The sequence below is a fragment of the Pseudomonas sp. PSPC2-3 genome (assembly GCF_049898265.1).
Taxonomy (GTDB): domain Bacteria; phylum Pseudomonadota; class Gammaproteobacteria; order Pseudomonadales; family Pseudomonadaceae; genus Aquipseudomonas; species Aquipseudomonas veronii.
In genome coordinates, this window is sequence record NZ_JAFCXJ010000003.1 from 281,300 (window position 1) to 337,988 (window position 56,689).

Here is a 56,689-nt window from a genome sequence, read left to right on the forward strand (position 1 = left end):
GTGATCGTGCGGCACTTCAAGCAGGCGCGGATTGATCAGTTCCTGCGGATCAGCATCGGTACGGCGGAGCAGAACCAGGCGCTGATCGATGGCCTAGGCGAGCTCTAAGTCACACTGAAGATCTAACAATGTGGGAGGGGGCTTGCCCCCGATAGCGGCAGATCAGTCGATTAGATGTCGACTGGCACTCCGTCATCGGGGGCAAGCCCCCTCCCACATTCAGTTTTGCAGTGCTGGTTAGATCAACGGCTCATCCGGCTTCTTGTGCTTCCAGCCATCATTGCCCGGCAGCAGCAGGTTCAAGCCAATCGCTACCACCGCACACAGGGCGATGCCCTTCAGGCCGAAATCGTCCGGACCGGTGCCGGTGCCGATCAGCACACCGCCAATCCCGAACACCAACGTCACCGACACAATCACCAGATTGCGGGCTTCGCCCAGGTCGATCTTGTGGCGGATCAGCGTGTTCATGCCCACAGCGGCGATCGAGCCGAACAGCAGGCACAGAATCCCGCCCATCACCGGCACTGGAATGCTCTGCAGCAGTGCGCCGAACTTGCCGATAAACGCCAGGCTGATGGCAAAGATTGCCGCCCAGGTCATGATCTTCGGGTTGTAGTTCTTGGTCAGCATCACTGCGCCGGTCACTTCGGCGTAGGTGGTGTTCGGCGGGCCGCCAAACAGGCCGGCGGCCGTGGTGGCAATCCCGTCACCCAGCAGGGTGCGGTGCAGGCCGGGCTTCTTCAGGTAGTCGCGACCGGTCACGCTGCCCACCGCAATCACACCGCCGATATGCTCGATCGCCGGGGCCAGGGCCACCGGGACGATAAACAGAATCGCCTGCCAGTTGAATTCCGGCGCGGTGAAGTGAGGCAGGGCGAACCACGGTGCGGCGGCAATTTTGGCCGTATCGACCACGCCGAAGTAGAACGCCATGGCAAAGCCCACCAGCACGCCGGAGATGATCGGCACCAGGCGGAAAATGCCCTTGCCGAACACGGCCACGATCAGGGTGGTCAGCAGCGCCGGCATCGAGATCAGCATCGCCGTCTGGTAATGGATCAGCTCGGCGCCATCGCCGGATTTACCCATCGCCATGTTGGCGGCAATCGGCGCCATGGCCAGGCCGATGGAAATGATCACCGGCCCGATCACCACCGGCGGCAGCAGCCGGTCGATGAAACCGGTGCCCTTGATCTTCACCGCCAACCCCATGAAGGTATAAACGAAACCGGCCGCCATCACCCCGCCCATGGTCGCCGCCAGGCCGAACTGGCCCTTGGCGAGAATGATCGGGGTGATAAAGGCAAAGCTCGACGCCAGAAACACCGGCACCTGCCGCCCGGTCACCAGCTGGAACAGCAGCGTGCCCAGGCCGGCGGTGAACAAGGCGACGTTTGGATCAAGACCTGTGATCAGCGGCATCAACACCAACGCGCCAAATGCCACAAAGAGCATTTGTGCGCCAGACAGGATCTGGCGCCAAAGCGGGTCGTTGAATTCATCCTGCATGTTCACGCGTCCTTCTGCTTGGTACCGAAGATCTTGTCACCGGCGTCGCCCAGGCCTGGGATGATGTATCCGTTTTCATTCAGGCGCTCATCGATGGACGCGGTGTAGATCTGCACGTCCGGGTGGGCCTTCTCGACGGCGGCGATGCCTTCGGGCGCGGCGACCAGCACCATGGCGCGGATGTCCTTGCAACCGGCCCTCTTCAGCAGGTCGATGGTGGCAACCATGGAACTGCCGGTGGCGAGCATCGGGTCGATGATCATCGCCAGACGCTCGTTGATTTCCGGTACGAGTTTTTCCAGGTAGGTGTGGGCCTGCAGCGTCTCTTCATTGCGAGCCACGCCCACGGCGCTGACCTTGGCGCCGGGGATCAGGCTGAGGACGCCTTCGAGCATGCCGATGCCGGCGCGCAGGATCGGCACCACGGTGATTTTCTTGCCAGCGATCTTCTCGACCTGGACGGGGCCGGCCCAACCGGGGATCTCGTAGCTCTCCAGGGGCAGGTCTTTGGTGGCTTCGTAGGTGAGCAACGCTCCGACTTCCTGAGCGAGCTCACGGAAGTTCTTCGTGCTAATGTCGGCGCGGCGCATAAGGCCGAGCTTGTGTCGGATCAGCGGATGGCGGATCTCGCGAGTGGGCATGGGAAAGGCTCCGGCGGCGGGCAAAAAAACCGGCCTAGATTAATCTATCCGAGGGTGTTGTCCTATAGACATCTAGCACGTTAGTCCATTAAGGCTTGAACGTTGCGCCTCACATGCGTACCTTTGCCCGCTTTTCTTGCCACAGCACCCCCTGGAGAGCGCCATGTCCGCTGATCTCGAGCATATCCGTCAAATCATGCGCGAGGCTGACTGCCTGTACACCGAAGCGCAAGTCGAAGAGGCGATCGCCAAGGTCGGCGCACAGATCACCCGCGAAATGGCCGACACCAACCCGGTGGTCTTCTGCGTGATGAACGGTGGTCTGATCTTCGCCGGCAAATTGCTGACCCATCTGCACTTCCCGCTGGAAGCGTCCTACCTGCATGCCACGCGTTATCGCAACGAAACCAGCGGCGGCGACCTGTTCTGGAAAGCCAAGCCGGAAGTCTCGTTCATCGACCGCGACGTGCTGATCATCGACGACATCCTCGATGAAGGGCACACCCTGGGCGCGATCATCGACTTCTGCAAACACGCCGGCGCGCGCAAAGTCCATACCGCCGTGCTGATCGACAAAGACCACGACCGCAAGGCGCGCCCGGAAATGAAGGCCGATTTCGTCGGCCTGCCGTGCATCGATCGCTACATCTTCGGTTACGGCATGGACTACAAAGGTTACTGGCGCAACGCCAATGGGATTTACGCCGTTAAAGGCATGTGATCAAGGCTCCGACGCAGGGTTGCGCATGCTATCGTGCTTGGCTTCTGCGTCTGGAGCTGTTCATGAGCCTGTTGATTCGCACCTGCGCCGCCCTGGCGCTGACCCTCAGCTTGCCGCTGGCCGCCGCCCCGGCGCCGATGCACAGCCAATTCCTGCCGCCCGACGACCTGGCCCTGCGCGCCGAAGCGCCCGACCAGCAGCAACTGTTGCAAGTCACCGAGTATGCCGTGGTGGTAGGTAATCAGCGCCAATCCACGCAGCAGCCGATCCCGGTGACGTCGCCGTTGATGATTCGCCTCAAGGGTAAGTCCTTGAACAAAGGCGCAAGCATCGCCCAGGTGAACGTCAATTTCGACGCCGAAAGCAAAAGCCTGAAAAAGCCGGTGTTCGATGACAAGACCAAGACCCTGACTTTGTCCTACCCCGCGACCCAATACCGCGTGATCGTCGACCTGCTGCGCAATGACACGGTGTATGTGCAGTTCCTCAGTTATGCCAATGGGCATATCTGGGCGGATCTGCATACCGGCGTGGTACGCACCAAGTAGCCAGCACCCTGACGAACCCAATGTGGGAGGGTGCTTGCTCCCGATGACGGTGTGTCAGTCGACATCTAATTGACGGATCCAGCGCAATCGGGAGCAAGCCCTCTCCCACAGTGGTTCTCAGCGCTTTCGCCGCTCGCGCCTCGCAGGTAGACTTCAAACCCCATGTAAATGTCCGCAGGCTGGAGTCGGTAATGCGTAAAGATAAGAAACAGGTGATTGGTGACGAGATCGGCGACGATCAGATCAAGTTGTTCCTGGACTTCGAACCCGTCGACGCGACTTCACCCTCCCTGCACAAACTGATCAAGGCCTATCGTGGCCTGCGTATCGACGACTTCGAGCGCTTCCTGGGCTTCTTCAAGGCCGCCGGCCTGGACCTCGATGGCAAGGACGAGCATGGCCATACCTTCGTCGACCTGATCAAGGACCAGCGCAACGCCGCCGAGTACATTGAATTGATCGATAACGCCCGCGGCTGATCGCAGGCGAAAAAAAGCCCCGCTGCTCATATCGAGAAGCGGGGCTTTTTTATTTCGAGGCCTTAAGCGTAGCTTTGGGCTTCGTTGTTTTGCTCAACCAGTTCCAGGCTGATGTTGTTCTGCGCGTTGATCTTGCGGTACAGCTCGGCATCGGTCTCCAGGACCTTTTCACGGGCCGGGAAGATCTCGTGCAGTTTGGCCGCCCACTCGCCGGCAGCCTTGGTCGGGAAGCAGCGTTCGATCAGTTCGAGCATGATCGACACCGTCACCGAAGCGCCCGGGGACGCGCCCAGCAGCGCCGCCAGCGAGCCGTCTTTGGCCGCGACCAGCTCGGTGCCGAATTGCAGCACGCCGCCTTTTTTCGGGTCTTTCTTGATGATCTGCACCCGTTGGCCGGCCACTTCCAGGCGCCAGTCTTCGGCTTTGGCTTGCGGGTAGAAGCGGCGCAGGGATTCCAGGCGCTGTTCCATGGACTGCATCACTTCGCTGACCAGGTACTTGGTCAGGTCCATGTTGTCCCGGGCCACGGCCAGCATCGGGCCGATGTTGCCGGCGCGCACCGACAACGGCAGGTCAAGGAACGAGCCGTGCTTGAGGAACTTGGTGGTGAAACCGGCGTAAGGCCCGAACAGCAGGGACGTCTTGCCGTCGACCACGCGGGTGTCCAGGTGCGGCACGGACATCGGTGGCGACCCCACGGCGGCCTGGCTGTAAACCTTGGCCTGGTGGTGCTTGACCACTTCCGGGTTGTCGCAACGCAGCCACTGGCCACTGACCGGGAAACCGCCGAAGCCTTTGCTTTCTTCGATGCCCGAGGCTTGCAGCAGCGGCAGGGCCGCGCCACCGGCGCCGAGGAACACGAACTTGGCGTCCACGTCGCGGCTGTTGCCGCTGTTGACGTCCTTGATGCTCACGGTCCAGCCCGCGCCATTGCGCTTGAGGCCGGTCACGCGTTTGCTGTACTTGACCTGGGCATCGGGCGCGCTGGTCAGGTGGTTCAGCAACTGGTTGGTCAGGGCGCCGAAGTTGACGTCGGTGCCGTTCTGCACACGGGTCGCGGCGATTTTTTCGTCGAGCGGGCGGCCTGGCATCATCAGCGGCATCCACTCGACCATCTCGTTGCGGTCTTCGGTATAGCGCATATCCGAAAATGCATGATGCTGGCTGAGGGTTTCAAAGCGCTTCCTGAGGAAGGCTACGCCTTTGTCGCCCTGCACGAAGCTCAGGTGCGGCACCGGGGTGATAAAGGACCTGGACGAGCCAAAGGTGCCTTTTTTGGTCAGGTACGCCCAGAACTGCTTCGACACCTCGAACTGGGTGTTGATGTGGACAGCTTTCTTGATGTCGATGGAACCGTCGGCGGCCTGGGGTGTGTAATTCAGCTCACACAGCCCGGCGTGGCCGGTACCGGCGTTGTTCCACGGGTTGGAACTCTCCGCGGCTCCCGAGTCCATCAGCTCAACGACTTCCAGCTTGAGGCCGGGGTCGAGCTCTTTGAGCAGTACGGCCAGGGTGGCACTCATGATGCCGGCCCCTACCAGTACTACGTCGACTGCTTCGTTATGCGCCATTTAACGCGTCTCCAAAATCTGCAGCACCAAATTGACGGCATGGCTGCCAGGAGTGACGGGGCGGTTCACGTGTTGCCCCAGGTTACCCATGGCCAGGATCGCCATGTCCGATTCGCAATTCTTTGCAAGTTCAGCGCACGCTTCCTGCCGGGCTAATCCGCCTATGAACGCATTCATGGGCTGCCGTGGCAATTCGACTTATGGTCAAAGCGTGCGATCCGTGCAATCAATCCGTAGCGGACAGGCTCAAGCCCCGGAGCACTCGGTCCTGTGTGATTGGGCTGTTCCAGACGCTGATGGTGCTTGTACAAACGCCAAACTATTCATTTGCTCGCCACACTCTTGTGAAGTTGTGAAAACCCGTTTTTTCACGCTCTTTTGAAGACGTGAACCTCAAAAAAGGGCTGCCCCAGCCTGGCACCTGGCCCGGAAAACCTTGCCGGCATGCGGCAAAACGGGCAAACAACTCAAGTGGCCGAGCGCAATGGCAGCTCTGGCAGATTCGGTAAAGGCGGGTGGTTTGCAAAGAAAACAGCAAGCGCGCCAGCTTCACACGATCTGTGTGGGCGGCTCTCTGTGGGCGATCTGGGGGGGCTAATACCGAAGCATTAACGATGTTGCGAGGCCCGATCAGGAGACGTCCTTATAATCGGGGGGAGATTGTAGCGAAGAACGCCAAGGAAATGGGCGTGTTTTATGACTTTTATTAGGCGTTCGGTCAGGCGGCCAACGGGTGGCGATGCGGCGACTGCGTCGCGCGTTGGCTGATACGGGCGCTGGCGGGCAGCGGGCGGTGCATCCAGCTCAAGCGGATTTCTTCGATTTCCACCCAGCCAGCGCCGACCGGTGGCTGGCTGCACTCTTTGAAAGCCTGGCAGCGACCTTGCACATCGAGCAGGGCAAATTGGCGAAGGGCGGGCTTGCGGGTAAACAGCGACCAGAGAAAATGCATGAAATCAGCCTCCTGAGATTGAGGCCAAGCATGCCTGCCGGGGATGACGGGCGCGTGTATCGGCTGTGACATATCGGTGACACCGAACCCCTACAATGCCTGCGGGTCTTAGGTTGTAACTGACGCTAGTTCCCGGCGAGGGCCGCCCGCTATACTGCCGGCCTGTCGGTACTCGATTTCTGGAGAGAAGAGCATGTTGCAACGCCTGTTGTTCGGTTTGATCACTGTGACCAGTTTGACCCTGGTTGGCTGCGCCAATAGCCCGCAACAACTCAGCCCGCAACCGAAGCTCACCACGCAGTTGGCCCCGGTGGGTCACGGTCAGCCGGTGTCGGTGCGTGTGGTGGATGGTCGTCCTTCGCCGACCCTGGGCTCCCGTGGTGGCCTGTATCCGGAGACCGCGCTGGTGTCGGTGAGCGGTGCCGATGTGCTCCCCAAGCTGCAAGCCCAGGCTGAAGCCGCGGTGCGGCTGCTCGGCTTTACCCCGGCCAACTCGCCGGGCGCGCCGCAGTTGACCATCACCCTGGCCGAGCTGAAATACCAGTCGCCCAAAGAAGGCCTGTACGTGACTGAGGCCACTATCGGCGCGACGTTCAGGTCCGACGTGAGCGCCGGCACCCGTCGCTACAGCGGCCGTTATGGTGCGTCCCTCAACCAGCGCTTCGGCATGTCGCCTAACCAGGAGACCAACACCAAGCTGGTCAGCGATGTCCTGAGCGACGCCCTGACCCGTCTGTTCAAGGACCCGAGCATCGGCCAGCTGCTCAGCTCGCAATAACGCTCAATAACAAGCCGGGCTCAGCGCTGAGCCCGGCTTTTTTGTGCCCGCCGTTTCATGCCGCGGTGTTGATACCGAAGTCGAGCAGGCTTATCCCGGTCAGCAGGTCCGTCTCCGGCAGGTCCGCATGCTGGTGCCCGCCAAGGGCGCAATACACCAGCCAGTGGCGATCCTGGACGTTGAACGCGAGGCCGCCGATCAGCGCCTCTTGCTCATCGCTTGGGGCTATCAAATACAGTCGATCCTGGTTTTGCGCGTGCAACATGACAAGCTCCCGAGCGTTCGAAGGGCCACAGAGTGAACGGTTAAGGTGACGTTCAGGTGACGCCGTAAATTACTCGATACATTAGCCGTCAATGGGGGAAGGAGCTTTTAGGTGCAGGAGGCGACTTCCGTTCAGGTTTGTATCTGAATGGATACCAAGGCACTGTTTCAACGAGGTGTGTGATGGCGCTGGCCGGACTGCTGATCAATGTTGTTGCTCTATCAGTGGCCTGCTCTGGCGCTGCACTGCTATTCATTACCCGTTTGAAGGAACAGCGCGCCATGGCCAGGCTCGCCGCGCAAAGCGAAGAGCGCGCCATCGACCAACCCATGCTGTTTCTGGATGTACGCACCGAACGGGCGCATCGCCTGGCTTATCGTATTGGTTTCGCCTGCCTGGGGCTGGCGCTGCTGGTTTCATGGATCAGCACGCGTTTTTAGTTGCACCCTGAAACGACGGTGGGAGCGGGCTTGCTCGCGACAACGGAGTTACAGTCGGTACCGCTGTGACTGAACCACCGCATCGCAGGCAAGCCCGCTCCCACAGGTTTGGCTAGGTGTATTACAGCGGGATTCCCGCCTTGACCCGATATTGATTGCGCACTGGCGTTGCATATTGCACCACCAGGAACGGCCGGTGTTCGACCGGGCACTCGCTCAAGCGCCGCTCCCACTCTGCCTTGGCCTTGGCCAACTCGTCGGCCGGGAAGATATCCGCTGCCTTGGGCACCTGCAGTTGCGGGTCGGCGTCACTCCACTGGGCGTAGGCCAGGTAGTGAACCGGGAACAGGCGATAACCTCCGAGAATCTGCCGGTCCATTTCCACGGCGAGCAGCTTGGTGTCTTCGAAGCGCTCGGTGATCGGCGGGGCAAAGTTCACATGCACCCGGCCCTTGTAGCCGGTAATGCCCAGGGCAATGCTCACATCGTCTTCACCCGGTGCCTTGGTGTAGGTGCCGGTGGTGGCGCGGATGTACAGCTCGCGAGCCTTGGCCAAGTCGCATGGGTCGTATTCGTAGCTGATGGACACGGGCGTCAGGTTCAGCGACTGGATCACCTCGGCGAACGGCTCGTCCTTGCGGCTGACGTGGAACATCTTGAGGATCGCCGATTCGGTGCGGTCATCCCCATCCTTGGCGCGGCCTTCGGCCTGGGCGATCCAGATCGACTGGCAGTCGTGGCGGATCGAATGGTTGATGTAGGCCGACAGCAACTGGTAAGCCGCCATTTTTTCCTTTCGCCCGGTGATCGAGCGGTGCACGATGAAGCTCTTGTTCAGGCGCATCAGGTCGCTGACAAACGGCTTTTGCAGCAGGTTGTCGCCGATGGCGATACGCGGTGTCGGCAGGCCGGCGTGGTACACGGCGTAGTTGACGAAGGCCGGGTCCATCACGATATCGCGATGGTTGGCCAAAAAGACGTAGGCGGTGCCCGATTTGAGCTGTTCCACGCCGGTATAGGTCACGCCGTCGGTCGCTCGATCAATGGTGTGGTCGACGTAATACTCGACTTTGTCCTGCAGCGTGGCCACGGTGGTGACGCCGGCGAATTCACGGCGCAGTTTGCGGGCGATCATGGGTTTGAGCAGCCAGCCCAGCGCGCCGGCAAAGCGCGGGAAGCGGAAGTGGGTCAGGATGTCCAGAAAGGCCTTGTCACTGAACAGCCGCTCCAGCACTGCCGGGACTTCGCTGTCGTTGTAAGGTCGGATGGTATCGAATTCGCCCATCATGCTCTCTTGTTAGAAACGGCTAGGGTAAGTAGAGGAAATACCAGGGTGCGGCCCGAGTAATGGGCTCGGCCGAAATATAACCCTGTAAATAGACCGGCGATTATACGCACAAGTCACTTGGGAGACTGCGATGCTGGAAACCGCGCTGTACGATTGTCCTTATTGTGGTGAAGTGGTGGAGACAACCGTGGATTTATCCGGCGGCGACCAGACCTATATAGAAGACTGTCAGGTATGTTGCCGACCGATCATTTTCAACCTGCAGGTCCATGGTGAAGAGTGGATGCTCGAAACTCGCAGCGAAAACGAATAGCAGGTACGCCCATGCAGCGAATCTACGAACCGGAAAACCTGATGGAAGGCGAGCTGCTGCAGCAGATGCTCGCCAGCGAAGGGATCGAGGCGCATTTGGTGGGGCGCCATTTGCTCGGCGGTAGCGGCGAGTTACCGATTTTCGGGCTGCTGGGGCTAGAAGTGGACAACGACCAGGCAGCCTGCGCGCGGGAGCTGATCACCGCGTATAACGGTGCGCAACCGTTGCCCGGCGATGAACCCGACAGCTTCCCCGACGTGTTGGTCTGTTAGGCTGTCGGTCGGTTTATCCAAGAGTCGTGTTGCCCCATGTGTGGACGTTATGCCCTGTTTCGCTGGAACCCCACGTTTGCTGCCTTGCCGGGCTTTCCGGCGGATCAGCAGGCCCAGTGGAATATTTCTCCCAATGATTCGGTGCTGATCCAGCGCGCCACCGACGGCCAGCGCACCCTGGCCCGCGCCCGCTGGGGCCTGACACCGCCTTGGCTGACGGACCTTTCCCGTACCCCGGCGCATGCCCGCGCCGAAACCCTGGCTGAGCAACCGATGTTCCGCGAAGCGTTTCGCCAGCGTCGCTGCCTGTTGCCGGCCAACGGGTTCTACGAATGGCGCGGCACCCAGCGCAAGCGGCCGTACTGGTTGACGCCAGGGGAAGGTTCGACGCTGTTTTTTGCGGCCATCTGGGAAGCGTATCCGGTGCAGGAGCAAGTGTGGCTGAGCACCGCGGTGGTGACCCAGGCGGCGCAGAGTCAGCGGCGGCCGTTGATTCTGGATGCGGCGGGGCAGGAAGCCTGGCTGAACCCCGAGACGCCGCTGCCGGTGTTGCAGGGGCTGTTGGCCAGCGAGCCGGTCGCCTTGCGTGAACGGGTGCTGGCCAACATGGTCAACGATCCCAAGCTGAATGGGCCGGAGTGCCTGACTCCGGCTTGAGCCCGAAAGTCCGCCACCGTTGTGGGATGTATCCGAAATTTAGCGTCTGCACGTCTGATGTATCTGGCGTCGATACAAATCACCGCCTAGGATACGCGCCATGTTTTCAGGGCGTCTTTTCAGGGAGAGTGTGTTGATGAAGAAATCATTGGCCGTAAGTGTATTGGCGGCAGCAGTGCTGCTGGCCGGGTGTCAGTCCGTCAACACCACCAGCGGCGGTGCCGTTGGGGTGGAGCGCAAGCAGTACATGTTCAGCATGCTGTCGAGCCAGGAAGTCGACCAGATGTATGCGCAGTCCTACCAGCAGACCCTGGGTGAAGCCAGCGGCAAAGGCCTGGTGGACAAGACCAGCGCCAACGCCAAGCGCGTGCAGGCCATCGCCAACCGCCTGATCGCCCAGGCGCCGACCTTCCGTCCGGATGCGGCGCAGTGGAAGTGGGAAGTGAACCTGATCAAGAGCGATGAGATGAACGCCAACTGCGGGCCGGGCGGCAAGATCTTCGTGTACAGCGGGCTGATCGATAACCTCAAGCTCAGCGATGACGAGCTGGCGGCGGTGATGGGCCATGAAATCGCCCACGCCTTGCGCGAGCATGGCCGTGAAGCCATGTCCAAGGCCTACGGCATCGAGATGGCCAAGCAGGGCGCCGGCGCGTTGCTTGGTCTCGGCCAGGACAGCATGGCGCTGGCCGATACCGTGGCCAACTACGGCATGACCTTGCCCAACAGCCGCAGCAATGAAAACGAAGCGGACCTGATCGGCCTGGAGCTGGCGGCCCGCGCCGGTTACAACCCGAACGCCGCCATCACGTTGTGGAACAAGATGGCCAAGGCTTCGGAAGGCGCGCCTCCGGAGTTCATGAGCACTCACCCGGCCTCCGACAGTCGGATCGCCTCGTTGCAGGCGGCGATTCCGAAGGTGATGCCGTTGTATCAGCAGGCCAAGAAGTCCTGATAATCCAAGCCTCATGAAGATCCAAATGTGGGAGGGGGCAAGCCCCTCCCACATTGGATTGGGTTTGCAGGCTTGGATCCTTAGATCCAACCGCTGCTTTGCATGGCCTTGTACACCGCCACGATCGCCAGGACGAAAAACGCCGTAGCCGCCAGTCGACGAATCAAGGTCAACGGCAATTTCTCCGCGGCAAAATTCCCCGCCAGAACCACCGGTACGTTGGCAATCAACATGCCCAGGGTGGTGCCGATAACCACCAGCCACAGCTCAGGGTATTGCGCCGCCAGCATCACCGTGGCGATCTGCGTCTTGTCGCCGATTTCGGCGAGGAAGAACGCAATCAGGGTGGTCAGGAACGGCCCGAACTTGCGCGTGGTGCTGGCTTCGTCATCGTCGAGTTTGTCCGGCACCAGGGTCCACAGCGCCGTGGCACAGAAACTTGCGGCGAGAATCCAGTGCAGCACCGCATCCGAGAAGAAACTGCCGAACCAGGCACCTACGGCACCCGCAGCGGCATGGTTCGCCAGGGTCGCGGCGATGATGCCGGCGATGATCGGCCAGGGTTTGCGAAAGCGTGCGGCAAGGATGAGCGCGAGCAGTTGGGTCTTGTCGCCGATTTCGGCCAAGGCAACGATTGCGGTAGGGACGAGCAGTGAATCCAGCATCAGGTAGGTTTCCAGGGACGGGTCGACACGGCTATGACACGTACAGCCTTCCCGCCCCGGGTAAGGTGTGCGTGTCATAGGTCTTGTCAAACCCCGGTCCGTCTGAGCGGACTCCTGGGTCGCATACGCCATGGTCTGCTGACCAAGTATGTTGACGTATGCCGGACGAGCGTGGCGCTCGTGGGAGACTACTCCCCTAGGACGGAGCGGATTCTGCCTAGGCAAAATCCATTCGGCAAGTGTTCTTTTGCAAACGCCGATCAGCCGCGCTTGGCGCGATAGATGCGAAAACCATTGCCTTCGGCCTTGACCGCACACACGCCCAAGTGCTCTTCGATCAGCGGCTGGTACTTCAGGAAGCTGTTGGCAACCAGTCGGAGTTCGCCGCCTTTTGCCAGGTGTTTCGCGGCTTTTCGCAGCAAGTTCTCCGTGGCGAAGTAATCGGTGTGTACCCCGACATGGAACGGCGGGTTGCTCAGGATCGCGTTCAAGCCCATTGGCGCGGCATCGATGCCGTCTGCGGTCAGCACGTCGGCTTCCAGACCGTTGGCCGCCAGGGTCAGGCGGCTGCTGGCGGTGGCGAAGGCGTCCACATCCAGCATCGTCACCGTATTGTGCGGGTAGCGACGTTTGACCGCCGCGCCCAACACACCGGCGCCGCAACCGAAGTCCAGCAGGTGGCCGCTGGGCAGTTTGTCCAAATGCTCCAGCAACAACTCGGTGCCACGATCCAGGCGGCCATGGCTGAACACGCCCGGCAGGCTCACCACTTTCAGCGGACCTTCGGCCAGCGGCACTTCGAAAACCTGCGCCAGGCTCTCCAACTCCACCGCTTGCGGCGCGTTGGCCACGGTGACCTGCCACAACTGGCAGTGCCGTGCGTTATCGAGTTTGCGCGGCTTGCCGAAGGGGATCATCTGTTTGGCGGCGCTTTCGATCCCGCCTTTTTTCTCCCCCACCAGAAACAGCTCGGCACCGGGCAGGCGCGCGGCCACGGCGTTGAGCAGATAGTCGGTGAGGTCCTTGGACTTGGGCAGGAAGATCACTGCCGCATCAAACGTGCGCTGCGGCACATTCACGCCGAACTGGCTGCGCTCGGGGAAACGTGCGTCGAGCGCAGCCTGGTCACCGGCATGCCAGCACCAGCCGTGGGCGTTGGGCAGGCGGCCAAGCAAATCGTCGGCAGGCAACCCCACCAGCAGCAGGTTGCCTTGAAAAAGTTCGGCCTGACGAAGCAGTACTTCACTGCGCGGATCCATGGTCTGCTCCTTGAAAAGGGGCGCAGTTTATCAACTGACGACGCGCAGCGGGGCGCCGCTGAAAAAGCCGCGGGCGTTTTCCGCCAGTTGGCCGACAATCCGCTGCCGCGCTTCGCGACTGCCCCAGGCGTTGTGGGGCGTGACGATCAAGCGCGGGATATCGTCGGCCAGCAACGGGTTGCCATGCACCGGAGGTTCGACGCTCAGCACATCGGTCGCCGCGCCGCCCAGGTGGCCATTGCGCAAGGCGTCGGCCAGGGCCTGTTCGTTGATCAGGCCACCGCGCGCGGTGTTGACGATAAACGCGCCGGGCTTGAGCAGCGCCAGCTCGCGAGCGCCGATCAAGTCGCGGGTGTGTTCGTTGAGCGGGCAGTGCAGCGTCAGCGCGTCGACCTGCGCCAGCAGTTCATCCAGCGGCATGCGGTCGGCGCGGGCAGGGCGCCCGGGAATGGCGCCGAGTATGACGCGCATGCCAAAGGCCTCGGCCAGCCGTGCGACGGCACTGCCCAGTTCGCCATGCCCGAGCAAACCGAGGGTTTTGCCCTCCAGCTCGACGATCGGGTGGTCCAGCAGGCAGAACTGCTTGGCGGCTTGCCATTTGCCCGCGCTGACATCCCGTTGATAGTCCTTCAGCCGCGTCGCCAGGTTGAGCAGCAGCATGATCGTATGCTGCGCCACCGACGGCGTGCCGTAGCCCTGACAGTTACTGACGGTGACGCCATGGGCGCGGGCGGCTTCAAGGTCGACGTTATTGGTGCCCGTGGCCGACACCAGGATCAGTTTGAGTTCGGGGCAGGCGGCCAGGGTTTCGCTGTTGAGCGCAATCTTGTTGCTGATAGCGACCTGGGCGCCTTGCAGGCGTTCGACCACATTCTGCGGGGTGGTCTGCTCAAACAGCTGCAGCTCGCTGAAACAGTTGTGCAGCTCACTGAGATCGAGATCCCCCAGGTCGAGGGATGGGTGATCTAGGAAGACGGCGCGGCGATTGTTCGTCATCAACTGTACCTTTTGTGACAGGGTTCGAAGGCGTAATCTGCCGAGCCTATCAGATGAAATAATCCGTTACTTAATGGAGTGAGTATGTACGTCGCCGAGTTTTTGACCGTGGCCTTGATTCACCTGCTGGCAGTGGCCAGCCCCGGTCCGGATTTCGCGGTGGTGGTGCGCGAAAGTGTCACCCACGGCCGCCGCGCCGGGACCTGGACCGCATTGGGCGTGGGCTCGGCGATTTTCCTGCACGTGGGGTACTCGTTACTCGGCATCGGTTTGATCGTGTCCCAGTCCATCGTGCTGTTCAACGCACTGAAATGGGCGGCGGCGGCCTACCTGCTGTACATCGGCTTCAAGGCCCTGCGCGCGCAGCCGGCCAAGCCAGCCGCCGAGGGCGAACTGCACCGCGAAGTCGGCGAACGCACCCCACGCGGGGCGTTTACCGCAGGCTTTGTGACTAACGGTTTGAACCCCAAGGCCACGTTGTTCTTCCTGTCGCTGTTTACCGTGGTGATCAACCCGCACACACCGCTGGCGGTGCAGGCGGGTTATGGCGTGTACCTGGCGGTAGCGACGGCGGCGTGGTTCTGCCTGGTGGCGATGTTGTTCAGCCAGCAGCGGGTGCGTGCAGGGTTTGCGCGGATGGGGCATTGGTTCGATCGGACGATGGGGGCGGTGTTGATTGCCATCGGCGTAAAACTGGCGTTCACCGGTATGAAATGAGTCGAACTCTCTTACGACCGGCACCAAGATGGAATATGGTTTTGTCCTTGGCGGAACCAGCGGGTTCGAAAGCCAATTTTTGTATAGGCGGCATCACCATCTCCTGTTGGGGAAATCGACTTCACGTACTGGATGGGCGCTCTCCGGTAAGGGGTCGGTAAGCCCCTCGACATCTGTCTTCTCCTCGAATATTTGACCGTTGTTACCGACCAGCCTATAGCTATACGAAGGCAGTCTTTTCCCCCATTCGTCCACAATGAGGTAGCGCCCAAACCCGGGCTTATCCGGTTCTGGGAGCCAGTCGGGTAACAGCTGCGGGCGGGGGTCCCGACAATCGGCATAACGCCAGCGTGAAAAACACTCGGGGGCGCGTCCTGTGCGCAGGCTTTGTAGTTTCCAGAAGTCTGGCGTCGATTGACCATCTGCCACGACATTGCCGTCGGGATAGGTGAAAGCGGTGTGGTTTCCCTCCTTTTTTTCCTTTGGCCCCGCCGAATAAACTATGAAATCGGAATGTATGACTGGTTCGAAATATACCTGCCGCGCCTGTAATGCTTGGTAACTGAGGTAAATGCTGCCCTCGCCGGCCAAGCCCACAGTTTTTTTGTAAGGCCCCAAAAACTCTTCATCGACCCAAGGGTAGTAATCCTTCTTGATCGTCAGATCGCCTTCAACCTTGATATCAGCTCCTCCCCGTGGCGAGTCGTTGTAGTCAAATATCACAACCACGCCGCCCCCTCCCCCTGAAGTCACATTCTCGCCAAAACGCGTCGGATCGGCATAAGCCACGCCAAAGGTCACATTCGCCAAATGCCAGCGGCACGCGCCACCGCCATCTTTCGGCAGTTCTACTTGGTAGAGATCACTCTGCCCCTGGCGCTCCAGTTCCTTGTAAACCGAGTGATGACCATCCCGTTCAGTGCGCTGGCCGCTGGCGCCGTAGTCGACACGCTTACAAATGGGCGAGCGGTACATCACCCACATGGTTTCGGTTTTTAGCTCCTTGGGCAGTTTCACGGTGACGGTTATTTTTTCGCTGTTGGCAGGCGGCGCCAGACTGTAATCCTGACGGCATCCACTGAGGCTAAAAAACATCGCGCACACAACAGTGAGCAGGCGGAGAAACCGGATTTTGTTCTTTCGCGTGTTGATCGGCTTAACCATCGGTCTTCTCGTAATAAGCTTTTGGGTCGGCAATGGCGTTAAAACGCTGCAGCGCCTCGGTGCCACCTGCTACTCGCTGGGTGATATGCAGGGCTTGGTCTACCAGGCGCTGTAAGTCGAGGAACACGCGATTGCGGGTCAGTTCGTCCTCGTGAATGCTCCCGTAGTAATCCTTTAGCTGTTGTTCGAACTTGCGCCGTTGGACCTGTCGCTCCAGCAACGGATCGCGCTCTGCATCAATCGATTCCAGTAATTGGTTATGGATATAGGGTTGGTATTGCGACATGAAGTGATCGCCAATACGCGGCATTCGACCCGTCGCCGGGTTGCTGTAGCGAGGGAAGAACCGGGCCCGGCTTTCGGCGTTCAGCGATGTGTTCAGGCACTGCGTGGCCTGCTCGACTTGCTGGTCACCGTCCTCGCTCAGACTGGGGACCAAATACAGCTTGGCTTTTTCCGGCAGTTCGTAGGCGATAGTGCTGCGATAGGGCGTGCCATCGGGTTTGCGGTAAGCGGGGTATGGTGTGATCTCCTGTTGCTGGTGTTGCTTGGCCCGGAAAAACATGGCGATCTCACCGTGATGGCTGAACGGGTCTTCATGTTTGAATACTGCGCTGGAGACGGCTTGACGTAGCGACCAACTAAACCCAGCGAGCAGGCCGACAGGGCCATAGGCGTCATATAGGTAATTGTCCAGCGCGGCCTCGGGGGGCACGCGAGGAATGGCGTCCATGTCATTGACATGGCGAAAGTGCCATAGGTCGCCCAAAAACTGTACGGCGTGGAGGGTGAAGGTGCGGGGCATGCCGTAGGTGTAGAGCAGAGGGTTATGGTTTTTCAGCGAGGCCGCGTGGATGAGGCCAAGCGCGCCGCCCAGGCTATGGCCGCAGATGAACAATTTTTTATCGCGAGCACCACCAAGAATCGTCTTGCCAAAATCAGTATCAAAAACTCTTCTCGCCACCTCAAAGGCATCGCGAAAGCCAAGGTGCACACTGCCCACAGCAGTAAGGTCAGGGCAAGGAACCTTAGGCTCGCAAACCGCAGCGATCTCCGGTTTCACAGGACGAAAGGTCGCATCGGTGATGAGGTCAGCAAGCCCTTCCATCTCAGTGCCGCGCCACGCCACCAACGCCTGGGATGCACTGATAGCGTAAAGCAGCTGGGTATGACCTTCCGGCACGTCTGCCTTAGCGGTATCCAAGGCTTTGATCGTCAAATAACGATCACTAAAAGGCACATCCACCACCACACATGGCCATGCCTGGCCGTTATCCCAAACCCGAGGTGTACGTGACAAATCCAGGCATTGCTGCTCGAAAAACTCGTTGACGGAACCCAGTTCGCGTTCATCCCGCGTGCTATACGCCAAAATACTCATCAACCCCAGGTTGTAGGCATTGACCAGGCTGTACCCAGACTGGTGATGCAACATCAGAGACCAGGCGCGAAATGGGCAGACTTCCAGCACATGACGACGGTCCAGTTCATCGCCACTGACGGTGAAGCCGTTGAACTTTCGTTCCGGGAAATGAAACGCCGGTAGCTTATTCGAATCATTCAAGGGGGGCTGGAATGTTGGTTGTTGGTCACATAATTGACCGATTCGCAGATAGTGGTAACAGCGTCCCGCAGCCAGCGCCTGCTTCTCAATCGGCGAAAAGCCTGAGCGTTGCGGGCCATACAGCGGTGTACGATCCCCGATAACCGGTCGAGGCGGCTCTGCGCGCTCAGCACGCAAACGACGCGTTTGCAGTTGATCGGCCAAAGGGTTGGCCTCCATCAACAACGTGATAGGCAGCGGATGCAAGCCCTCAACGCGAATCACCCCCTCGGCATCGCTGCGGCCAAGAAACTCCGGCACAACACGCTCACGAGTGGCCTCATTCACCGCACGGTAAGGCAGGTTCGCCAGGGGCTCGCCCTGCTCATCCAGCAATTGGAACTCTATCCAATGCCGTTTCTGTTTGCCGCCGATGAAATCCTTGTTCGGGTTGAGTGTGTCCGTGCGGTGCATGGGATCGTTGTGCATAGCGGTCCTTTAGCGATGGATGCGACGAAAGTCCAAAGCGTAAAGAGTTGCTATCCGTGGCGAATGTCGGAAGGTTCGCCTTTCAGCGAAGGGTGCTTCCTGATCTAATTTGCTCATGTCCCGAAGAGAATGTTGGCGCAAAGCTATCATTCGCAGCAGGCTGCAAATCATTCCTTTGGCTGATTTGGTCGACACCTAACGTCTCTACAGTGCAGGTCTTCAAGCCGAGACCGTGCAGTCATAAAAAGGGATTCGTATGTTGCAGACCCGTGTTATCCCGCCCGCCGAAGGTGCGTACCAATATCCGCTGTTGATCAAACGCCTGCTCATGTCCGGGGCCCGTTATGAGAAGACCCGGGAAATCATCTATCGCGACAAGCTGCGCTACACCTATCCGACTCTGATCGAGCGGGTCGCGCGCCTGGCCAATGTGCTCACCGAAGCCGGGGTCAAGGCCGGTGATACCGTTGCCGTGATGGACTGGGACAGCCACCGTTACCTGGAATGCATGTTCGCCATCCCGATGATCGGCGCGGTGATTCATACCATCAACGTGCGCCTGTCGCCGGAACAGATTCTCTACACCATGAACCACGCCGAGGACCGCTTTGTGCTGGTCAACAGCGAGTTCGTGGGGCTCTACCAGGCGATTGCCGGGCAGCTCACCACCGTCGACAAAACCTTGTTGCTGACCGATGCGGCCGAGAAAACCGCTGAACTGCCGAACCTGGTGGGGGAGTACGAAACCCTGCTGGCCGCCGCCAGCCCGAAATACGATTTCGAGGATTTCGACGAAAATTCCGTCGCCACCACCTTCTATACCACCGGCACCACCGGCAACCCCAAGGGTGTGTACTTCACCCATCGCCAATTGGTGCTGCACACCATCGGCGTGGCGACCATCATGGGCAGTGTCGACAGCGTGCGCTTGCTGGGCACCAACGACGTGTACATGCCGATCACGCCGATGTTCCACGTGCATGCCTGGGGCCTGCCGTATGTGGCCACCATGCTGGGCCTGAAACAGGTCTACCCCGGGCGTTACGATCCGGAATACCTGGTGGAGCTGTGGCGCAAGGAGAAGGTCACCTTTTCCCACTGTGTGCCGACCATCCTGCAAATGGTGCTCAACGCCAAGGCCGCCCAGGGCGTGGACTTTGGCGGCTGGAAAATCGTCATCGGCGGCAGCGCCCTCAATCGCACGCTGTATGAAGCGGCCAAGGCCCGTGGGATTCAACTGACCGCCGCGTATGGTATGTCCGAGACCGGGCCGTTGGTGTCCTGCGCCCATCTCAACGATGAGCTGATGGCCGGCACCGAGGACGAGCGCACCACTTACCGCATCAAGGCCGGTGTGCCCGGGCCGTTGGTGGAAGCGGCGATCATTGACAGCGACGGGCATTTCCTGCCCGCCGATGGCGAGTCCCAGGGCGAACTGGTGCTACGCGCGCCGTGGTTGACCGAGGGTTACTACAACGAGCCGCAAAAGGGCGCCGAGCTGTGGGAAGGCGGCTGGATGCACACCGGCGACGTGGCGACCCTCGACGCGTTTGGGGTGATCGATATCCGCGACCGCATCAAGGACGTGATCAAGACCGGCGGCGAGTGGATCTCGTCCCTGGCTCTGGAAGACCTGGTCAGCCGCCACCCGGCGGTACGCGAAGTAGCGGTGGTGGGCATCGCCGATCCGCAGTGGGGCGAGCGCCCGTTTGCGTTGCTGGTGGTGCGTGATGGCCATGTGATAGGCGCCCGTGAACTCAAGGAGCACCTCAAGCCGTTCGTGGAGTTGGGCCACTTGAGCAAGTGGGCGATTCCAAACCAGATCGCCATTGTTACTGAAATTCCCAAGACCAGTGTCGGCAAGCTCGACAAAAAACGTATCCGCGTCGACATCATTGAGTGGCAGGCCAACAACAGTACGTTCCTCTCTACCCTTTGATACCTTTCGCCGTGCCCGTTCGGGCACGGCAATGCTCTATCTCGCGGCTTCACTTGTGATTTGCCGATTTTCAGCCATCCTTGCCGCGTCGGCCTTCGTCGACGTGGCAAAAGGGCTGTGGCAGACGGGTCGGTGATGCAAATCACACTTTAGAGGGATCAAGCGGTACCCCCTGCTGGCTATAGTCCCTCTCAGAGTTTTTCAAGGATGTTGCGCTTCGAGCCATGGGGGCTCGGTTGCCGGGCGGCATTGGAATCGTTGTATTCCGGCCGTTACATGCATCACCGAAAGAACTCACTGCCATAACAATAATGCACATGGAGTAGCGTCGATGACCTCAGTAAATCAGTTCTGGCGCCGGGCAAGATTGCCCCTGGCCGTCAGTCTCGCTTCTACGCTCGCCGGGCCGGCATTCGGCGTCAGTTTCAATATCGGTGAAATCGAAGGGAATTTTGACTCCTCTCTTTCCGTGGGGGCCAGTTGGTCGACAGCCAAGGCCAACCGCGATCTGATCGGCGTCAACAATGGCGGCAAGGGCTTGTCCCAGACCTCCGATGACGGCCATTTGAACTTCAAGCGCGGCGAGACGTTCTCGAAAATCTTCAAGGGCATCCATGACCTGGAACTGAAATACGGCGACACCGGTGTGTTTGTTCGCGGCAAATATTGGTATGACTTTGAACTCAAGGACGAAAATCGTGAGTTCAAGGACATCAGTGACAACGGCCGTCCTATGGGCGCCCGGTCTTCCGGCGGGGAAATTCTCGACGCCTTCATTTATCACAACTACTCGATTGCCGATGAGCCCGGTTCCGTGCGTTTCGGTAAACAGGTTGTAAGTTGGGGCGAAAGTACCTTCATCGGCGGCGGCATCAACTCCATCAACCCGATTGACGTAGCGGCGTTCCGTCGCCCGGGTGCCGAGATCAAGGAAGGCCTGATTCCGGTCAACATGTTCTATGTGTCGCAGACACTGACCGAAAACCTGTCGGCGGAAGGCTTCTATCAGTTGGATTGGGAGAAGACCGTCACCGATAACTGCGGGACGTTTTTCTCCCAGGCGGACGTCATTACAGGCGGCTGCAATGACAACCTGCGGTTGCTCAGCAAGCGCTCTGTCATCGCTGCGGGTGGTGGTTTGCCGCTGATGAATCGGTTTGGCGTCGACATCAATGACGAAGGTGTACTGGTCAAGCGCGGTTCTGATCGTGACGCACGCGATAGCGGGCAGTTCGGTGTGGCCATGCACTACAACTTCGAGCCGCTGGACACTGAGTTCGGCGCTTATTTCATGAACTACCACAGCCGTGCGCCGATTTTCAGCGCCAAGGGCGCATCGGCTGCGACTTACGCCGCGGCTAACGCATTGACGTCCACGCCAGCCAGTAGCCTGCGTCCACTCATCGTGGCCGGTAACTCCAGCTACTTCGTCGAATATCCAGAAGACATTCGCTTGTACGGTTTGAGTTTCTCGACGACCTTGCCTACCGGCACAGCGTGGAGCGGCGAGATCAGCTACCGGCCGAACGCGCCGGTTCAGCTCAATACCACCGACATCTTGTACGCGGGCGTTACGCCGTTGATAGGCTTGAACGGTGCTTCCCCGCTCAAGGGCGCCGCCGGTCAGGATCTGAATGGCTATCGCCGCAAGGAAATCACCCAACTCCAGACCACCTTTACGCACTTCTTTGATCAGGTCATGGGCGCCAGCCGGCTGACACTGGTGGGCGAAGTGGGGCTGACCCACGTCGGCGGCCTGGAAAGCAGCTCGAAAGCGCGCTACGGGCGTGATCCGGTATTTGGTCCTGGGGAAGGCCCACTGTGCGCGACGCTCAACGCGGGAACCATTGCCGGTGCGGGCGCAGGTACAGACCGCAGTAACCTGACGGCCAACTGCAACAATGACGGCTTTACCACCGCCAACTCCTGGGGCTATCGCGGCCGGGCAATCTGGGAATACCCGGATGTGTTCGCGGGTGTGAACCTCAAGCCCAACGTGGCCTGGTCCCATGACGTCAGCGGTTATTCGCCAGGCCCTGGCGGCAACTTCGAAGAAGGTCGCAAGGCTGTCAGTCTCGGCCTGGATGCTGAATACCAGAATACCTACACCGCGAGCTTGGCCTACACCAACTTCTTCGGCGGTAAGTATTCCACTGTGGACGACCGTGATTTCATCGCCCTCAGCGTCGGCGCCAACTTCTAAGCACACTGCATTTCAGGAAGAACCAGAACATGAAAATAACTAAAAGTCTGTTGCACGTCGGTGTGCTTGGGCTGTCGATCCTGGCGAGTAACGTCATGGCGGCGGTGTCGGCGGATGAGGCCGCCAAGCTGGGCACGACCCTGACCCCGATGGGCGCCGAAATGGCCGGTAACGCCGCAGGCACCATTCCTAAATGGTCGCCGTTGCCGACGAATGCCGGCGCCGTCGACGCCCGTGGTTTCCTGGCCAACCCTTATGCCAGCGAACAACCGCAATTCACCATCACCGCGCAAAACGTCGAGCAATACAAAGACAAGCTGGCGCCGGGGCAGTACGCGATGTTCAAGCGCTACCCGGACACCTTCAAGATGCCGGTCTACCCGACCCATCGCGGCGCCACTGTACCGGCCGAGGTGTTCGCCTCGATCAAGAAGAACGCCACCAACACCAACCTGGTGTCCGGCGGTAACGGTCTGGAAAACTTCGAAACCGCCGTGCCGTTCCCGATTCCGAAAAGTGGCGTTGAAGTCATCTGGAACCACATCACCCGCTATCGCGGCGGCAGCGTGACCCGCCTGGTGACCCAGGCCACGCCGCAGACCAACGGTTCGTTCAGCCTGGTGTATTTCAAAGACCAGTTCGTGTTCCGCGACAAAATGAAGGACTTCGACCCGAAAAACCCCGGCAACGTGCTGTTCTACTTCAAGCAGCAAGTGACCGCACCGGCACGTCTGGCCGGTGGTGTGCTGCTGGTTCACGAAACCCTCGACCAGGTGAAGGAACCGCGCTCGGCGTGGGTCTACAACGCCGGCCAGCGCCGTGTACGCCGGGCGCCGCAAGTGTCTTATGACGGGCCGGGTACCGCTGCCGACGGCCTGCGTACCTCCGACAACCTCGACATGTACAACGGTGCGCCGGACCGCTACGACTGGAAACTGGAAGGCAAGAAAGAAATCTACATCGCCTCCAACAGCTACAAGATCGACGATCCGAAACTCAAGTATGTCGACATTATCAAGGCCGGCCACATCAACCAGGACCTCGCACGCTACGAGCTGCGCCGCGTGTGGCATGTGGTCGCGACCCTGAAGGAAGGTCAGCGCCACATCTACGCCAAGCGTGACTTCTTCATCGACGAAGACACCTGGCAAGCGGCCGTGATCGACCACTACGACGGTCGCGGCCAACTGTGGCGCGTCGCCGAAGCCCATGCCGAGAACTACTACGACAAACAAGTGCCGTGGTACGCCCTGGAAACCCTCTACGACCTGCAGTCCGGCCGCTACCTGGCCCTGGGCATGAAGAACGAAGAGAAACAGGCGTATGACTTCGGCTTCACCGCCGGCATCAGTGACTTCAGCCCGGCGGCCCTGCGCCAGGACGGTGTTCGCTAAGCTGCACGCGTAGCCAAATGTGGGAGGGGGCTTGCCCCCGATAGCGGTCTGACAGCCAAGAATTCTATTGGCTGCCCCAGCGCAATCGGGAGCAAGCCCCCTCTCACATTTCTTGTCGCAGTTCTTTTTCAGGCAAATGTTGCAAAGATCTACAAAACCGCCGCTTTTACCGCTAGTCTGCGGACATCTGCAATGCCGACAACAGCCTTCTACAAGAGCCCGGCGATGACTGATCTGTCCCGAATCCAGGGGCCTGCCAGCGCGGTGATTCCGACCCTGGAAGGTCGCTTCTACAGACCTCCGCTGCCTGACGGCTACGTGCTGCGACCGCGCCTGTGCGAACGGCTGAGCGCTGGCCTGGAAGGGCGATTGCTGCTGGTCTGCGCGCCGGCTGGGTTCGGCAAGAGTTCGCTGGCGGTCGAGTTCTGCCAGAGTCTGCCCGCTCATTGGCAAAGCCTTTGGCTGGGCCTGAGCCCGCGGGATAACGACCCCGGGCGTTTCCTCGAGCGCCTGCTTGACGGCTTGCAGCAATACTTCCCGCAACTGGGTGCGCAATCCCTGGGCCTGCTGAAAATGCGTCAGCGTCATCAACCGTTTGCCTTCGAAGAATGGCTCGATGGCTTGCTCGATGAGCTGGCGCTGCAGTTGTCCACGCGTGCGCCTTTGTTGCTGGTGCTGGATGACTACCATTTGGCCCAGGGCCCGGTGCTTGATCGCTGTCTGCAATTTTTCCTCAATCATTTGCCCGATGGCCTGCTGGTGCTGGTTACCAGTCGCCAGCGCCCGGACTGGCACCTGGCGCGCTTGCGCCTGTCTCGGCACCTGCTGGAGCTGCATGAGCAAGACCTGCGCCTGACCCACGCCGAATCCCTGGCGGTGTTGGATCGCCACAGCAGTTCGCTGCGCGGCGAGGCGCTGGATAATTTGATCCGGCGCAGTGAAGGCTGGGTCGCTGGTTTGCGTTTCTGGCTGTTGGCGGCCTCCGAAGCGGGGAATGAGGGCGCCTTGCCGCAGAGCCTGCACGGCGGCGAAGGCTTGATACGCGACTATTTGCTGGAAGAAGTGATTGATTGCCTGCCGGCGGAAGTCCAGGCGTTCCTCTATGAAACCGCTTCGCAGGAACGCTTTTGCAGTGAACTGTGCGACGCCATACGCGATGCCCACGACAGCGCGGAAATCCTGCGTTACTTGCAGGCTCATCAGGTATTTCTGGTGCCGCTGGACGAGCAGGGGCACTGGTTCCGTTATCACCATTTGTTTTCCGACCTGCTGCGCACCCGGCGCGCGAGCAGCGCCGTGCTGCCGCCCGCCAGCCTGCACCTGCGCGCCTGTCGCTGGTTCAACGCCCAGGGGCTGATCGATGAAGCGGTCGAGCAGGCGTTGCGCGCCGGTCATCTGGATGTGGCGGCGAACCTGGTGCAGAACCTCTCCGAGGAGCAACTGCTGGCCGAGCAGAACGTCGGCATGCTCCTACGCTGGAAAATGGACTTGCCCGATAGTCTGCTGATCAGCACGCCTCGGTTGATCGTGCTGTACAGCTGGGCCTTGGGCCTGGCGTGTCAGCTGGATGCGGCGGAAGAACTGTCGGGCTACCTCAGTCGCTTCCTGCCGGCACCATCGGCCACCGCGCAGAAGTCGATGCTGGCGCAATGGCTGGCGCTGAGCGGGATCATCGCCCGGGGCCGAGGCGACCGCGAGCTGACTCAGCGCTATTGCAGCGAAGCCTTGGAAAGCCTGCCGCAGCGCCGTTATGGTCAGCGCCTGATGTGCCTGTCGACCCTCTCCAACCTGGCGATCGTCGATGCCGACCTGTGGCGCGCCCGTGGCTTGAACCGCGAATCCCTCGAATTGGCGCAGCGTGTCGGCAACCCCCTGTTCGAGGCCCTGGCCCATTACGACCGCGCGCGGGTCTTGCAGGCGCGGGGTGAAATCCTGCGCTCGCTGGATGAAGTACACCAGGGCCTGCAACGCTTGCACGACCTTTCGCCCCAACGGTTGTACGCCGTGCGCGCCCGATTAGCGCTTTACGAAGGCTACCTGCTGCTCGCGCGTTGTCAGCCTGAAGCCGGCCTGGTCCGCCTGCGCGCCGGCCTGGCCGAAGCCCGCGCCTGCCGGGATATCAGCGTGCTGATCGGGCATTGCGTGATTGCCAACTTCGAAGGGCGCCGCGGCGACTTCCCCAAAGCCTTCGCCGAACTGGCCGAGGCCGAACGCCTGATGCACATCTGGGACGTGCCGCCGATTTACTACCTGGCAATGATCACCCTGATCAAATGCGAGCTCTGGTTGGCCCAGGGGCGTACCGACCTGGCCGACGCCTGGCTGACCCGCCTGGGGCAAACCTACAACGGCGCACACGCGGCGGCGGCCCCGGAGTTTCATCCGCACCTGCCGCAGCATATCGAGCTGCAGCAAGCCGCGTTGGATGCGATCCGCCATCAACCGGCGGCGGCCCTGCAGCGCCTCGAAGACCTGGCGCAACACGCTCATGGCAGCGGCCGCCAGATGATTGCCCTGATGGCGCTGACCCAGCAGGCGCAGTTGCTGCTGGAGAGCGGCCAGGAGGCCAAGGCGCGCGAGGTGTTGGTTCGCGCCCTGGAAGCCGGAGCCGGCGGCGCGCTGCAACCCTTCCAGCGCCTGCTTGAAGGGTATCCCGACTGGATGCGCGATCAACTCGGCCAAGACCCCCATGGTTTATTGAACCAGAGCCTGTTGGCGCTGCTGCCGGCCGTTGCTGTCAGCGAGCCGGCGCCCAACCATGAAACCCTGAGCGCCCGCGAGCTGGCGGTGCTGCAACTGATCGCCCAGGGCTGTTCGAACCAGGAGATCAGTAACCGCCTCTTCATCTCCCTGCACACGGTCAAGACCCACGCCAGCCATATCAACAGCAAGCTCGGCGTGGAGCGGCGCACCCAGGCGGTCGCGCGGGCGCAGGAGCTGCGGTTGATTGGTTAAAGCCTGAGTCCGCTGGCGAGCTTGCTTGCGTTGAGGTGCGACGCCGCTCCAGTCTGGTTTAATAGTGCAATCATTCTGGCGACAGTCGCCCGGAAACCCTATGCCGTTTGCACGAGAGGACCGTTCATGGACACCGCAAAGCCGACCCTTATCCGCGAAACCTTCCCCGTCGGCCCTTTGCAGTGCAACTGCACCATCATCGGCGACCCCGTCAGTAAAAAAGCCATCGTGGTCGACCCCGGCGGCAATCACGAGCTGATCCTGGCGCGGCTCGAGGCGCTGGGCCTCAAGGTGGTGAGCATCATTCACACCCATGCTCACCTGGATCACTTCCTGGCGTCCGGCCAGTTGAAGGAGAAGACCGGCGCGACCCTGCATTTGCACAAGGCCGACCAGTTCCTCTGGGATAACCTGGAGATGCAGTGCCAGACGTTTGGCGTGCCGTATACGCCGGTGCCGTCGCCGGACCGTTGGCTGGCCGACGATGAAGAGCTGGCTTGCGGTTGCGGCGTCGCATTGCATACGCCGGGTCACACGCCGGGGTCGATGAGTTTCTGGTTTGCCGATGCCAAGCTGCTGATCGCCGGGGATACGTTGTTTCGCCGGGGCGTAGGCCGCACGGATTTGTGGGGCGGAGACCAAGCGGCGATTGTGCGCTCGATCAAGCAGCGCCTGTATACGCTGGATGAGGCGGCGACGGTGGTGACCGGTCACGGGCCGGAGACGCGACTCGGTGACGAGATGCGCGAGAACCCCTTTGTGCGCGCATGATTGCAACGTAGGCGGTCAAGCCCTGTAGCAAAAAACTCAGCGTGTGTTCAGCGTGCGTCTGCTACGGTTTGTGTCGCGACGATAGTCCTGCGTTTTTTGTTACAGGTTAAGATACGTCCACGGAATTTTTACCGTTTGTCGCGTTCAAAACCCGGCAAAGATCCATTGTCCATATCCTCTGCACCCAGAGTGCAAAAGTAGGAGCTTCTCCATGTTCACTCCGCGTCGTCTGCTCGTTGTCGCTACTGCCGTAGCCATGTTATCTGGCTGTGCTTCACCCAATCCGTATGACGGTAGCAGCCAGGGACAGGCGAGTAATGAATCCGGTGGCATGAGCAAGACCGTCAAGTACGGCGGCCTCGGCGCCCTGGCCGGTGCGTTGGCCGGTGCAGCCATCGACCATAACAACCGTGGCAAGGGTGCACTGATCGGTGCCGTCGTCGCGGGTGCAGGCGCAGCGGGTTATGGCTACTACGCCGACCAGCAGGAAAAGAAACTGCGCGAAAGCATGGCCAATACCGGGGTTGAAGTTCAGCGCCAGGGCGATCAGATCAAACTGATCATGCCGGGCAACATCACCTTCGCCACCAACTCGGACGCGATCTCCAGCAGCTTCTATACGCCGCTGAACAACCTGGCCAACTCGCTCAAGCAGTTCAGCCAGAACACCATCCAGATCGTGGGTTACACCGATAGCACCGGCAGCCGTCAGTTGAACATGGACCTGTCCCAGCGTCGTGCGCAGAGCGTGGCCAACTATCTGACCTCCCAAGGCGTCAGCGCTGCCAACCTGAGCGCTCGTGGTGCCGGTCCGGATAATCCGATCGCCAGCAACGCCGACGTCAACGGTCGCGCGCAGAACCGTCGTGTAGAAGTGAACCTGGGCCCAATCCCAGGCCAGCAGTATGGCCAGCCGGGCGCCCAGCAACAGGCGCCGCAGCAGAACAACCAGTTCCAGGGCAACCCGTACTCGCAATACCAGTAATCTGCAGCCAATAAAAAGGGCGCCGTGCAATCAATGCACGGCGCCCTTTTTTGTGGTCGTCGGTTACATCAATCGATGTACTCGAACACCTTCACGATCTTCTGTACGCCGGACACGCCCTGTACCAAGTTCGCCGCACGGGTCGCTTCTGCCTGGGTCAGCAGGCCCATCAGGTAAACGATGCCGTTGTCGGTGACGACTTTGATGCGTGAACCGGGAATGGCGTTGTCGGTCAGCATCTGCGCCTTGATCTTGGTGGTCAGCAGCGCATCGTTGCTGATGGCCAGCAGGGTGATCGGGTCCATTACCTGCAATTCGTTGTGGACCTTCTTGACCCGCTGCACGGCCGAGGCGGCTTGTTCGGCCTGAGCCTTGAGTTCGGCACGTGGCGTTTGGCCGGCGAGCAGCACCACGCCGTTGAAGCTGGTCACAACGATGCGCGACGCGCCATTGCCCAGGTCCGTAGCGGCCTTGGCGACGTTGACCTCGACCTTGGTTTCGATCAACGAGTCGTCAATCTTGCTGCCGAAGGTGCGGGTGCCCTTGTCGTCCTGGATGGGGGTGTCACGTGTCGCGGTGATTGCCGTGCTGCAGCCGCTGATGCCGAGGCACAGCGCAATCGCCAATAGGCTGAGGCGTTTAACGGTCATTCTTCACTCCCGAACAGTTGGCTGTCGATCAGATCGCACAGGCAGTGGATCGTCAGCAGGTGGACTTCCTGAATACGTGCGGTGACATTGGCCGGGACGCGAATCTCCACGTCCTCGGGCAGCAACAGCGAGGCCATGCCGCCGCCGTCGCGGCCAGTCAATGCTACGACAATCATTTCGCGATCATGTGCGGCCTGGATCGCCTGAATAATATTCGCCGAGTTGCCGCTGGTGGAAATCGCCAGCAGCACGTCACCCGGTTGCCCCAGGGCGCGGATCTGTTTGGAGAAGATTTCGTTGTAGCTGTAGTCGTTGGCGATCGAGGTGATCGTCGACGAATCGGTGGTCAAGGCAATGGCCGGTAAGCTCGGACGCTCGCGCTCGAAGCGGTTGAGCAACTCGGACGAGAAATGCTGGGCATCGCCGGCCGAGCCGCCGTTGCCGCACGAAAGCATTTTGCCCTCGTTGAGCAAGGCATTGACCATGACCTGACTGGCTTGCTCGATGTGCGGTGCAAGTACGTCCATCGCCTGTTGCTTGGTGTCGATGCTGGCCTGGAAAAGCTGGCGAATTCGGGATTGCATGTCCATCTGTGTGACCTTAAGTAGCGCGGCTATTTGGCACAGGAATGTGCAGCCCGCAAAGCAAAGAGCAAAAGTATGTGGTGAAGATGTCCGGCGAATCAGCTGTCGAAGGCATCTTTGAGCCAGTTCAAATCAGCTTTGCCAGACGGTGTGCTTTCAATGGCAACCACATCGAAACGGCAGGGGGAGTCAGCCCAGCGATGCTCCTTGAGCAGGAAAAACTGCGCGGCGAGTATCAGCTTCTGACGCTTGCGCCCGTCGATACTGGCGAGCGCGCCACCCCATTGTGCGTGTTTTCTGTAGCGGACTTCGACGAATACTACTGTATCGCCGTCAAGCATGACCAGATCAAGCTCACCGCGTTTACACAACCAGTTCTGCGCCAGAAGGCGCAGACCCTGCTGTCGAAGATACTCAAGCGCTTGAAGTTCGGCATCCTTGCCGCTTTGTGCGCTGGACCGCTCGGGCATCAGCGTGGGGTATCGGGCAGACGCTGGACCTCGCCGCCGACGAACTTCGCCCACGGCATCTGGCGGTCAACGCGCTGGTGCGTGCTGATGCCCAGGTTGCCCGAGAGGCCGTCAATGCGTGTATCCGGCAATGCCTTGAGTTGGCCCACGCGTGGCGCCAGGCGGTAGGCATCGACGCCCATCGCGTACAGGCGGCCAAGGCTGCCATTGGCTTGCGGCCATTGTGCAGCGACCTGGTTGCGCAGCGGGTCGGTGGTATTGAGCAGCCAAGGGGTTTCGCAGAACATCACGTTGGTCATGTCCAGGTACTGGTTCTTGTCGCCGCTGGCGCTGAACACGTGAGACGTCGCATACACCGGCACGTCGCCAGCGTACTGGAAGTTCAGGGTCGGCTTGATCTGCTGGGCCAGTTGCGGGGTGACGGCCAGGAAGATGAACTCGATATCCTGGCGACGCGAAGGTTGTGCGGCGACGTCGGTGCCGACGGCGCTTTGCAGGCTCTTGGCACGGCCTTCACTTTTACGCAGTTGGAACAGATCGGCAATCTGCTGGGCGAGGGCGACCGGCTGGTCGACGTACTCGACGCCGACAACGGTGCCGCCGTTGGCTTCCCAGTCCTGGCGGAAGGCCTTGTAGACACGCTCACCCCATTCGCCACGGGGCACCATCGCAGCGGCGCGGTGCAGGCCGTCGGCACGGGCGCGGCGCGAGACTTCGCGAGCTTCGTCTTCAGCCGCCAGGCCGAACTGGAACAACTGCGCCGGGTTTTGATCGGTCTCGCTGTAGTTCAAGGCCAGGGTGGTAATCGGCAATTGCGGGCGCGCGCTGAGCTGTTTGACCAGCGGCTTTTCCAGCGGCCCGACGACCAATTGCACGCCGGCAGCCTTGGCCTTGGCGTAGAAGTCGTCGAGGGAGGTCAGGCGCGAGCTGTCATAGAACTCGATGACCGGCGGCTTCTGCCCGGCTTGTTCAGCCTGGTAATGCGCGGCCATGAAGCCTTCGCGCAGGGCCTTGGCCACGGTGGCCAGTGGACCCTCCTGCGGCAGTAGCAGGGCGATCTTGTTCAGCGGCTGGCTCGCCAGTTCCTTGAGTTTGGTCAGCGGCGTCGGCAGTTGCACGGCGGCCGGATGGCCCGGGTTCTGCGCACGCCAGGTGTCAATGGCGGCTTGCTGTTGCTCCAGCGTGCCGGCGCCCTTGACCGCCTGGGCCAGGGTGATCCAGCCGTCGAGCGTCGGGTTGCCGCTGGCTTGCAGCTGTTCGGCCGGCAGCGCGGCAATCAGCGCCCAGATGGCTTCATGGTTGCTCTTGGCGGCGTCGCCGGTCAGCAGTGGCGCCATGGTCACACGCTCGCGAGCGGCGGCCAGGGTCTGGCCGTCGGCTTCATAGGCGCGTGCATGTACGGTGCCGGTGCGGACCTGCTGTTCGGCCGGCAGCTCCTTCAGGTTCTGCAGGCTGGGGTGGTTCAACGCCGCCAGCGCGGCCTTGGGCTGGTTACGCGTCATGGCCAGTTCGGCGGCCAGGGTGTTGGCGAACACCTGCGCGGCGGGCTTGAGAACATCCAGCGGCACCTGCGCAAGAATCTGCGACGAGCGGCCAGCGTTGTTCTGGTGGTAGGCCATGTCGGCCGCGCTCAGGCGCAGCAACGCAGCTTTTTCGGGCGTGTTGGCGGTAGTCGCCTGTTCGAGCAGTTGCTCGATACTGGCATCCGGGGTCCGTGGCAGGTCGCCAAGGCGGGACGAGGGCGAGCTGGCACAGGCGCCCAGCAAGGCAGCGAGGCAGAGGGCGGAGAGCAGCCGCAGGCAAGGGATCATGTAAGTGTTCCTGATACCGATCAAATTAGCGTGGAATTGTACCCAAGCACTGGCCCAGGCGCGATGTTACTGGCGTGAAACCGTGAATTTAGGTGGTGCAAATGTTGCGTTTGGGTGGCTAGGGCCGACCGACGGCTGAAACGGCATCCATCTCGATGGCATATTTCCACGGCGTCGACGCGCTACAATGTGGCTTTTGCCAACCATCGAGGTGTGCGTTTTGACTGCTCCAGGTCCTTTGAATTCCACTGCAGGCTCGCTTTTTGTCGTGGCGACGCCCATTGGCAACCTGGACGACATCAGCGCCCGGGCGCTTAAAGTGTTGCGCGACGTTAAATTGATCGCTGCGGAAGACACTCGGCACTCCCAGCGCTTGATGCAGCATTTCGGCATCAGTACGCCATTGGCGGCCTGCCACGAACATAACGAGCGCGAAGAAGGCAGCCGTTTTATCACGCGCCTGCTGGCCGGTGACGATGTGGCGCTGATTTCCGATGCCGGTACCCCGCTGATTTCCGATCCCGGTTACCACCTGGTCCGTCAGGCGCGTGCCGCGGGTATCAATGTAGTGCCGGTTCCGGGCGCATGCGCGTTGATTGCGGCGTTATCCGCCGCGGGGTTGCCGTCGGATCGTTTCATCTTCGAAGGTTTCCTGCCGGCCAAGGCGGTGGGGCGTCGCGCACGTCTTCAGGCGCTTAAGGAAGAACCGCGCACGCTGATCTTCTATGAAGCCCCGCATCGTATCCTCGAATGCCTGCAGGACATGGAGCTGGTGTTCGGTGGCGAGCGCCTGGCGCTGCTGGCCCGCGAGCTGACCAAGACCTTCGAGACGCTCAAGGGGCTGCCGCTGGAAGAACTGCGCGCGTTTGTCGAAGGTGACAGCAATCAGCAGCGTGGCGAGTGCGTGGTGCTGGTGGCGGGTTGGACGGCGCCGGAAAATGAAGACGCCGTCGGTGGCGAAGCCATGCGCGTTCTGGATCTGCTGCTCAAGGAGATGCCCCTTAAGCGAGCGGCGGCGCTGGCGGCGGAAATCACCGGGGTGCGCAAAAATGTGTTGTATCAGGCCGCGCTGGATAAACAGAAAGCCGAATAGTTCCGGGGTTAAACCGGTATTCCGTCTGAACGTGATGGCATTGCTGCACTTTTAATACTTGTCCTAACTCCGTCGTGCCGTTAACCTGCGCGGCGGAGAGTCGATTGGACAGTCGCTGCCCTCTATGAAAATTAGGGGGGGGAGGAAAGTCCGGGCTCCATAGGGCGAAGTGCCAGGTAATGCCTGGGAGGCGTGAGCCTACGGAAAGTGCCACAGAAAATAACCGCCTAAGCACTTCGGTGCCGGTAAGGGTGAAAAGGTGCGGTAAGAGCGCACCGCACGTCTGGCAACAGTTCGTGGCTAGGTAAACCCCACTTGGAGCAAGACCAAATAGGGTCCCAAGGCGTGGCCCGCGCTGGGACCGGGTAGGTTGCTAAAGATGTCCAGTGATGGCCATCGTAGACGAATGACTGTTCAAGACAGAACCCGGCTTATAGATCGACTCTCCACCTTTTTTCCTTCTGTCCGAATCTCGTGCAGAAACCCGGTAGTAACGCAAGAATCCCTCCCTGCCAAATCATTGGCAGATGCATCTTGGTAATACCAAAAAAATCTTACTCTTAATAAATTACTTTAACTTTGAAGCATAGCTCTTTGAGCTATTTGTGCTTATTGAGCCAAAAATACCGCTGAACTCTGATTTCTCCTCCTCTTGCGCTCCTAAATCTCCGTTCTGTAAGGCTTTTCCTTGAATCCGCGCCTTGACGGTGTGGTGGGCGCATTCCTATAGTGTGCGCAAGTGGCGGAAAGTGGCACAAAGTGGGTTTTTTTAACGTAAAGCGCTAAAATTTGGAGAAACGCATCTGTGTTTCGCGGAGCTAACGCTATCAGTCTCGATGCAAAAGGCCGTCTCGCTATGCCGAGCCGGTATCGTGACGAGCTGATTTCGCGAAGTTCCGGGCAGTTAATCATCACGATCGATGCCGTTGACCCTTGTTTATGCGTTTACCCCCTCGATGAGTGGGAGTTGATTGAAACCAAACTGCGTGCCTTGCCTTCATTGCGTGAAGAAAACCGCCGTCTGCAGCGTTTGCTGATCGGTAATGCCGTCGACCTCGAACTCGATGGCAGTGGTCGTTTCCTGGTGCCTCCGCGTCTGCGCGAGTACGCCAAGCTCGACAAGCGCGCAATGCTGGTGGGCCAACTGAACAAGTTCCAATTGTGGGACGAAGATGCCTGGGATGCTGTTTCTGCAGCTGACCTGGCTGCTATTCAACAACCGGGCGCCATGCCTGATGAACTGCGTGATTTGATCTTGTGACTATTGATAGCGGCTTTAACCACATCACCGTACTGCTTGACGAAGCCGTTGAGGCTCTCGCCGTACGCGCGGATGGCTGCTATCTGGATGGCACCTTCGGCAGGGGCGGGCACAGCCGGTTGATACTCAGCCAGCTCGGGCCCGACGGTAAACTCCTCGGGTTCGACAAAGACCCCCAGGCGATTGCCACCGGGCAAGCGCTAGCGGCCGAAGACGGCCGCTTTGTCGTTGTACAACGCAGCTTTGCCGAGCTGGGTGCCGAAGTCGCCGAGCGCGGCATGGCAGGCAAGGTGGCCGGGGTTTTGCTCGACCTGGGCGTGTCCTCGCCGCAGCTCGATGACCCGGAGCGCGGTTTCAGTTTCATGAACGACGGCCCGCTGGATATGCGTATGGACCCCACCCGTGGTGTCAGTGCCGCCCAGTTCATCGCCACCGCGCCGGTGGAAGAAATCGCCCGTGTGTTCAAGGAATACGGTGAAGAACGCTTCGCCGGTCGCATGGCGCGCGCCGTGGTCGAGCGCCGCGAAATCCAGCCGTTCGAGCGCACCGCCGACCTGGCGGAAGTGCTGAAAGTCGCCAACCCTGCCTGGGAAAAGGGCAAGAACCCGGCGACCCGTGCGTTCCAGGGCCTGCGCATTCACGTCAACAATGAGTTGGGCGATCTGGAAGCCGGCCTCGAAGCCGCGCTGGAAGCCTTGGAAGTGGGCGGGCGCCTGGTGGTGATCAGCTTCCACTCCCTGGAAGACCGCATCGTCAAACTGTTCATGCGTCGCCTGGTCAAGGGTGAATCCGACAACCTGCCACGCAACCTGCCGGTGCGTTTCGAAGCCTTCGTGCCGAAAATCAAAATCCATGGCAAGGCGCAGTTCGCTTCCGAAGCTGAACTCAAGGCCAACCCACGCTCCCGTAGCGCCGTCATGCGCGTCGCGGAGAAGTTGCGGTGAGCAGGCTCTTCGCCAAGCCCCTCCCGGGCGGCAGCTTCTTTATGTTGCTGCTGTTTATCGGCGTGCTGGTGTCCGCGATTGCGGTGTCCTACAGCGCCCATTACAACCGCCAACTGCTCAATACCCTGTACGGCGAATTGAGTGTGCGTGATAAAGCGCAGGCGGAGTGGGGCCGGTTGATCCTCGAGCAAAGCACCTGGACCGCCCACAGCCGCATCGAAATACTGGCCACCGAACAGTTGAAGATGCACATCCCTGGCGCGGCCGAAGTTCGAATGGTGGCGCCATGATGAAACTCGAAGGCGCACTTTACCCGTGGCGCTTCCGCCTGATGCTCGGCTTGCTGGCCTTGATGGTCGGCGCCATCGCCTGGCGGATCATCGACCTGCAGGTGGTCGACCGCGACTTCCTGATCGGCCAGGGCGATGCCCGTAGCCTGCGACATATTCCGATTCCTGCGCACCGCGGCCTGATCACCGACCGTAACGGCGAGCCCCTGGCCGTCAGTACGCCGGTGACCACGCTGTGGGCCAACGCCAAGGAATTGCAGGTAGCCAAGGACAAGTGGCCACAACTGGCTGCCGCGTTGGGTCAGGACCCGAAAGCCCTGGCCGAGCGCCTGGAAGCCCAGGCCAATAAAGAATTCATCTACCTGGTTCGCGGCCTCACCCCCGAACAGGGCCAGCAAGTGCTCGACCTCAAGGTCCCCGGTGTCTATGGCATCGAGGAATTCCGCCGTTTCTACCCGGCCGGTGAAACCACCGCGCACATGGTTGGCTTTACCGACATCGACGACCATGGTCGCGAAGGGGTTGAGCTGGCCTACGATGAATGGCTGGCCGGCGTGCCCGGCAAGCGACAGGTCATCAAGGATCGGCGCGGCAGACTGATCAAAGACGTCCAAGTCACCAAAAACGCCAAGGCCGGCAAGCCCTTGGCGTTGTCGATTGACCTGCGCCTGCAATACCTGGCCAACCGCGAGCTGCGTAACGCGATCATCGAGAACGGCGCGAAGGCCGGCAGCCTGGTGATCATGGACGTGAAGACCGGCGAGATCCTCGCCATGGTCAACCAGCCGACCTACAACCCGAACAACCGTCGCAACCTGCAACCGGCGATGATGCGCAACCGCGCGATGATCGACGTGTTCGAGCCGGGTTCGACCATGAAAGCCATCTCCATGAGTGCCGCCCTGGAAACCGGGCGCTGGAAGCCCAGCGACAAGGTCGAGGTCTACCCCGGCACCCTGCAGTTGGGCAAATACACCATTCGTGACGTGTCGCGTACCGAAGGCCCGGTGTTGGATCTGACAGGTATCCTGATCAACTCCAGTAACGTGGGCATGAGTAAGGTCGCCTTCGATATCGGCGGCGAAACCATCTACCACCTGGCGCAAAAGATCGGCTTGGGCCAACCCACCGGCCTGGACTTCCCGGGTGAGCGCGTGGGCAACCTGCCGAACTACCGCGACTGGAAAAAAGCCGAGACCGCCACGCTGTCCTACGGCTATGGCCTGTCGGTTACCGCGATCCAGCTGGCCCACGCTTTCTCTGTATTGGCCAATAACGGTCGGATGGTTCCGTTGAGCCTGATCCACGTCGACGAAGCGCCGAAAGCGACCCAGGTGATTCCGGAAAACGTCGCCAAGACCATGCAAGGCATGCTGCAACAAGTGATCGAAGCACCGCGCGGCGTATTCCGCGCCCAGGTGCCGGCGTATCACGTGGCCGGCAAGTCGGGTACTGCGCGTAAGACCTCGGTCGGCACCAAAGGCTATGCTGAGAACTCCTATCGCTCGCTGTTCGCCGGTTTCGGCCCGATGAGCGACCCGCGCTATGCCATCGTCGTCGTGATCGATGAACCGAGTAAAGCGGGCTACTTCGGTGGCCTGGTGTCGGCGCCGGTGTTCAGCAAAGTGATGTCCGGCACCCTGCGCCTGATGAACATCACGCCGGACAACCTGCCGCCGACCCAACAAGCGAACGCCGGACCACCGGCCGCCGCGGTAAAAGCCAATGGAGGGCGCGGCTGATGTCTCTTAGCCTGAACAAGATTTTTGCCCATGCCGGTCGCGATCTGCTGATCCGCGAGCTGACGCTGGACAGTCGTAATGTACGCGCCGGGGACCTGTTCCTGGCGGTGCCTGGCGGTAAATACGATGGCCGCGCGCACATCGCCGATGCCCTGCAACGCGGCGCCGCCGCCGTGGCGTATGAAGTGGACGGTGCCACCGTGCTGCCGATCACCGACGTGCCGTTGATTCCCGTCAAGGGCCTGGCCGCGCAACTGTCGGACATCGCCGGGCGTTTCTACGGCGATCCGAGCCGCCACCTGAACCTGATTGGCGTGACCGGCACCAACGGCAAGACCAGCGTGACCCAACTGGTCGCCCAGGCGCTTGACCTGTTGGGCCAGCACTGCGGCATCGTCGGCACCCTGGGCACCGGTTTCTATGGCGCGCTGCAAAGCGGCCTGCACACCACGCCGAACCCGATCGCCGTGCAAGCGACCCTGGCCGACCTGAAAAAGGCCGGTGCCAAGGCGGTTGCCATGGAAGTGTCGTCCCACGGTTTGCACCAGGGCCGCGTTGCTGCGCTGGCTTTCGATGTGGCGGTGATGACCAACCTGTCCCGCGATCACCTGGACTACCACGGCACCATGCAAGCCTACGCCGCCGAGAAGGCCAAGCTGTTTGCCTGGAACGACCTGAAGTGCCGCGTGGTGAACCTGGATGACGCGTTCGGCCGCGAGCTGGCTGCCCAAGACAGCGAAGCGCGCCTGATCAGCTACAGCCTGGAAGACTCCCGCGCCTATCTGTATTGCCGCGAAGCCCAATTCAATGACGAGGGCGTGCGCGCCACGTTGGTGACGCCGCAGGGCGAGCACCATTTGCGCAGCACCTTGCTGGGGCGTTTCAACCTGAGCAACGTCCTCGCGGCGATCGGTGCGCTACTCGGCCTGGATTACGCGCTCGATGAAATCCTGCGCGTGCTGCCGAAGCTGGAAGGCCCGGCCGGTCGCATGCAACGTCTGGGCGGCGGTTCGCAGCCGCTGGTGGTGGTCGATTACGCCCACACCCCGGACGCACTGGAAAAAGTCCTGCTGGCCCTGCGCCCACACGCCAAGGGCAAGTTGCTGTGCCTGTTCGGCTGTGGCGGTGATCGCGATCGCGGCAAGCGTCCATTGATGGCCGAGATTGTCGAGCGTCTGGCCGATGGCGTGCTCGTCACCGACGACAACCCGCGCAGCGAAGACCCGAGCCAGATTTTCGACGACATCCGCGTCGGCTTCAAAGACCCATCCAAAGCCAGTTTCATTGCCGGTCGCGGTGCGGCCATTGCCCAATTGATCGCCAGCGCCAGCGTCGACGATGTCGTGGTACTGGCTGGTAAAGGTCACGAGGACTACCAGGAAATCAACGGCGAGCGCCACGCTTTCTCCGATCTGGTCGAGGCCGATCATGCCTTGACCGCCTGGGAGGTCGCCCATGCTTAAAGCGATGAAATTCAGCGAGCTGACCCAGGCCCTCTCGGCGCGCATGCTGTCGGGTGATTGCAGTTTCAATGGCGTCAGTATCGATAGCCGTGCGATCAAGCCGGGTCAACTGTTTGTTGCCCTGGCCGGTCCGCGTTTCGACGGCCATGACTACCTGAATGAAGTCGCCGCCAAAGGCGCGGTCGGTGCCCTGGTGCAACGCGAAGTGACGGACTCCACCCTGCCGCAATTGCTGGTGGCCGACACGCGCCTGGCCTTGGGCCAACTGGGTGCGCTGAACCGTGCGGCGTTCACCAAGCCGGTGGCCGCGATCACCGGCTCCAGCGGCAAGACCACGGTCAAGGAACTGCTCGCCGGTGTCCTGCGCACGCGCGGGCCGGTGCTGGCCACCCGTGGCAACCTGAACAACGATTTCGGCGCACCGCTGACCCTGCTCGAACTGGCCCCGGAACACACGGCGGCAGTGATCGAGTTGGGCGCTTCGCGTATTGGCGAAATTGCCTACACCGTGGCGCTGACCAAGCCTCACGTGGCAATTATCAACAACGCCGGGACTGCCCACGTCGGCGAGTTCGGCGGCCCGGAAAAAATCGTCGAAGCCAAGGGCGAAATCCTCGAAGGCCTCGATGCCTCGGGCATAGCTGTGTTGAATCTTGACGACAAGGCCTTCGAGACCTGGCGTGTACGCGCCGCCGGTCGCAAGGTGCTGACGTTCGCCGTGCTGAATGCTGCGGCCGATTTCCACGCGTCGAACATCGCGGTCGACGCCCGTGGTTGCCCGTCCTTTACCTTGCATTCGCCGCAAGGCGAGCAGCATGTGCAGTTGAACCTGCTGGGCAACCATAACATCGCCAATGCCTTGGCGGCCGCGGCTGCGGCTTACGCCCTGGGCGTGTCTCTGTTCGGCATCGCCACCGGCCTGGGCGCGGTGCAACCGGTCAAGGGCCGTACCGTCGCGCAATTGGCCAGCAATGGCATGCGCGTGATCGATGACACTTACAACGCCAACCAGTCCTCGGTCTGCGCCGCCATCGACCTGCTCAAGGGTTTCGACGGGCGCAAGGTGCTGGTGCTGGGCGATATCGCCGAACTGGGCGATTGGGCCGAACAGTCCCATCGGGAAGTCGGCGCTTACGCCAGCGGCAAAGTCGACGCGCTCTACGCCGTCGGCCCGAACATGGCTCATGCCGTCAATGCCTTCGGCCCCGGTGCGCGGCATTTCGCCACCCAGGCCGAGTTGATCCAGGCGCTGCGTGCGGGCGAACAAGACAAACACACAACCATTTTGATCAAGGGATCGCGCAGCGCGGTGATGGAAAACGTCGTCGTGGCCTTGTGTGGCTCAAGTACGGAGAAACATTAATGCTGCTGCTGCTGGCTGAGTATCTGCAACAGTTCCACAAAGGCTTCGCGGTCTTCCAGTACCTGACCCTGCGCGGGATTCTGGGCGTGCTGACCGCGCTGTCTCTGTCGCTGTTCCTGGGGCCGTGGATGATCCGCACCCTGCAGAACCTGCAAATTGGTCAATCGGTTCGCAATGACGGCCCGCAGTCGCACCTGTCCAAATCCGGCACCCCGACCATGGGCGGCGCGCTGATTCTGTCGTCCATCGGCATCAGCACCTTGCTCTGGGCCGACCTGTACAACCGCTACGTTTGGGTGGTGCTGCTGGTGACCTTGTTGTTCGGCGCCATCGGCTGGGTCGATGACTATCGCAAAGTGATCGAGAAAAACTCCAAGGGGCTGCCAAGCCGCTGGAAGTATTTCTGGCAGTCGGTGTTCGGCCTGGCCGCCGCGATCTTCCTCTACATGACGGCTCCAAGCGCGGTCGAGACCACCTTGATCATCCCGATGCTCAAGGATGCGAGCATTCCGCTGGGCATCGGCTTCGTGGTGCTGACCTACTTCGTCATCGTCGGCTCCAGCAACGCGGTGAACCTGACCGACGGCCTCGACGGCCTGGCGATCATGCCGACGGTGATGGTGGGCGGCGCATTGGGCATCTTCTGCTACCTGTCGGGTAACGTGAAATTCGCTGAATACCTGCTGATCCCGTATGTGCCGGGCGCCGGTGAACTGATCGTGTTCTGCGGCGCGCTGATCGGTGCCGGGCTGGGCTTCCTGTGGTTCAACACCTATCCCGCGCAAGTGTTCATGGGCGATGTCGGCGCACTGGCGCTGGGCGCGGCCCTGGGCACCATCGCGGTGATCGTTCGCCAGGAAATCGTGCTGTTCATCATGGGCGGTGTGTTCGTGATGGAAACCCTGTCGGTGGTCATCCAGGTGGCTTCCTTCAAATTGACTGGGCGCCGCGTGTTCCGCATGGCGCCGATCCACCACCACTTTGAACTCAAGGGCTGGCCTGAGCCGCGTGTGATCGTCCGATTCTGGATCATCACCGTGATTCTCGTGCTGGTCGGCCTTGCCACCCTGAAACTGAGGTAGAAACGAGTGTCCCTGATCGCTTCAGACCACTTCCGCATCGTTGTCGGCCTCGGCAAGAGCGGCATGTCCCTGGTTCGCTTCCTGGCGAACCAGGGCACGTCGTTTGCCGTCGCCGATACGCGGGAAAATCCACCGGAGCTGGTCACGCTGCGCCGTGACTACCCGCACGTGGAAGTGCGTTGTGGCGAGTTGGATGTCGAGTTTCTGTGCCGTGCCGACGAGCTCTACGTGAGCCCCGGCCTGGCCCTGGCGACACCGGCCCTGCAAGCCGCGGCGGCGCGTGGCGTGAAGCTGTCCGGCGATATCGACCTGTTCGCGCGCAACGCGAAGGCGCCGATCATCGCGATCAGCGGTTCCAACGCGAAAAGCACCGTGACCACCCTGGTCGGCGAGATGGCGGCTGCGGCCGGCAGGCGCGTGGCCGTGGGCGGCAACCTCGGCACCCCGGCGCTGGACCTGCTCAGCGACGACGTCGAGCTGTACGTGATGGAACTGTCGAGCTTCCAGCTGGAAACCACCCACGACCTGGGCGCTGAAGTGGCCACCGTATTGAACGTCAGCGAAGACCACATGGACCGCTACAGCGGCCTGCCGGCCTATCACCTGGCCAAGCACCGGATCTTCCGCGGCGCCAAACAAGTGGTGGTCAACCGCCAGGATGCCCTGAGCCGTCCGCTGATGGGCGAGGGCCTGCCGTGCTGGACCTTCGGCCTGGGCAAACCCGACTTCAAGGCCTTCGGTATCCGTGAAGAGAACGGCGAGAAATACCTGGCCTTCGAATTCCAGAACCTGATGCCGGTGCGCGAGCTGAAAATCCGTGGCGCCCACAACCAATCCAATGCCCTCGCGGCCTTGGCGCTGGGGCATGCCGTGGGCTTGCCGTTCGACGCCATGCTCGCGAGCCTGCGCACCTTCGGCGGCCTCGAGCATCGCTGCCAGTGGGTCCGCGACCTGAATGGCGTCAGCTATTACAACGACTCCAAGGCCACCAACGTCGGTGCGGCCCTGGCCGCCATCGAAGGCCTGGGTGCCGATATCGACGGCAAGCTGTTGCTGATCGCCGGTGGCGACGGCAAAGGCGCCGACTTCAAGGACCTCAAGGGGCCGGTGGCCGCCCATTGCCGCGCCGTGGTGCTGATGGGCCGCGATGCCGACTTGATCGCCGCCGCCCTTGGTGATGCGGTGCCGCAAGTGCGCGCCGGCTCCCTCGACGACGCGATTGCCCAGTGCAAAGCCCTGGCCCAGCCGGGTGATGCGGTGCTGCTGTCGCCGGCGTGCGCCAGTTTCGACATGTTCAAGAACTACGAAGAGCGCGGCCAGCTGTTCGCCCGCGCCGTGGAGGCCTTGGCATGAATCTCAACTTCCGTAACATCATCAAGCCGTACCCGTCGCCGATCATTACCGGACGCGGCATCGACCTCGACTTCCCGATGCTCGCCGGTTGCCTGGCTTTGCTCGGCCTGGGGTTGGTGATGATCACGTCGGCGTCCTCCGAAGTGGCGGCCGTACAGTCGGGCAACACCCTGTACATGATGATCCGTCACCTGGTGTACCTGGTGATCGGCCTCGGCGCGTGCATCGTCACCATGATGATCCCCATCGCCACCTGGCAGCGTCTGGGCTGGCTGATGCTGATCGGTGCGTTTGGCTTGCTGATCATGGTGATCCTGCCCGGCATCGGCCGCGAGGTGAACGGTTCGATGCGCTGGATCGGCTTCGGTGCGTTCAACGTGCAGCCGTCGGAAATCGCCAAGGTGTTCGTGGTGATCTACCTCGCCGGCTACCTGGTGCGGCGTCAGAAAGAAGTGCGTGAAAGCTGGATGGGCTTCTTCAAGCCGTTCATCGTGCTGCTGCCCATGGCCGGCCTGTTGCTGATGGAACCCGACTTCGGGGCCACCGTCGTGATGATGGGCGCCGCTGCGGCGATGCTGTTCCTCGGCGGGGTCGGGCTGTTCCGCTTCACCTTGATGGTGGTGCTGGCGGTGGCTGCCGTGACCGTGCTGGTGCAGGCGCAACCTTATCGGATGGCCCGTCTGATCACCTTTACCGACCCGTGGTCCGACCAGTTCGGCTCCGGCTACCAGTTGACCCAGGCGCTGATCGCCTTCGGTCGCGGCGAGTGGCTGGGCGTGGGCCTGGGCAACAGCGTGCAGAAACAATTCTACCTGCCGGAAGCGCACACCGACTTCGTGTTCTCGGTGCTCGCCGAAGAGCTGGGCGTGGTCGGTTCGCTGTGTACCGTCGCATTGTTCGTGTTCGTGTGTGTGCGCGGCATGTACATCGGCTTGTGGGCCGAGAAGGCCAAACAGTATTTCGCTGCGTATGTGGCGTATGGCTTGTCGTTCCTGTGGATCGGCCAGTTCCTGATCAATATCGGCGTGAACGTCGGCCTGCTGCCGACCAAGGGCCTGACCTTGCCGTTTCTCAGTTACGGCGGCAGTTCGTTGGTGATCTGCTGTGCCTGTCTTGGCTTGTTGCTGCGCATCGAGTGGGAGAGTCGAACCCACCTGGGCAGCGAAGAGATGGAGTTCAGCGAAAGCGACTTCGCCGAGGAGCCGACCCATGGGCGCTAACGTGCTGATCATGGCAGGCGGCACCGGGGGCCATGTGTTCCCGGCCCTGGCCTGTGCGCGCGAATTCCAGAGCCGTGGCTACAGCGTGCATTGGCTGGGAACGCCGCGCGGCATCGAAAACGAACTGGTGCCGAGCGCCGGTTTGCCGCTGCATTTGATCAACGTCACGGGCCTGCGCGGCAAGGGCAAGCTGTCGCTGCTCAAGGCACCGTTCGTGTTGCTCAAGGCGGTGTGGCAGGCGCGCAAGGTCATCCGTGAATTGCAGCCGGTGTGTGTGCTCGGTTTCGGCGGTTACGTGACCGGCCCCGGCGGCGTCGCGGCCAGGCTCGCGGGCGTGCCGGTGATCGTGCATGAGCAGAACGCTGTCGCCGGCACCGCCAACCGCTTGCTGGTGCCGCTGGCGGCGCGGGTGTGCGAAGCGTTCCCGAATACCTTCGGCGCCTCGGACAAACGCCGCACCACCGGCAACCCGGTACGCACCGAGCTGTTTATGGACATTGCCCGGCAGCCCTTGGCCGGGCGCAAGGCGCACCTGCTGATCCTGGGCGGGAGCCTGGGCGCCGAGCCGCTGAATAAATTGCTACCGCAAGCGCTGGCGCAACTGCCTGTGGACGTGCGCCCGCAGGTCTTTCACCAGGCCGGCAAGAACCACGATGAAGTCACCGCCACGCGTTATCGCGAGGCCGGTGTCGAGGCTGATGTGCAGCCCTTCATCAAAGACATGGCCCAAGCCTATGGCTGGGCCGACCTGGTGGTCTGTCGCGCTGGTGCGCTGACCGTCAGTGAACTGGCCGCCGCCGGTCTGCCGTCCTTGCTGGTGCCTTTGCCCCATGCGATCGACGATCACCAGACCCGCAACGCCGAATATTTGGCCGGGGAGGGCGCTGCCTTCCTACTGCCGCAAAGAACGACTGGCGCCGCCGATTTGGCCGCACGCCTGACCGAGGTTTTGATGCAACCGGAACGACTCAACAGCATGGCGAGCACCGCACGCCGCCTGGCCAAACCTGACGCAACCCGCACCGTGGTCGATATCTGCCTGGAGGTGGCCCATGGTTGAGAATCAGAAAGCCATGCCGCAACCGGAAATGCGCCGCATCCGTCGTATCCACTTCGTCGGGATCGGCGGCGTGGGCATGTGTGGCATTGCCGAAGTGTTGCTGAACCTGGGCTACCAGGTGTCCGGCTCCGATTTGAAAGAGTCGCCGGTCACCGAGCGCCTGAAGTCCTTCGGCGCGAAAATCTTCATCGGCCACCGCGCCGAGAACGCCGTCGAGGCCGACGTGCTGGTGGTGTCCAGCGCCGTGAACACCTCCAACCCGGAAGTTGCCAGCGCCCTTGAGCGCCGCATTCCCGTGGTGCCCCGCGCCGAGATGCTGGCCGAGCTGATGCGCTACCGCCATGGCATTGCTGTCGCCGGTACCCACGGCAAGACCACCACCACCAGCCTGATCGCCTCGGTGTTCGCCGCCGGTGGCCTGGACCCGACCTTTGTGATCGGTGGCCGCCTGAATGCAGCCGGCACCAATGCGCAACTGGGCACCAGCCGCTACCTGATCGCCGAAGCTGACGAAAGCGATGCCAGCTTCCTGCACCTGCAACCGCTGGTGGCCGTGGTCACCAACATCGACGCCGACCACATGGCGACCTACGACGGCGACTTCAACAAGTTGAAGAAAACCTTCGTCGAGTTCCTGCATAACCTGCCGTTCTACGGTTTGGCAGTGGTGTGCCTGGATGACCCGGTGGTGCGCGAGATCCTGCCGCTGGTCAAGCGTCCGACCGTGACCTACGGCTTCAGCGAAGACGCCGACGTGCGTGCGATCAATGTGCGCCAGCAAGGCATGCAGACGTTCTTCACCGTGCTGCGCCCGGACCGCGAACCGCTGGACGTGTCGGTGAACATGCCGGGCAACCACAACGTGCTCAATTCCCTGGCGACCATCTGCATTGCCTCCGATGAAGGCGTCAGCGATGAAGCCATTGTCGAGGGCCTGTCGGGCTTTGCCGGCGTGGGCCGGCGCTTCCAGGTCTACGGGCAACTGCCGGTGGAAGGTGGCGAGGTGATGCTGGTGGACGACTACGGTCACCACCCGACCGAAGTCGCCGCCGTGATCAAGGCCGTGCGCGGTGGTTGGCCGGAGCGTCGCCTGGTGATGGTCTACCAGCCGCACCGCTACAGCCGCACCCGCGACCTGTATGACGATTTCGTCAATGTACTGGCCGATGCCAACGTGCTGCTGCTGATGGAAGTCTATCCGGCCGGTGAAGAACCGATCCCCGGGGCGGACAGCCGCAAACTGTGCAACAGCATCCGTCAGCGCGGCCAGTTGGACCCGATCTACATCGAGCGCGGTGTGGACCTGGCGCCGATCGTCAAGCCGCTGCTGCGCGCCGGCGACATCCTGCTGTGCCAGGGTGCCGGTGATATCGGCGGCCTTGCGCCTAAATTGCTGGCGAGCCCCTTGTTCGTAAACAAAGCACTTGCTGCTGAACAGGGGAAGTCGAAATGACCACGAACTACGCCTCCCTGTTCTCCACCATCGCCCCTGCCGACTTCGGCCGCGTGGCCGTGCTGTTCGGCGGTAAGAGCGCTGAGCGTGAAGTGTCGCTCAAGTCCGGCAACGCCGTGCTCGAAGCGCTGCAAAGCGCGGGCGTGAATGCGTTCGGGATCGACGTGGGTGACGACTTCCTCGCACGCCTGCAGGCCGAGAAGATCGACCGCGCCTTCATCATCCTGCACGGCCGTGGTGGTGAAGACGGCAGCATGCAAGGCCTGCTGGAGTGCGCCGGGATTCCTTACACCGGCAGCGGCATCCTCGCCTCGGCGCTGGCCATGGACAAGTTGCGCACCAAGCAGGTGTGGCACAGCCTGGGAATTCCTACCCCGCGTCACAGTGTGCTGTGCAGCGAAGACGATTGTATTTCTGCAGCCAAGGAACTGGGCCTGCCTTTGATCGTCAAACCAGCCCATGAAGGCTCCAGTATCGGCATGGCTAAAGTGAACTCGGCCGCCGAATTGATCGACGCATGGAAAGCGGCAAGTACCTACGATTCGCAAGTGTTGGTGGAACAGTGGATCCAAGGTCCCGAGTACACCATCGCCACCCTGCGTGGCCAGGTATTGCCGCCCATCGCCTTGGGCACGCCCCACACTTTTTACGATTACGATGCCAAGTACCTGGCTTCCGATACCCAGTACCGGATCCCCTGCGGCCTTGACGCAAGCAAAGAACAGGAATTGATGGACCTCACGGCGAAAGCCTGTGAGGCGCTGGGTATCGCCGGTTGGGCGCGGGCAGACGTGATGCAGGACGACCAAGGGAATTTCTGGTTCCTGGAAGTCAACACCGCACCGGGCATGACCGACCACAGCCTGGTCCCTATGGCCGCGCGCGCAGCCGGCCTGGATTTCCAGCAGTTGGTGCTGGCGATCCTGGCGGCCAGCGTTGCCGGTGAAGAAAGGCAGCGAGGCTAAGACATGAAAGGCGCATCGCTTCGTCATCAGCCCCCACCCGCACCCGGCCGCAAGCCGGTGCCACGGGGTGCCAGCCGAATGGTGGCTAAAGAGCCGATGTCGGCGCGCCTGCCGAAAGCCAACTTTGGTTTCCTCAAGGCGCTGTTCTGGCCGGTGTTGCTGGTGGTGTTGGGCTTCGGCACTTACGAAGGCGCGCAGCGTCTATTGCCTTATGCCGACCGGCCGATCACCAAGATCAGCGTGCAGGGCGACTTGAGCTACATCAGCCAGCAAGCGGTGCAGCAGCGCATCGGCCCGTTCCTGGCGGCGAGCTTCTTCACCATCGACCTGGCCGGCATGCGCCGGGAGCTGGAGCAGATGCCGTGGATCGCCCACGCCGAAGTCCGCCGTGTATGGCCGGACCAGGTGACGATCCGCCTGGAAGAACAACTGCCCGTGGCCCGTTGGGGCGATGAGGCGCTGTTGAACAACCAGGGCCAGGCGTTCACCCCGCGTGAGCTGGCCAATTACGAGCACCTGCCGCAGCTGTTCGGGCCGCAGCGGGCGCAGCAGCAAGTGATGCAGCAGTACCAGGCCTTGAGCCAGATGCTGCGGCCGCTGGGCTTCTCCATTGCACGCCTGGAATTGCGTGAACGGGGCAGCTGGTTTTTGACGACCGGGGCAGGCAGTTCCGGCCCGGGCATCGAGTTGTTGCTGGGACGCGACCGCTTGGTGGAAAAGATGCGCCGCTTTATTGCCATCTATGAAAAGACCTTGAAAGAACAGATTACGAACATTGCGAGCGTCGACCTGCGTTACGCCAACGGCCTTGCCGTCGGCTGGCGTGAACCGGCTGCGCCCACGGCAGCGCAACCCGCTGTCGCGAAGAATTAAGAAGAGGCAGGACCCATGGCAAACGTGCAAAGCGGCAAAATGATCGTCGGTCTCGATATCGGCACCTCCAAGGTGGTGGCGCTGGTGGGCGAGGTCGGGGAAGACGGCACGATCGAAATCGTCGGTATTGGCACGCATCCGTCCCGGGGCCTGAAGAAGGGCGTGGTGGTGAACATCGAGTCCACCGTGCAATCGATCCAGCGCGCCATCGAAGAAGCGCAGCTGATGGCCGGTTGCCGGATTCACTCGGCGTTCGTCGGCGTAGCGGGCAATCACATCCGCAGCCTGAACTCCCACGGCATCGTGGCGATCCGCGACCGCGAAGTCAGCGCGGCCGACCTTGAGCGCGTACTCGACGCCGCCCAGGCCGTGGCGATCCCGGCGGACCAGCGCGTGCTGCACACCCTGCCGCAGGACTACGTGATCGACAACCAGGAAGGCGTGCGCGAGCCCCTGGGCATGTCAGGCGTGCGCCTGGAAGCCAAGGTCCACGTGGTGACCTGCGCGGTCAATGCCGCACAGAACATTGAAAAGTGCGTGCGTCGCTGCGGCCTGGAAATCGACGACATCATTCTCGAGCAACTGGCTTCGGCCTACTCGGTACTGACCGACGACGAAAAAGAACTGGGCGTGTGCCTGGTCGACATCGGCGGCGGCACCACCGACATCGCGATCTTCACCGAGGGTGCGATCCGTCACACCGCCGTGATCCCGATTGCCGGCGACCAGGTCACCAACGACATCGCCATGGCGTTGCGCACACCGACGCAGTACGCCGAAGAGATCAAGATCCGCTATGCCTGCGCTCTGGCCAAACTGGCCGGTGCCGGTGAAACCATCAAGGTGCCGAGCGTGGGCGACCGTCCACCGCGCGAGCTGTCGCGCCAGGCCTTGGCCGAAGTGGTCGAGCCGCGTTACGACGAGCTGTTCACCCTGATCCAGGCGGAACTGCGCCGCAGCGGCTACGAAGATTTGATCCCGGCCGGCATCGTGCTGACCGGTGGCACCTCGAAGATGGAAGGCGCGGTCGAACTGGCCGAAGAGATCTTCCACATGCCAGTTCGCCTGGGCGTGCCCCATGGCGTCAAAGGCCTGGGCGACGTCGTGCGCAACCCGATTTATTCCACCGGTGTGGGCTTGCTGTTGTACGGGCTGCAAAAGCAGACCGACGGCATTTCCCTGTCGGGCCCGAGCATCCGCGACAGCTACCGCGGCGACGACGAAGCGAAAGCGCCGTTGTTCGAACGGTTGCAGGCTTGGGTCAAAGGCAATTTCTAACGATTTACCGCAACACCGTAAAAAAAGCAGTAGGCGAAAAAACTAGAGAATACGAAAGGAGAGGGAAAATGTTCGAACTCGTAGACAACATCCCCGCAAGCCCGGTCATCAAAGTGATCGGTGTCGGCGGTGGCGGCGGCAACGCTGTCAACCATATGGTCAAGAGCAACATTGAAGGCGTTGAATTCATCTGCGCCAACACTGATGCCCAGGCGCTGAAGAGCATCGGCGCGCGGACCATCCTGCAATTGGGCACCGCCGTGACCAAGGGCCTCGGCGCTGGCGCCAACCCGGAAGTCGGCCGTCAAGCCGCGCTGGAAGACCGCGAGCGTATCGCCGAAGTGCTGCAAGGCACCAACATGGTGTTCATCACCACCGGCATGGGCGGCGGTACCGGTACCGGTGCAGCGCCGATCATCGCCGAAGTGGCCAAGGAAATGGGGATTCTGACGGTCGCCGTCGTGACTCGTCCGTTCCCGTTCGAAGGCCGCAAGCGCATGCAGATCGCCGACGAAGGTATCCGTCTGCTGTCTGAAAGCGTCGACTCGTTGATCACCATCCCCAACGAGAAGCTGCTGACCATCCTGGGCAAGGACGCGAGCCTGCTGTCCGCGTTCGCCAAGGCTGACGATGTACTGGCCGGTGCCGTTCGCGGTATCTCCGACATCATCAAGCGCCCGGGCATGATCAACGTCGACTTTGCCGACGTGCGTACCGTGATGAGCGAAATGGGCATGGCGATGATGGGCACTGGCTGCGCCAGCGGTCCGAACCGTGCGCGTGAAGCCACCGAAGCGGCCATCCGCAACCCGTTGCTCGAAGACGTGAACCTGCAAGGCGCACGCGGCATCCTGGTGAACATCACCGCCGGTCCTGACCTGTCCCTGGGTGAGTACTCCGACGTGGGTAGCATCATCGAAGCCTTCGCTTCCGAGCACGCGATGGTCAAAGTCGGCACCGTGATCGATCCGGACATGCGCGACGAACTGCATGTGACCGTGGTCGCGACCGGCCTGGGCGCAAAAATCGAGAAGCCTGTAAAGGTCATCGACAATACCGTTCACACCGGCCACAACAGCCACGCCAGCCAAGCGGCTGCCGCTCCAGCGCCTGCGCGCCAGGAACTGCCGTCGGTGAACTACCGTGATCTGGACCGTCCGACCGTGATGCGCAATCAGGCTCAGGCCGGTGCTGCAGCGTCCCGTAGCCCGAATCCGCAAGATGACCTGGACTACCTGGACATCCCGGCATTCCTGCGTCGTCAGGCCGATTAATGGAATGTATCAGGGCTATGAAGGTGATTGGTGTTCAGCAAAGGTCTGGTCTGCTATTATCGCCAGCCTTTGTTGATACCAGTTCGCAATTTGCGCTGAAGCGGTCCAAGCCATGATTAAACAACGCACCCTGAAGAATATTATTCGTGCCACAGGTGTAGGTCTGCACTCCGGGGAGAAGGTATACCTGACCCTCAAACCTGCACCTGTCGACACCGGCATCGTGTTTGTTCGTGCCGACCTGGACCCTGTGGTGCAGATTCCTGCTCGCGCGGAAAACGTCGGCGAAACCACGATGTCGACCACATTGGTCAACGGTGACGTCAAGGTGGACACGGTGGAGCACTTGCTCTCGGCCATGGCTGGCCTGGGCATCGATAACGCCTACGTCGAGCTCTCCGCGTCCGAAGTCCCCATCATGGATGGCAGCGCTGGTCCCTTCGTATTCTTGATTCAATCTGCCGGCCTGGAAGAACAGGACGCAGCCAAGAAGTTCATTCGCATTCTGCGGGAAGTGACAGTAGAAGACGGCGACAAGCGCGCCACCTTCGTCCCGTTCGAAGGCTTTAAAGTGAGCTTTGAGATCGATTTCGATCACCCGGTATTTCGCGACCGCACCCAAAGCGCAAGCGTGGATTTTTCCAGTACTTCGTTCGTAAAAGAAGTCAGCCGCGCCCGCACCTTTGGTTTCATGAGTGACATCGAGTACCTGCGCAAGCACAACCTCGCACTCGGCGGCAGCGTTGAAAACGCCATTGTGGTCGACGCGGATGGTGTACTGAACGAAGACGGCCTTCGCTATGAAGACGAATTCGTGAAGCACAAGATCCTCGATGCAATCGGTGACCTCTACCTGCTGGGCAATAGCCTGATAGGCGAGTTCAAAGGCTTCAAGTCGGGCCACGCCCTTAACAACCAGCTGCTGCGCAAGTTGATTGAGCAGACAGATGCTTGGGAAGTCGTGACCTTCGAAGATGCCAGCACCGCACCGATCTCTTACATGCGTCCCGTTGCGGCGGTGTAAGTAACAACTCTCTTTCTTTAGTTTTTAAGGGCTGCCTTCGGGTGGCCCTTTTTATTTCCCGTGGCGAGTGAGCCACAATGGCCTGTTCGCCTCAGTCATCGCGCCGTTGCCTCCACGATGCAATTGCGCCCACTGTGCTTGGCTTCATACAGCGCGCGGTCCGCACTGAGCTGCAAGTCCTCCAGGGACATGCGACTGCGCTTGTCCCACGTACTCAGGCCAATGCTCACGGTAATCGGCCGTTCATCCCCCGCCACCCGTGGCAAGTGCTCGACGCCGCGGCGGATATGCTCGGCGATTAGCCATGCGCCCCTGATATCGGTAGACGGCAACACCACGGCGAACTCTTCACCGCCATAACGTGCGGCCAGGTCGGCCGGGCGACGGATGTTGCCGCCGATCACCTGGGCGACGTTGCGCAACGCCTCATCGCCGCCGTGATGGCCATGACGGTCGTTGAATGCCTTGAAGTGGTCGACGTCGATCATCAACAGCGTCAGCGGTTCGGCGGAGCGCTGGGCGCGGTCCCATTCCAGGCGCAGGCGTTGGTCCAGAATGCGCCGGTTGGCCAGGCCGGTGAGCGCGTCGGTGGCTGCCAGTTCTGACAGCACCTTCTCCGCGCGAAAACGGCGGCGCAGTTCCCGGCGCAGCATCCAGGTCAGCCATAACAGGCCGATACACAGGATGCCGGTGGCGCCGCCGGTCAGCGTCGCCGCGCGCTTCCATGGCGCGAACACGTCCTCACTGGACAACGCCACGACCACAATCAGCGGCAGCTCGCCGACATTGGTGAAGGTATACAGGCGCTCCTTGCCGGTGATGGTCGAGATGGCCCGAAAGCTGCCGCTTCCTTCGCGCAGCATGCGCTTGAAGTTGGGGCGATCACTCAGGTCCTTGTTGATCATGTCGCGCTCCAGCAGCGGTTGCTGGGCCAGGAGAATGCCGTGGCTGCTCAACAGGTTGACCGAGCTGCTATTGCCGATGGTCAGGCTGTTGAACAACTGATCGAAGTACGCCAGGCGCATGGTGGCCACCGCGACCCCGAGGAACTCGCCGTTGGCGCCGGTGACGCGGCGGCTGAACGCGATGCGCCAGACTTGCTCGCAATGGCACTGAATCATGAACGGCCGGCTGATGAACAGGTCGCTCTGGTTGGTGATTTTATGCACGAGGAAGTAGTCGCGATCAGCCAAATTACGCGAGGTCGGCTTGAGCGTCGAAGAGTCAGCAACGACGGCGCCATTGGCGTCCAGCAACAGCACTTGGTCTTTGAACAGCGCGGCCGTCGACAGCTCGAATTGCACCAGATGCCGGATATCCCCCGATACCTTGGACAAATCCGTGCGCTGCGTGGCGGCGATCAACCCTTGCAGCGCGAGGTCGTATAGCTCGACGTTACGCAGCACATCGGCGTTGATCAGTTGGGTGATGTTGGTGGTTGAGCGTTTCGCCGCCTGCAGGGTGCTGGCGTGTTCGCGGATCAACAGCACCGCGACGATAATCACAATCAATGCGACGGTGAAGCCGCTGCCTAGCATCAACAATAATTCTGTGCGTTCAGATGGGGTACGAAAAGGGCGTGGACTCATCGGGCAGACTTCAACGGTGAAGATACTGGCAGTTTAGTTCTACCCGATGAAAATTGATTGTTTGGTTGCAAAGAAAGTGCGGCGACTTAGAACACGTTGATCGGATAGTCGACGATCACCCGGTATTCATCCACATCCCGATCCACCGCCGAGTAGCCATTGCTGCCGCGGTTGGTCGCCCATTGCAGGCGCAGGGACAGATCCTTGGCGTTGCCGCCCTGCACCACGTATTTCACGTCGATGTCCCGTTCCCAGTGCTTGGCGTCCTGGCCGTCGGCGCTGTACCAGGCGCTGTAGCCCCGGCTGGTGGGATCGACTTTGCTCAGGTCGGTCTTACCGCTGCTGTAGGACACGGCAGTGGTCAGGCCCGGCATGCCGAGGCCGATGAAGTCGTAGGCGTACTTGAGCTTCCACGACCGCTCGTTGGGGCCGTTGAAGTCCGAGTATTGCTGGGAGTTGTCCAGGTACACGCTGTCGCCCTGGGTGATGTAGTCGAACGGTGTGTTGCCGTTGACCCGCTGGTACGCGGCGGTGACGCTGTGGCTGCCCACGACTACGGTGAAATGCAGGCTGTAGGTGTTGTTGTCGATGTTACCCAGCAACGACTGGCCGCTGTCTTGGGTGTGGTAGTAGTGCAGGCCGGGGTTGAGGCTGACCAGGTCGTTCAGCGCGTAGGTGTAGTCCAGGTCGTAGTAGTACTGGTGCCACACATCCTTGAGTTCGGCGGCGTACAGGTTGCTGGTCAGTCCCGGCACGCCGCTGAACGACACGCCGGCCCAGTCCAGGTGCTGGCTGTCGGTGTGTTCCGGCAGTGTGCCGTAGCTGGTGCCGATGCGCTGGTGGCCGCTCTGGTTGTAGAGCTTGGTGAAGCTGGCCTGGCCGCCTTCGATCATCCAGCCGTCGAGGCTGTGGTTGGTCAGGCTTACGCCGCGAAAGGTCTGGGGCAGCATGCGGGTCATGCCGCCGGCGATCACCGGGTTGTTGAGGAACAGGTCGCCGGCTTTCAGTTCCGTGTCGAACGCGCGCATCTTCAACGTGCCGCCTGCGGTGGAGAACGACCCCGGCGCCTTGCCGCTGCCTTGACTGTTGCCGTATGGAAGGATGCTCGAACCGTCGGTGCCGCCACCGCCGTCGAGCTTGAGGCCGAGCATGGCATGGGCATCCAGGCCGAAACCGACGGTGCCCTGGGTGTAGCCGGATTCGAAGATGCCGAGAAAGCCCTGGCCCCATTCTTTGTTGTCATCGGTGTGGATGTCGTGACGGTCGCGGTTCATGTAGTAGTTGCGGGCGTTGAGCTTGAGGCTTGCGCCTTCGACGAAACCGTCGGTGGGGGTGGTGTCTGCTGCGTGGGCGAGGGGGGCGATCGTTGCTGTAATCGCGAGGAATAACGGGGTGAACGTCAGCGAGTTCTTCACCGGTGGAGCTCCTTTGGTCAAACGGAAACGGCCAATGTCGTGGGGGTGTGCCTGGCCTTTTTTGCGGCAAAAAAAAAGCCGCTGAAGTCAGCGGCTTTAAGACAGATTCCCAGTGTAGAGCCCTGGAAAAAAGTCGAGGGAAATTCGGGTAAGCGGGTCAGCTGTCTTTGCCGTCGCGCTCATCGATGCGTCAAATTAACGCAGGCGAGCGCTGCGATACAGAGTGTAACAAGATAATGACTGTTGCCCAAATCGCAACAGTCAGAGATTTAGCGCATGCCAATGTGGGAGGGGGCTTGCCCCCGATAGCGGTGTATCAGTCACTGAAGTACTGACTGATCCGTCGCCATCGGGGGCAAGCTCCCTCCTACATTGGTCTGAAGTGTTCTCAAGCGTTAGACGGGCAGGGTAATACCGAAGGTGTTGCCGCCGGCGTCACTGCGCACGAATACATCGCCGCCATGCATCAGCGCAATCGCCTTGACGATGGCCAGCCCCAGCCCATGGTTGGCGCCACTGTTGCTGCGCGATGCGTCCACCCGATAGAAGCGTTCGAACAGCCGAGGCAGGTGCTCGCTGGCAATCGCGTCGCCGGGGTTGGTCACGGCGATCGCCACCTGATGCTCCCGCACGTCGATGTTCACCGCGATGACCTGCCCTGGCGCGGTGTGCTGCACCGCGTTGCTCAGCAGGTTGATCAGTGCGCGGCGCAGGTGGGCTCTTTCGATCTGCACCTGGGCGTCGCCGTGGACGTGCACCCGGACCTGGGCGTCTTCGAGGATGAAGTCCAGGTAGTCGAGGGTGGTCGCCACTTCGTCGGCCAGGGAGCTCTCGATCAGCTTGGTGGCCTTGCTGCCCTGGTCGGCGCTGGCGAGGAACAGCATGTCGTTGATGATCGAACGCAGGCGCTCCAGTTCTTCCAGGTTCGATTGCAGCACCTCGAAATAATGTTCGGCCGAGCGCCCGCGTGTCAGGGCCACCTGGGTCTGGCCGATCAGGTTGGTCAGGGGCGAGCGCAGTTCATGGGCGACGTCGGCATTGAACGATTCCAGGCGCGAGTAGGCCTGTTCGACGCGGTCCAGGGTGGCGTTGAACGAGTTGACGAACTGACGCAACTCCGGCGGCAGCGGCGACAGTTGCAGGCGCCCGGAGAGTTTCGGCGGTGCGAGTTTCTGCGCTTCGTCCGAGAGTTTACTCAGCGGCTTGAGGCCGATGCGCGAGACCCAGAACCCCAGCAGCGCCGCCAGCACCACGCCGATAAACGCCAGGCCGATCAGCGCCACCAGCAAGTGGTGCTGGGTGGCGCGGAAGTTTTCGGTGTCGATGGCGATCATGAAGCGCAACGGCGGGCGCTGGTCCTGGGCGGGGAACTGGCTCACCAGCACCTTGAACGGTTCGGTGTGATTGGCCAGGCGCAAGTCGCGCTTGCCGGTCGGGCCGGTGGCGAAGGCGCGGATCTGTGCGTCCGGGCTGCCATATTCGTAGTTCGGGTCGCTGCTCACCACCCAGAAACGGATGCGCTTGTCTTCCTCGGCCAACAACTTGAGTTTGGCCTTGATCTTGGTCCAATGCTCCGGCGTGCCGAAGCGCTTCACCGAGGACTCCAACACGCTGTAGCGCGCATCCAGTTCGGCCTCGGGTAACAGGCCCAAGCCACGGTCCACCTGCTGATAGAGCGCGCCGCCGATCAACAGGAAGATCAGCAGCGCCACCAGGGTGAACATGCCGCTCAAGCGCAGCGCGATGGAGTTAGTTGACACCGCGGTTCTCCAGCACATAACCCATGCCACGGATGGTGTGCAGCAGCTTCTGTTCGAACGGCCCGTCGAGCTTGGCGCGCAGGCGTTTGATCGCGACTTCGACCACGTTGGCGTCGCTGTCGAAGTTGATGTCCCAGACCATCTCCGCGATGGCGGTCTTGGACAGAATCTCACCCTGGCGCCGCGCCAATACGCTGAGC

General features: G+C 61.1%; 53 protein-coding genes, 1 other RNA gene and 1 riboswitch (2 of these 55 cut by a window edge). Of the genes, 35 read left to right on the forward strand and 19 right to left on the reverse strand.

Features of this window, described 5'->3' with window-relative positions; all coding sequences use genetic code 11:
• Positions 1-108 carry the final stretch of a histidinol-phosphate transaminase gene (hisC, locus tag ACP7E3_RS08720; RefSeq protein ID WP_057004259.1) on the forward strand. 945 nt of this gene lie to the left of the window's left edge, so only the last 108 of its 1,053 coding nucleotides appear in the window; the start codon falls outside the window, past its left edge; it ends in the stop codon at positions 106-108.
• Between the two features lie 129 nt (positions 109-237).
• Here the strand turns inward: hisC and ACP7E3_RS08725 are convergent, their stop codons facing one another.
• On the reverse strand, positions 238-1,512 hold the full coding sequence (locus tag ACP7E3_RS08725; RefSeq protein ID WP_017845967.1) for a uracil-xanthine permease family protein: 1,275 nt from the start codon (positions 1,510-1,512) through the stop codon (positions 238-240).
• Positions 1,513-1,514: 2 nt separating this feature from the next.
• The gene (upp, locus tag ACP7E3_RS08730; protein ID WP_017845966.1) at positions 1,515-2,153 is read right to left on the reverse strand and encodes a uracil phosphoribosyltransferase; all 639 of its coding nucleotides are present in this window, start codon (positions 2,151-2,153) and stop codon (positions 1,515-1,517) included.
• 163 nt (positions 2,154-2,316) lie between these two features.
• Between upp and ACP7E3_RS08735 the strand changes: the two genes are divergently transcribed.
• From ACP7E3_RS08735 to ACP7E3_RS08745, 3 genes are all read left to right on the forward strand, one after another.
• Positions 2,317-2,874 carry a hypoxanthine-guanine phosphoribosyltransferase gene (locus ACP7E3_RS08735; RefSeq protein ID WP_010567709.1) on the forward strand — a complete coding sequence of 186 codons (558 nt, stop codon included), beginning with the start codon at positions 2,317-2,319 and terminating at the stop codon, positions 2,872-2,874.
• Between the two features lie 62 nt (positions 2,875-2,936).
• Complete coding sequence (locus ACP7E3_RS08740; RefSeq protein ID WP_128191582.1) at positions 2,937-3,422, forward strand: hypothetical protein; 486 nt, start codon at positions 2,937-2,939, stop codon at positions 3,420-3,422.
• A 191-nt stretch (positions 3,423-3,613) separates the two neighbouring features.
• Entirely contained in the window at positions 3,614-3,901 is a 288-nt protein-coding gene (locus ACP7E3_RS08745) for a PA4642 family protein (protein WP_046384671.1), read from the forward strand.
• A 62-nt stretch (positions 3,902-3,963) separates the two neighbouring features.
• Here the strand turns inward: ACP7E3_RS08745 and mqo are convergent, their stop codons facing one another.
• Positions 3,964-5,472: a malate dehydrogenase (quinone) gene (mqo, locus tag ACP7E3_RS08750; protein WP_057004261.1), complete on the reverse strand. Its 1,509-nt coding sequence runs from the start codon at positions 5,470-5,472 to the stop codon at positions 3,964-3,966.
• Positions 5,473-6,190: 718 nt separating this feature from the next.
• Positions 6,191-6,424, reverse strand: a complete 234-nt coding sequence (locus ACP7E3_RS08755; protein ID WP_426122870.1) for a hypothetical protein — start codon at positions 6,422-6,424, stop codon at positions 6,191-6,193.
• Between the two features lie 193 nt (positions 6,425-6,617).
• On the opposite strand from ACP7E3_RS08755, the gene ACP7E3_RS08760 reads away from it, so the two are divergent.
• Entirely contained in the window at positions 6,618-7,202 is a 585-nt protein-coding gene (locus ACP7E3_RS08760) for a YajG family lipoprotein (RefSeq protein WP_126587543.1), read from the forward strand.
• Between the two features lie 55 nt (positions 7,203-7,257).
• On the opposite strand, the gene ACP7E3_RS08765 is transcribed toward ACP7E3_RS08760, so the two are convergent.
• Complete coding sequence (locus ACP7E3_RS08765) at positions 7,258-7,467, reverse strand: hypothetical protein (protein WP_426122872.1); 210 nt, start codon at positions 7,465-7,467, stop codon at positions 7,258-7,260.
• Positions 7,468-7,649: 182 nt separating this feature from the next.
• On the opposite strand from ACP7E3_RS08765, the gene ACP7E3_RS08770 reads away from it, so the two are divergent.
• Positions 7,650-7,907: a hypothetical protein gene (locus tag ACP7E3_RS08770; RefSeq protein WP_046384667.1), complete on the forward strand. Its 258-nt coding sequence runs from the start codon at positions 7,650-7,652 to the stop codon at positions 7,905-7,907.
• A 121-nt stretch (positions 7,908-8,028) separates the two neighbouring features.
• Here the strand turns inward: ACP7E3_RS08770 and ACP7E3_RS08775 are convergent, their stop codons facing one another.
• On the reverse strand, positions 8,029-9,192 hold the full coding sequence (locus tag ACP7E3_RS08775; RefSeq protein ID WP_169850554.1) for a 1-acyl-sn-glycerol-3-phosphate acyltransferase: 1,164 nt from the start codon (positions 9,190-9,192) through the stop codon (positions 8,029-8,031).
• 133 nt (positions 9,193-9,325) lie between these two features.
• Between ACP7E3_RS08775 and ACP7E3_RS08780 the strand changes: the two genes are divergently transcribed.
• The 4 genes from ACP7E3_RS08780 to ACP7E3_RS08795 all read left to right on the forward strand — a co-directional run bounded on the left by ACP7E3_RS08780 (position 9,326) and on the right by ACP7E3_RS08795 (position 11,392).
• Entirely contained in the window at positions 9,326-9,508 is a 183-nt protein-coding gene (locus ACP7E3_RS08780; RefSeq protein WP_017845955.1) for a CPXCG motif-containing cysteine-rich protein, read from the forward strand.
• A gap of 11 nt (positions 9,509-9,519) precedes the next feature.
• Positions 9,520-9,780, forward strand: coding sequence for a putative signal transducing protein (locus ACP7E3_RS08785; protein WP_017845954.1), 261 nt, complete (start codon positions 9,520-9,522; stop codon positions 9,778-9,780).
• A 36-nt stretch (positions 9,781-9,816) separates the two neighbouring features.
• Entirely contained in the window at positions 9,817-10,437 is a 621-nt protein-coding gene (locus ACP7E3_RS08790; protein WP_057004262.1) for an SOS response-associated peptidase, read from the forward strand.
• A 136-nt stretch (positions 10,438-10,573) separates the two neighbouring features.
• Positions 10,574-11,392: a M48 family metallopeptidase gene (locus ACP7E3_RS08795; protein WP_017845952.1), complete on the forward strand. Its 819-nt coding sequence runs from the start codon at positions 10,574-10,576 to the stop codon at positions 11,390-11,392.
• 80 nt (positions 11,393-11,472) lie between these two features.
• On the opposite strand, the gene ACP7E3_RS08800 is transcribed toward ACP7E3_RS08795, so the two are convergent.
• From ACP7E3_RS08800 to ACP7E3_RS08810, 3 genes are all read right to left on the reverse strand, one after another.
• Positions 11,473-12,057, reverse strand: a complete 585-nt coding sequence (locus ACP7E3_RS08800; RefSeq protein WP_017845951.1) for a TMEM165/GDT1 family protein — start codon at positions 12,055-12,057, stop codon at positions 11,473-11,475.
• An 88-nt stretch (positions 12,058-12,145) separates the two neighbouring features.
• Positions 12,146-12,267: riboswitch (yybP-ykoY riboswitch) on the reverse strand.
• Positions 12,268-12,317: 50 nt separating this feature from the next.
• A complete protein-coding gene (locus ACP7E3_RS08805; RefSeq protein WP_017845950.1) occupies positions 12,318-13,316 on the reverse strand; it encodes a class I SAM-dependent methyltransferase in 999 nt (332 codons plus the stop codon).
• Between the two features lie 30 nt (positions 13,317-13,346).
• Positions 13,347-14,312 (reverse strand): 2-hydroxyacid dehydrogenase, encoded by a 966-nt coding sequence (locus tag ACP7E3_RS08810; protein WP_017845949.1) that lies wholly within the window; start codon positions 14,310-14,312, stop codon positions 13,347-13,349.
• An 84-nt stretch (positions 14,313-14,396) separates the two neighbouring features.
• Between ACP7E3_RS08810 and ACP7E3_RS08815 the strand changes: the two genes are divergently transcribed.
• A complete protein-coding gene (locus tag ACP7E3_RS08815) occupies positions 14,397-15,029 on the forward strand; it encodes a LysE family translocator (RefSeq protein WP_426122876.1) in 633 nt (210 codons plus the stop codon).
• A 93-nt stretch (positions 15,030-15,122) separates the two neighbouring features.
• On the opposite strand, the gene ACP7E3_RS08820 is transcribed toward ACP7E3_RS08815, so the two are convergent.
• Both ACP7E3_RS08820 and ACP7E3_RS08825 read right to left on the reverse strand, forming a co-directional pair.
• Positions 15,123-16,193: a hypothetical protein gene (locus ACP7E3_RS08820; protein WP_046384663.1), complete on the reverse strand. Its 1,071-nt coding sequence runs from the start codon at positions 16,191-16,193 to the stop codon at positions 15,123-15,125.
• Positions 16,186-18,225 carry a lipase family protein gene (locus ACP7E3_RS08825; RefSeq protein ID WP_046384662.1) on the reverse strand — a complete coding sequence of 680 codons (2,040 nt, stop codon included), beginning with the start codon at positions 18,223-18,225 and terminating at the stop codon, positions 16,186-16,188. The genes ACP7E3_RS08820 and ACP7E3_RS08825 overlap by 8 nt, the downstream gene beginning before the upstream one ends.
• A 256-nt stretch (positions 18,226-18,481) precedes the next feature.
• Here ACP7E3_RS08825 and ACP7E3_RS08830 point away from each other — a divergent pair, with 256 nt between their 5' ends.
• From ACP7E3_RS08830 to ACP7E3_RS08855, 6 genes are all read left to right on the forward strand, one after another.
• A complete protein-coding gene (locus ACP7E3_RS08830; RefSeq protein WP_017845945.1) occupies positions 18,482-20,164 on the forward strand; it encodes a fatty acid--CoA ligase in 1,683 nt (560 codons plus the stop codon).
• 331 nt (positions 20,165-20,495) lie between these two features.
• Positions 20,496-22,367 carry a DUF1302 domain-containing protein gene (locus ACP7E3_RS08835; RefSeq protein WP_046384661.1) on the forward strand — a complete coding sequence of 624 codons (1,872 nt, stop codon included), beginning with the start codon at positions 20,496-20,498 and terminating at the stop codon, positions 22,365-22,367.
• A gap of 29 nt (positions 22,368-22,396) precedes the next feature.
• Positions 22,397-23,761, forward strand: a complete 1,365-nt coding sequence (locus ACP7E3_RS08840) for a DUF1329 domain-containing protein (protein WP_046384660.1) — start codon at positions 22,397-22,399, stop codon at positions 23,759-23,761.
• A 225-nt stretch (positions 23,762-23,986) separates the two neighbouring features.
• Positions 23,987-26,716 carry a LuxR C-terminal-related transcriptional regulator gene (locus ACP7E3_RS08845; RefSeq protein ID WP_057004263.1) on the forward strand — a complete coding sequence of 910 codons (2,730 nt, stop codon included), beginning with the start codon at positions 23,987-23,989 and terminating at the stop codon, positions 26,714-26,716.
• A gap of 126 nt (positions 26,717-26,842) precedes the next feature.
• Positions 26,843-27,487, forward strand: a complete 645-nt coding sequence (locus ACP7E3_RS08850; protein WP_126587552.1) for an MBL fold metallo-hydrolase — start codon at positions 26,843-26,845, stop codon at positions 27,485-27,487.
• Positions 27,488-27,698: 211 nt separating this feature from the next.
• A complete protein-coding gene (locus ACP7E3_RS08855) occupies positions 27,699-28,472 on the forward strand; it encodes an OmpA family protein (protein WP_046384657.1) in 774 nt (257 codons plus the stop codon).
• Between the two features lie 68 nt (positions 28,473-28,540).
• On the opposite strand, the gene ACP7E3_RS08860 is transcribed toward ACP7E3_RS08855, so the two are convergent.
• From ACP7E3_RS08860 to ACP7E3_RS08875, 4 genes are all read right to left on the reverse strand, one after another.
• Positions 28,541-29,122 (reverse strand): BON domain-containing protein, encoded by a 582-nt coding sequence (locus ACP7E3_RS08860; RefSeq protein ID WP_017845939.1) that lies wholly within the window; start codon positions 29,120-29,122, stop codon positions 28,541-28,543.
• A complete protein-coding gene (locus ACP7E3_RS08865) occupies positions 29,119-29,712 on the reverse strand; it encodes a phosphoheptose isomerase (RefSeq protein WP_003171862.1) in 594 nt (197 codons plus the stop codon). Before ACP7E3_RS08865 ends, ACP7E3_RS08860 begins: the two co-directional genes overlap by 4 nt.
• Positions 29,713-29,804: 92 nt before the next feature.
• Positions 29,805-30,176: a YraN family protein gene (locus tag ACP7E3_RS08870; RefSeq protein WP_017845938.1), complete on the reverse strand. Its 372-nt coding sequence runs from the start codon at positions 30,174-30,176 to the stop codon at positions 29,805-29,807.
• On the reverse strand, positions 30,176-31,987 hold the full coding sequence (locus tag ACP7E3_RS08875; RefSeq protein WP_057004265.1) for a penicillin-binding protein activator: 1,812 nt from the start codon (positions 31,985-31,987) through the stop codon (positions 30,176-30,178). Before ACP7E3_RS08875 ends, ACP7E3_RS08870 begins: the two co-directional genes overlap by 1 nt.
• Positions 31,988-32,174: 187 nt before the next feature.
• Here ACP7E3_RS08875 and rsmI point away from each other — a divergent pair, with 187 nt between their 5' ends.
• The 18 genes from rsmI to lpxC all read left to right on the forward strand — a co-directional run bounded on the left by rsmI (position 32,175) and on the right by lpxC (position 51,725).
• Positions 32,175-33,080, forward strand: a complete 906-nt coding sequence (rsmI, locus tag ACP7E3_RS08880) for a 16S rRNA (cytidine(1402)-2'-O)-methyltransferase (RefSeq protein ID WP_162231502.1) — start codon at positions 32,175-32,177, stop codon at positions 33,078-33,080.
• 96 nt (positions 33,081-33,176) lie between these two features.
• Positions 33,177-33,530, forward strand: an RNA gene (gene rnpB / locus ACP7E3_RS08885) — RNase P RNA component class A.
• 355 nt (positions 33,531-33,885) lie between these two features.
• Positions 33,886-34,341 carry a division/cell wall cluster transcriptional repressor MraZ gene (mraZ, locus tag ACP7E3_RS08890; protein WP_003171868.1) on the forward strand — a complete coding sequence of 152 codons (456 nt, stop codon included), beginning with the start codon at positions 33,886-33,888 and terminating at the stop codon, positions 34,339-34,341.
• A complete protein-coding gene (gene rsmH / locus ACP7E3_RS08895) occupies positions 34,338-35,285 on the forward strand; it encodes a 16S rRNA (cytosine(1402)-N(4))-methyltransferase RsmH (protein WP_010213048.1) in 948 nt (315 codons plus the stop codon). The genes mraZ and rsmH overlap by 4 nt, the downstream gene beginning before the upstream one ends.
• Entirely contained in the window at positions 35,282-35,575 is a 294-nt protein-coding gene (gene ftsL / locus ACP7E3_RS08900; RefSeq protein ID WP_017845934.1) for a cell division protein FtsL, read from the forward strand. The genes rsmH and ftsL overlap by 4 nt, the downstream gene beginning before the upstream one ends.
• The gene (locus ACP7E3_RS08905) at positions 35,575-37,317 is read left to right on the forward strand and encodes a peptidoglycan D,D-transpeptidase FtsI family protein (RefSeq protein ID WP_164673122.1); all 1,743 of its coding nucleotides are present in this window, start codon (positions 35,575-35,577) and stop codon (positions 37,315-37,317) included. Before ftsL ends, ACP7E3_RS08905 begins: the two co-directional genes overlap by 1 nt.
• Positions 37,317-38,780, forward strand: a complete 1,464-nt coding sequence (locus ACP7E3_RS08910) for a UDP-N-acetylmuramoyl-L-alanyl-D-glutamate--2,6-diaminopimelate ligase (protein WP_017845932.1) — start codon at positions 37,317-37,319, stop codon at positions 38,778-38,780. The genes ACP7E3_RS08905 and ACP7E3_RS08910 overlap by 1 nt, the downstream gene beginning before the upstream one ends.
• Positions 38,773-40,143, forward strand: coding sequence for a UDP-N-acetylmuramoyl-tripeptide--D-alanyl-D-alanine ligase (locus tag ACP7E3_RS08915; RefSeq protein WP_128191580.1), 1,371 nt, complete (start codon positions 38,773-38,775; stop codon positions 40,141-40,143). The genes ACP7E3_RS08910 and ACP7E3_RS08915 overlap by 8 nt, the downstream gene beginning before the upstream one ends.
• On the forward strand, positions 40,143-41,225 hold the full coding sequence (mraY, locus tag ACP7E3_RS08920) for a phospho-N-acetylmuramoyl-pentapeptide-transferase (protein ID WP_046384653.1): 1,083 nt from the start codon (positions 40,143-40,145) through the stop codon (positions 41,223-41,225). Before ACP7E3_RS08915 ends, mraY begins: the two co-directional genes overlap by 1 nt.
• Positions 41,226-41,231: 6 nt before the next feature.
• Positions 41,232-42,578 (forward strand): UDP-N-acetylmuramoyl-L-alanine--D-glutamate ligase, encoded by a 1,347-nt coding sequence (murD, locus tag ACP7E3_RS08925; protein WP_426122884.1) that lies wholly within the window; start codon positions 41,232-41,234, stop codon positions 42,576-42,578.
• Positions 42,575-43,798, forward strand: coding sequence for a putative lipid II flippase FtsW (gene ftsW / locus ACP7E3_RS08930; protein ID WP_057004267.1), 1,224 nt, complete (start codon positions 42,575-42,577; stop codon positions 43,796-43,798). The genes murD and ftsW overlap by 4 nt, the downstream gene beginning before the upstream one ends.
• Entirely contained in the window at positions 43,788-44,858 is a 1,071-nt protein-coding gene (gene murG / locus ACP7E3_RS08935) for an undecaprenyldiphospho-muramoylpentapeptide beta-N-acetylglucosaminyltransferase (RefSeq protein WP_046384652.1), read from the forward strand. The genes ftsW and murG overlap by 11 nt, the downstream gene beginning before the upstream one ends.
• Positions 44,851-46,311, forward strand: coding sequence for a UDP-N-acetylmuramate--L-alanine ligase (murC, locus tag ACP7E3_RS08940; RefSeq protein WP_046384651.1), 1,461 nt, complete (start codon positions 44,851-44,853; stop codon positions 46,309-46,311). Before murG ends, murC begins: the two co-directional genes overlap by 8 nt.
• Positions 46,308-47,276 carry a D-alanine--D-alanine ligase gene (locus ACP7E3_RS08945; protein ID WP_017845925.1) on the forward strand — a complete coding sequence of 323 codons (969 nt, stop codon included), beginning with the start codon at positions 46,308-46,310 and terminating at the stop codon, positions 47,274-47,276. The genes murC and ACP7E3_RS08945 overlap by 4 nt, the downstream gene beginning before the upstream one ends.
• 3 nt (positions 47,277-47,279) lie before the next feature.
• Complete coding sequence (locus ACP7E3_RS08950; protein WP_026139894.1) at positions 47,280-48,149, forward strand: cell division protein FtsQ/DivIB; 870 nt, start codon at positions 47,280-47,282, stop codon at positions 48,147-48,149.
• A 15-nt stretch (positions 48,150-48,164) separates the two neighbouring features.
• Positions 48,165-49,427 (forward strand): cell division protein FtsA, encoded by a 1,263-nt coding sequence (gene ftsA / locus ACP7E3_RS08955; RefSeq protein ID WP_017845923.1) that lies wholly within the window; start codon positions 48,165-48,167, stop codon positions 49,425-49,427.
• 68 nt (positions 49,428-49,495) lie between these two features.
• Entirely contained in the window at positions 49,496-50,701 is a 1,206-nt protein-coding gene (gene ftsZ, locus ACP7E3_RS08960; protein WP_017845922.1) for a cell division protein FtsZ, read from the forward strand.
• A 112-nt stretch (positions 50,702-50,813) separates the two neighbouring features.
• The gene (gene lpxC, locus ACP7E3_RS08965; RefSeq protein ID WP_003171886.1) at positions 50,814-51,725 is read left to right on the forward strand and encodes a UDP-3-O-acyl-N-acetylglucosamine deacetylase; all 912 of its coding nucleotides are present in this window, start codon (positions 50,814-50,816) and stop codon (positions 51,723-51,725) included.
• Between the two features lie 95 nt (positions 51,726-51,820).
• On the opposite strand, the gene ACP7E3_RS08970 is transcribed toward lpxC, so the two are convergent.
• From ACP7E3_RS08970 to ACP7E3_RS08985, 4 genes are all read right to left on the reverse strand, one after another.
• Positions 51,821-53,314: a sensor domain-containing diguanylate cyclase gene (locus ACP7E3_RS08970; RefSeq protein ID WP_079442879.1), complete on the reverse strand. Its 1,494-nt coding sequence runs from the start codon at positions 53,312-53,314 to the stop codon at positions 51,821-51,823.
• An 86-nt stretch (positions 53,315-53,400) separates the two neighbouring features.
• The gene (locus tag ACP7E3_RS08975; protein WP_426122888.1) at positions 53,401-54,729 is read right to left on the reverse strand and encodes an OprD family porin; all 1,329 of its coding nucleotides are present in this window, start codon (positions 54,727-54,729) and stop codon (positions 53,401-53,403) included.
• A 395-nt stretch (positions 54,730-55,124) separates the two neighbouring features.
• A complete protein-coding gene (locus tag ACP7E3_RS08980) occupies positions 55,125-56,489 on the reverse strand; it encodes a heavy metal sensor histidine kinase (RefSeq protein WP_426122890.1) in 1,365 nt (454 codons plus the stop codon).
• Positions 56,479-56,689, reverse strand: the 3' portion of a protein-coding gene (locus tag ACP7E3_RS08985; RefSeq protein WP_017845918.1) for a heavy metal response regulator transcription factor. The gene runs 467 nt beyond the window's last position; 211 of the gene's 678 nt are visible here — the last part of the coding sequence; the start codon falls outside the window, past its right edge; its stop codon occupies positions 56,479-56,481. Before ACP7E3_RS08985 ends, ACP7E3_RS08980 begins: the two co-directional genes overlap by 11 nt.

Coding starts and splice junctions, on each gene's coding strand:
- ACP7E3_RS08725 (WP_017845967.1), bottom strand. CDS start 1,512: ATGCAGGATGAATTCAACGACCCGCTTTGGCGCCAGATCCTGTCTGGC.
- upp (WP_017845966.1), bottom strand. CDS start 2,153: ATGCCCACTCGCGAGATCCGCCATCCGCTGATCCGACACAAGCTCGGC.
- ACP7E3_RS08735 (WP_010567709.1), top strand. CDS start 2,317: ATGTCCGCTGATCTCGAGCATATCCGTCAAATCATGCGCGAGGCTGAC.
- ACP7E3_RS08740 (WP_128191582.1), top strand. CDS start 2,937: ATGAGCCTGTTGATTCGCACCTGCGCCGCCCTGGCGCTGACCCTCAGC.
- ACP7E3_RS08745 (WP_046384671.1), top strand. CDS start 3,614: ATGCGTAAAGATAAGAAACAGGTGATTGGTGACGAGATCGGCGACGAT.
- mqo (WP_057004261.1), bottom strand. CDS start 5,472: ATGGCGCATAACGAAGCAGTCGACGTAGTACTGGTAGGGGCCGGCATC.
- ACP7E3_RS08755 (WP_426122870.1), bottom strand. CDS start 6,424: ATGCATTTTCTCTGGTCGCTGTTTACCCGCAAGCCCGCCCTTCGCCAA.
- ACP7E3_RS08760 (WP_126587543.1), top strand. CDS start 6,618: ATGTTGCAACGCCTGTTGTTCGGTTTGATCACTGTGACCAGTTTGACC.
- ACP7E3_RS08765 (WP_426122872.1), bottom strand. CDS start 7,467: ATGTTGCACGCGCAAAACCAGGATCGACTGTATTTGATAGCCCCAAGC.
- ACP7E3_RS08770 (WP_046384667.1), top strand. CDS start 7,650: ATGGCGCTGGCCGGACTGCTGATCAATGTTGTTGCTCTATCAGTGGCC.
- ACP7E3_RS08775 (WP_169850554.1), bottom strand. CDS start 9,192: ATGGGCGAATTCGATACCATCCGACCTTACAACGACAGCGAAGTCCCG.
- ACP7E3_RS08780 (WP_017845955.1), top strand. CDS start 9,326: ATGCTGGAAACCGCGCTGTACGATTGTCCTTATTGTGGTGAAGTGGTG.
- ACP7E3_RS08785 (WP_017845954.1), top strand. CDS start 9,520: ATGCAGCGAATCTACGAACCGGAAAACCTGATGGAAGGCGAGCTGCTG.
- ACP7E3_RS08790 (WP_057004262.1), top strand. CDS start 9,817: ATGTGTGGACGTTATGCCCTGTTTCGCTGGAACCCCACGTTTGCTGCC.
- ACP7E3_RS08795 (WP_017845952.1), top strand. CDS start 10,574: ATGAAGAAATCATTGGCCGTAAGTGTATTGGCGGCAGCAGTGCTGCTG.
- ACP7E3_RS08800 (WP_017845951.1), bottom strand. CDS start 12,057: ATGCTGGATTCACTGCTCGTCCCTACCGCAATCGTTGCCTTGGCCGAA.
- ACP7E3_RS08805 (WP_017845950.1), bottom strand. CDS start 13,316: ATGGATCCGCGCAGTGAAGTACTGCTTCGTCAGGCCGAACTTTTTCAA.
- ACP7E3_RS08810 (WP_017845949.1), bottom strand. CDS start 14,312: ATGACGAACAATCGCCGCGCCGTCTTCCTAGATCACCCATCCCTCGAC.
- ACP7E3_RS08815 (WP_426122876.1), top strand. CDS start 14,397: ATGTACGTCGCCGAGTTTTTGACCGTGGCCTTGATTCACCTGCTGGCA.
- ACP7E3_RS08820 (WP_046384663.1), bottom strand. CDS start 16,193: ATGGTTAAGCCGATCAACACGCGAAAGAACAAAATCCGGTTTCTCCGC.
- ACP7E3_RS08825 (WP_046384662.1), bottom strand. CDS start 18,225: ATGCACAACGATCCCATGCACCGCACGGACACACTCAACCCGAACAAG.
- ACP7E3_RS08830 (WP_017845945.1), top strand. CDS start 18,482: ATGTTGCAGACCCGTGTTATCCCGCCCGCCGAAGGTGCGTACCAATAT.
- ACP7E3_RS08835 (WP_046384661.1), top strand. CDS start 20,496: ATGACCTCAGTAAATCAGTTCTGGCGCCGGGCAAGATTGCCCCTGGCC.
- ACP7E3_RS08840 (WP_046384660.1), top strand. CDS start 22,397: ATGAAAATAACTAAAAGTCTGTTGCACGTCGGTGTGCTTGGGCTGTCG.
- ACP7E3_RS08845 (WP_057004263.1), top strand. CDS start 23,987: ATGACTGATCTGTCCCGAATCCAGGGGCCTGCCAGCGCGGTGATTCCG.
- ACP7E3_RS08850 (WP_126587552.1), top strand. CDS start 26,843: ATGGACACCGCAAAGCCGACCCTTATCCGCGAAACCTTCCCCGTCGGC.
- ACP7E3_RS08855 (WP_046384657.1), top strand. CDS start 27,699: ATGTTCACTCCGCGTCGTCTGCTCGTTGTCGCTACTGCCGTAGCCATG.
- ACP7E3_RS08860 (WP_017845939.1), bottom strand. CDS start 29,122: ATGACCGTTAAACGCCTCAGCCTATTGGCGATTGCGCTGTGCCTCGGC.
- ACP7E3_RS08865 (WP_003171862.1), bottom strand. CDS start 29,712: ATGGACATGCAATCCCGAATTCGCCAGCTTTTCCAGGCCAGCATCGAC.
- ACP7E3_RS08870 (WP_017845938.1), bottom strand. CDS start 30,176: ATGCCCGAGCGGTCCAGCGCACAAAGCGGCAAGGATGCCGAACTTCAA.
- ACP7E3_RS08875 (WP_057004265.1), bottom strand. CDS start 31,987: ATGATCCCTTGCCTGCGGCTGCTCTCCGCCCTCTGCCTCGCTGCCTTG.
- rsmI (WP_162231502.1), top strand. CDS start 32,175: ATGTGGCTTTTGCCAACCATCGAGGTGTGCGTTTTGACTGCTCCAGGT.
- ACP7E3_RS08905 (WP_164673122.1), top strand. CDS start 35,575: ATGAAACTCGAAGGCGCACTTTACCCGTGGCGCTTCCGCCTGATGCTC.
- ACP7E3_RS08910 (WP_017845932.1), top strand. CDS start 37,317: ATGTCTCTTAGCCTGAACAAGATTTTTGCCCATGCCGGTCGCGATCTG.
- ACP7E3_RS08915 (WP_128191580.1), top strand. CDS start 38,773: ATGCTTAAAGCGATGAAATTCAGCGAGCTGACCCAGGCCCTCTCGGCG.
- mraY (WP_046384653.1), top strand. CDS start 40,143: ATGCTGCTGCTGCTGGCTGAGTATCTGCAACAGTTCCACAAAGGCTTC.
- ftsW (WP_057004267.1), top strand. CDS start 42,575: ATGAATCTCAACTTCCGTAACATCATCAAGCCGTACCCGTCGCCGATC.
- murG (WP_046384652.1), top strand. CDS start 43,788: ATGGGCGCTAACGTGCTGATCATGGCAGGCGGCACCGGGGGCCATGTG.
- murC (WP_046384651.1), top strand. CDS start 44,851: ATGGTTGAGAATCAGAAAGCCATGCCGCAACCGGAAATGCGCCGCATC.
- ACP7E3_RS08945 (WP_017845925.1), top strand. CDS start 46,308: ATGACCACGAACTACGCCTCCCTGTTCTCCACCATCGCCCCTGCCGAC.
- ACP7E3_RS08950 (WP_026139894.1), top strand. CDS start 47,280: ATGAAAGGCGCATCGCTTCGTCATCAGCCCCCACCCGCACCCGGCCGC.
- ftsA (WP_017845923.1), top strand. CDS start 48,165: ATGGCAAACGTGCAAAGCGGCAAAATGATCGTCGGTCTCGATATCGGC.
- ftsZ (WP_017845922.1), top strand. CDS start 49,496: ATGTTCGAACTCGTAGACAACATCCCCGCAAGCCCGGTCATCAAAGTG.
- lpxC (WP_003171886.1), top strand. CDS start 50,814: ATGATTAAACAACGCACCCTGAAGAATATTATTCGTGCCACAGGTGTA.
- ACP7E3_RS08970 (WP_079442879.1), bottom strand. CDS start 53,314: ATGAGTCCACGCCCTTTTCGTACCCCATCTGAACGCACAGAATTATTG.